General features: G+C 40.5%; 59 protein-coding genes (2 of these 59 running past the window's edge). 24 read left to right on the top strand and 35 right to left on the bottom strand.

Annotation, left to right across the window (positions count from 1 at the left end; all coding sequences use genetic code 11):
* Both ACN0T8_RS06695 and ACN0T8_RS06690 read left to right on the top strand, forming a co-directional pair.
* Positions 1-452: the 3' portion of a vWA domain-containing protein gene (locus ACN0T8_RS06695; protein ID WP_417879864.1), read on the top strand. It extends 1,537 nt beyond the left edge of the window; the window shows 452 of its 1,989 coding nt (coding positions 1,538-1,989); its start codon lies beyond the left edge, outside the window; it ends in the stop codon at positions 450-452.
* A gap of 20 nt (positions 453-472) precedes the next feature.
* A complete protein-coding gene (locus ACN0T8_RS06690; RefSeq protein WP_417879863.1) occupies positions 473-2,215 on the top strand; it encodes a BatD family protein in 1,743 nt (580 codons plus the stop codon).
* 1,179 nt (positions 2,216-3,394) lie between these two features.
* Here ACN0T8_RS06690 and add read toward each other — a convergent pair.
* Positions 3,395-4,543, bottom strand: a complete 1,149-nt coding sequence (gene add, locus ACN0T8_RS06685) for an adenosine deaminase (RefSeq protein WP_417879862.1) — start codon at positions 4,541-4,543, stop codon at positions 3,395-3,397.
* 199 nt (positions 4,544-4,742) lie between these two features.
* Here add and ACN0T8_RS06680 point away from each other — a divergent pair, with 199 nt between their 5' ends.
* The 6 genes from ACN0T8_RS06680 (at position 4,743) to ACN0T8_RS06655 (ending at position 8,082) form a co-directional block, all read left to right on the top strand.
* On the top strand, positions 4,743-4,997 hold the full coding sequence (locus ACN0T8_RS06680; protein WP_417879861.1) for a type II toxin-antitoxin system Phd/YefM family antitoxin: 255 nt from the start codon (positions 4,743-4,745) through the stop codon (positions 4,995-4,997).
* Positions 4,990-5,259, top strand: coding sequence for a Txe/YoeB family addiction module toxin (locus tag ACN0T8_RS06675; RefSeq protein WP_417879860.1), 270 nt, complete (start codon positions 4,990-4,992; stop codon positions 5,257-5,259). Before ACN0T8_RS06680 ends, ACN0T8_RS06675 begins: the two co-directional genes overlap by 8 nt.
* Before the next feature lie 143 nt (positions 5,260-5,402).
* The gene (locus ACN0T8_RS06670) at positions 5,403-5,888 is read left to right on the top strand and encodes a hypothetical protein (protein WP_417879951.1); all 486 of its coding nucleotides are present in this window, start codon (positions 5,403-5,405) and stop codon (positions 5,886-5,888) included.
* A gap of 213 nt (positions 5,889-6,101) precedes the next feature.
* On the top strand, positions 6,102-6,371 hold the full coding sequence (locus ACN0T8_RS06665; RefSeq protein WP_237293988.1) for a PTS sugar transporter subunit IIB: 270 nt from the start codon (positions 6,102-6,104) through the stop codon (positions 6,369-6,371).
* 11 nt (positions 6,372-6,382) lie between these two features.
* A complete protein-coding gene (locus tag ACN0T8_RS06660) occupies positions 6,383-7,639 on the top strand; it encodes a PTS ascorbate transporter subunit IIC (RefSeq protein WP_417879859.1) in 1,257 nt (418 codons plus the stop codon).
* Positions 7,636-8,082, top strand: coding sequence for a PTS sugar transporter subunit IIA (locus tag ACN0T8_RS06655; protein WP_417879858.1), 447 nt, complete (start codon positions 7,636-7,638; stop codon positions 8,080-8,082). The genes ACN0T8_RS06660 and ACN0T8_RS06655 overlap by 4 nt, the downstream gene beginning before the upstream one ends.
* A 144-nt stretch (positions 8,083-8,226) precedes the next feature.
* Here the strand turns inward: ACN0T8_RS06655 and ACN0T8_RS06650 are convergent, their stop codons facing one another.
* Positions 8,227-9,210 carry a rhodanese-related sulfurtransferase gene (locus ACN0T8_RS06650; RefSeq protein ID WP_417879857.1) on the bottom strand — a complete coding sequence of 328 codons (984 nt, stop codon included), beginning with the start codon at positions 9,208-9,210 and terminating at the stop codon, positions 8,227-8,229.
* Positions 9,211-9,476: 266 nt separating this feature from the next.
* On the opposite strand from ACN0T8_RS06650, the gene ACN0T8_RS06645 reads away from it, so the two are divergent.
* Complete coding sequence (locus tag ACN0T8_RS06645; protein WP_417879856.1) at positions 9,477-9,905, top strand: hypothetical protein; 429 nt, start codon at positions 9,477-9,479, stop codon at positions 9,903-9,905.
* A 248-nt stretch (positions 9,906-10,153) separates the two neighbouring features.
* Here ACN0T8_RS06645 and astE read toward each other — a convergent pair whose 3' ends face one another.
* The 7 genes from astE to slyA form a co-directional block, all read right to left on the bottom strand.
* Positions 10,154-11,155, bottom strand: a complete 1,002-nt coding sequence (gene astE / locus ACN0T8_RS06640; protein WP_417879855.1) for a succinylglutamate desuccinylase — start codon at positions 11,153-11,155, stop codon at positions 10,154-10,156.
* A 17-nt stretch (positions 11,156-11,172) separates the two neighbouring features.
* Positions 11,173-12,513 carry an N-succinylarginine dihydrolase gene (gene astB / locus ACN0T8_RS06635; RefSeq protein WP_417879854.1) on the bottom strand — a complete coding sequence of 447 codons (1,341 nt, stop codon included), beginning with the start codon at positions 12,511-12,513 and terminating at the stop codon, positions 11,173-11,175.
* A gap of 10 nt (positions 12,514-12,523) precedes the next feature.
* Positions 12,524-13,996 (bottom strand): succinylglutamate-semialdehyde dehydrogenase, encoded by a 1,473-nt coding sequence (astD, locus tag ACN0T8_RS06630; protein ID WP_417879853.1) that lies wholly within the window; start codon positions 13,994-13,996, stop codon positions 12,524-12,526.
* Positions 13,996-15,030: an arginine N-succinyltransferase gene (astA, locus tag ACN0T8_RS06625; RefSeq protein WP_417879852.1), complete on the bottom strand. Its 1,035-nt coding sequence runs from the start codon at positions 15,028-15,030 to the stop codon at positions 13,996-13,998. The genes astD and astA overlap by 1 nt, the downstream gene beginning before the upstream one ends.
* A 434-nt stretch (positions 15,031-15,464) precedes the next feature.
* A complete protein-coding gene (locus tag ACN0T8_RS06620; protein WP_417879950.1) occupies positions 15,465-16,493 on the bottom strand; it encodes a DUF2955 domain-containing protein in 1,029 nt (342 codons plus the stop codon).
* 15 nt (positions 16,494-16,508) lie between these two features.
* Entirely contained in the window at positions 16,509-17,567 is a 1,059-nt protein-coding gene (locus ACN0T8_RS06615) for an HlyD family secretion protein (protein ID WP_417879851.1), read from the bottom strand.
* Between the two features lie 25 nt (positions 17,568-17,592).
* Positions 17,593-18,057, bottom strand: a complete 465-nt coding sequence (slyA, locus tag ACN0T8_RS06610) for a transcriptional regulator SlyA (RefSeq protein WP_417879850.1) — start codon at positions 18,055-18,057, stop codon at positions 17,593-17,595.
* A 230-nt stretch (positions 18,058-18,287) separates the two neighbouring features.
* Between slyA and ACN0T8_RS06605 the strand changes: the two genes are divergently transcribed.
* A complete protein-coding gene (locus tag ACN0T8_RS06605; protein WP_417879849.1) occupies positions 18,288-20,639 on the top strand; it encodes a membrane-bound PQQ-dependent dehydrogenase, glucose/quinate/shikimate family in 2,352 nt (783 codons plus the stop codon).
* 46 nt (positions 20,640-20,685) lie between these two features.
* Positions 20,686-20,934: a GGDEF domain-containing protein gene (locus ACN0T8_RS06600; RefSeq protein ID WP_417879848.1), complete on the top strand. Its 249-nt coding sequence runs from the start codon at positions 20,686-20,688 to the stop codon at positions 20,932-20,934.
* Positions 20,935-21,008: 74 nt separating this feature from the next.
* Here the strand turns inward: ACN0T8_RS06600 and ACN0T8_RS06595 are convergent, their stop codons facing one another.
* From ACN0T8_RS06595 to ACN0T8_RS06545, 11 genes are all read right to left on the bottom strand, one after another.
* Positions 21,009-21,707 (bottom strand): hypothetical protein, encoded by a 699-nt coding sequence (locus ACN0T8_RS06595; protein WP_417879847.1) that lies wholly within the window; start codon positions 21,705-21,707, stop codon positions 21,009-21,011.
* Between the two features lie 80 nt (positions 21,708-21,787).
* Entirely contained in the window at positions 21,788-22,066 is a 279-nt protein-coding gene (locus ACN0T8_RS06590; protein ID WP_417879846.1) for a hypothetical protein, read from the bottom strand.
* A 63-nt stretch (positions 22,067-22,129) separates the two neighbouring features.
* Positions 22,130-22,516, bottom strand: a complete 387-nt coding sequence (locus ACN0T8_RS06585; RefSeq protein WP_417879845.1) for a hypothetical protein — start codon at positions 22,514-22,516, stop codon at positions 22,130-22,132.
* 49 nt (positions 22,517-22,565) lie between these two features.
* Complete coding sequence (locus tag ACN0T8_RS06580) at positions 22,566-22,748, bottom strand: hypothetical protein (RefSeq protein WP_417879844.1); 183 nt, start codon at positions 22,746-22,748, stop codon at positions 22,566-22,568.
* A 435-nt stretch (positions 22,749-23,183) separates the two neighbouring features.
* Positions 23,184-23,639 carry an SH3 domain-containing protein gene (locus ACN0T8_RS06575; protein ID WP_417879843.1) on the bottom strand — a complete coding sequence of 152 codons (456 nt, stop codon included), beginning with the start codon at positions 23,637-23,639 and terminating at the stop codon, positions 23,184-23,186.
* 165 nt (positions 23,640-23,804) lie between these two features.
* Entirely contained in the window at positions 23,805-24,083 is a 279-nt protein-coding gene (locus tag ACN0T8_RS06570; RefSeq protein ID WP_417879842.1) for a putative peptidoglycan-binding domain-containing protein, read from the bottom strand.
* A gap of 70 nt (positions 24,084-24,153) precedes the next feature.
* Entirely contained in the window at positions 24,154-25,479 is a 1,326-nt protein-coding gene (gene tssD / locus ACN0T8_RS06565) for a type VI secretion system tube protein TssD (protein WP_417879841.1), read from the bottom strand.
* A 286-nt stretch (positions 25,480-25,765) separates the two neighbouring features.
* Positions 25,766-26,818, bottom strand: a complete 1,053-nt coding sequence (locus ACN0T8_RS06560) for a Gfo/Idh/MocA family oxidoreductase (protein ID WP_417879840.1) — start codon at positions 26,816-26,818, stop codon at positions 25,766-25,768.
* A gap of 21 nt (positions 26,819-26,839) precedes the next feature.
* A complete protein-coding gene (locus ACN0T8_RS06555) occupies positions 26,840-28,249 on the bottom strand; it encodes an efflux transporter outer membrane subunit (protein WP_417879839.1) in 1,410 nt (469 codons plus the stop codon).
* On the bottom strand, positions 28,249-30,237 hold the full coding sequence (locus tag ACN0T8_RS06550; protein WP_417879838.1) for a MacB family efflux pump subunit: 1,989 nt from the start codon (positions 30,235-30,237) through the stop codon (positions 28,249-28,251). Before ACN0T8_RS06550 ends, ACN0T8_RS06555 begins: the two co-directional genes overlap by 1 nt.
* Before the next feature lie 2 nt (positions 30,238-30,239).
* Positions 30,240-31,406, bottom strand: a complete 1,167-nt coding sequence (locus tag ACN0T8_RS06545) for an efflux RND transporter periplasmic adaptor subunit (protein WP_417879837.1) — start codon at positions 31,404-31,406, stop codon at positions 30,240-30,242.
* A gap of 276 nt (positions 31,407-31,682) precedes the next feature.
* Here ACN0T8_RS06545 and ACN0T8_RS06540 point away from each other — a divergent pair, with 276 nt between their 5' ends.
* Positions 31,683-32,552 carry an aspartoacylase gene (locus ACN0T8_RS06540; protein WP_417879836.1) on the top strand — a complete coding sequence of 290 codons (870 nt, stop codon included), beginning with the start codon at positions 31,683-31,685 and terminating at the stop codon, positions 32,550-32,552.
* 73 nt (positions 32,553-32,625) lie between these two features.
* Here the strand turns inward: ACN0T8_RS06540 and ACN0T8_RS06535 are convergent, their stop codons facing one another.
* From ACN0T8_RS06535 to cpdB, 6 genes are all read right to left on the bottom strand, one after another.
* Positions 32,626-33,630 carry a CobW family GTP-binding protein gene (locus tag ACN0T8_RS06535; RefSeq protein ID WP_417879835.1) on the bottom strand — a complete coding sequence of 335 codons (1,005 nt, stop codon included), beginning with the start codon at positions 33,628-33,630 and terminating at the stop codon, positions 32,626-32,628.
* Complete coding sequence (locus ACN0T8_RS06530; RefSeq protein WP_417879834.1) at positions 33,620-34,180, bottom strand: carbonate dehydratase; 561 nt, start codon at positions 34,178-34,180, stop codon at positions 33,620-33,622. Before ACN0T8_RS06530 ends, ACN0T8_RS06535 begins: the two co-directional genes overlap by 11 nt.
* A gap of 53 nt (positions 34,181-34,233) precedes the next feature.
* Positions 34,234-35,568 (bottom strand): dihydroorotase, encoded by a 1,335-nt coding sequence (locus ACN0T8_RS06525; protein ID WP_417879833.1) that lies wholly within the window; start codon positions 35,566-35,568, stop codon positions 34,234-34,236.
* 17 nt (positions 35,569-35,585) lie between these two features.
* Positions 35,586-36,254, bottom strand: a complete 669-nt coding sequence (locus ACN0T8_RS06520) for a DUF1826 domain-containing protein (RefSeq protein ID WP_417879832.1) — start codon at positions 36,252-36,254, stop codon at positions 35,586-35,588.
* Positions 36,251-37,456, bottom strand: a complete 1,206-nt coding sequence (gene zigA / locus ACN0T8_RS06515; RefSeq protein ID WP_417879831.1) for a zinc metallochaperone GTPase ZigA — start codon at positions 37,454-37,456, stop codon at positions 36,251-36,253. The genes ACN0T8_RS06520 and zigA overlap by 4 nt, the downstream gene beginning before the upstream one ends.
* 222 nt (positions 37,457-37,678) lie before the next feature.
* The gene (gene cpdB, locus ACN0T8_RS06510; RefSeq protein WP_417879830.1) at positions 37,679-39,640 is read right to left on the bottom strand and encodes a 2',3'-cyclic-nucleotide 2'-phosphodiesterase; all 1,962 of its coding nucleotides are present in this window, start codon (positions 39,638-39,640) and stop codon (positions 37,679-37,681) included.
* A gap of 362 nt (positions 39,641-40,002) precedes the next feature.
* Between cpdB and ACN0T8_RS06505 the strand changes: the two genes are divergently transcribed.
* A complete protein-coding gene (locus ACN0T8_RS06505) occupies positions 40,003-40,938 on the top strand; it encodes a M14 family metallocarboxypeptidase (protein WP_417879829.1) in 936 nt (311 codons plus the stop codon).
* 316 nt (positions 40,939-41,254) lie between these two features.
* Here ACN0T8_RS06505 and ACN0T8_RS06500 read toward each other — a convergent pair whose 3' ends face one another.
* Positions 41,255-42,109, bottom strand: a complete 855-nt coding sequence (locus ACN0T8_RS06500; protein WP_417879828.1) for a hypothetical protein — start codon at positions 42,107-42,109, stop codon at positions 41,255-41,257.
* Positions 42,110-43,072: 963 nt separating this feature from the next.
* On the opposite strand from ACN0T8_RS06500, the gene ACN0T8_RS06495 reads away from it, so the two are divergent.
* The 3 genes from ACN0T8_RS06495 to ACN0T8_RS06485 all read left to right on the top strand — a co-directional run bounded on the left by ACN0T8_RS06495 (position 43,073) and on the right by ACN0T8_RS06485 (position 44,780).
* Positions 43,073-43,588, top strand: coding sequence for a DUF2301 domain-containing membrane protein (locus ACN0T8_RS06495; RefSeq protein ID WP_417879827.1), 516 nt, complete (start codon positions 43,073-43,075; stop codon positions 43,586-43,588).
* A 205-nt stretch (positions 43,589-43,793) separates the two neighbouring features.
* Positions 43,794-44,165, top strand: a complete 372-nt coding sequence (locus ACN0T8_RS06490; protein WP_417879826.1) for a hypothetical protein — start codon at positions 43,794-43,796, stop codon at positions 44,163-44,165.
* A gap of 78 nt (positions 44,166-44,243) precedes the next feature.
* Positions 44,244-44,780 carry a CueP family metal-binding protein gene (locus tag ACN0T8_RS06485; protein ID WP_051241100.1) on the top strand — a complete coding sequence of 179 codons (537 nt, stop codon included), beginning with the start codon at positions 44,244-44,246 and terminating at the stop codon, positions 44,778-44,780.
* A gap of 59 nt (positions 44,781-44,839) precedes the next feature.
* Here ACN0T8_RS06485 and ACN0T8_RS06480 read toward each other — a convergent pair whose 3' ends face one another.
* From ACN0T8_RS06480 to ACN0T8_RS06470, 3 genes are read right to left on the bottom strand one after another with little or no spacing between them, the layout of a single operon-like run.
* Positions 44,840-45,232 (bottom strand): carboxymuconolactone decarboxylase family protein, encoded by a 393-nt coding sequence (locus tag ACN0T8_RS06480; protein ID WP_417879825.1) that lies wholly within the window; start codon positions 45,230-45,232, stop codon positions 44,840-44,842.
* A gap of 60 nt (positions 45,233-45,292) precedes the next feature.
* Entirely contained in the window at positions 45,293-45,649 is a 357-nt protein-coding gene (locus tag ACN0T8_RS06475) for a MerR family transcriptional regulator (protein WP_417879824.1), read from the bottom strand.
* Positions 45,650-45,697: 48 nt separating this feature from the next.
* Positions 45,698-46,171: an HAD family hydrolase gene (locus ACN0T8_RS06470; protein WP_417879823.1), complete on the bottom strand. Its 474-nt coding sequence runs from the start codon at positions 46,169-46,171 to the stop codon at positions 45,698-45,700.
* 175 nt (positions 46,172-46,346) lie between these two features.
* Here ACN0T8_RS06470 and ACN0T8_RS06465 point away from each other — a divergent pair, with 175 nt between their 5' ends.
* On the top strand, positions 46,347-46,745 hold the full coding sequence (locus ACN0T8_RS06465) for an MAPEG family protein (protein WP_417879822.1): 399 nt from the start codon (positions 46,347-46,349) through the stop codon (positions 46,743-46,745).
* A 198-nt stretch (positions 46,746-46,943) separates the two neighbouring features.
* A complete protein-coding gene (locus ACN0T8_RS06460) occupies positions 46,944-47,957 on the top strand; it encodes an amidohydrolase family protein (protein ID WP_417879821.1) in 1,014 nt (337 codons plus the stop codon).
* A 148-nt stretch (positions 47,958-48,105) separates the two neighbouring features.
* On the opposite strand, the gene ACN0T8_RS06455 is transcribed toward ACN0T8_RS06460, so the two are convergent.
* Positions 48,106-48,621 (bottom strand): methylated-DNA--[protein]-cysteine S-methyltransferase, encoded by a 516-nt coding sequence (locus tag ACN0T8_RS06455; protein ID WP_417879820.1) that lies wholly within the window; start codon positions 48,619-48,621, stop codon positions 48,106-48,108.
* A gap of 199 nt (positions 48,622-48,820) precedes the next feature.
* On the opposite strand from ACN0T8_RS06455, the gene ACN0T8_RS06450 reads away from it, so the two are divergent.
* The 4 genes from ACN0T8_RS06450 to ACN0T8_RS06435 all read left to right on the top strand — a co-directional run bounded on the left by ACN0T8_RS06450 (position 48,821) and on the right by ACN0T8_RS06435 (position 50,605).
* Positions 48,821-49,354 carry a YaeQ family protein gene (locus tag ACN0T8_RS06450; RefSeq protein ID WP_417879819.1) on the top strand — a complete coding sequence of 178 codons (534 nt, stop codon included), beginning with the start codon at positions 48,821-48,823 and terminating at the stop codon, positions 49,352-49,354.
* Positions 49,355-49,457: 103 nt separating this feature from the next.
* Positions 49,458-49,814 carry a hypothetical protein gene (locus ACN0T8_RS06445; protein WP_417879818.1) on the top strand — a complete coding sequence of 119 codons (357 nt, stop codon included), beginning with the start codon at positions 49,458-49,460 and terminating at the stop codon, positions 49,812-49,814.
* Between the two features lie 17 nt (positions 49,815-49,831).
* Positions 49,832-50,089, top strand: a complete 258-nt coding sequence (locus ACN0T8_RS06440; protein WP_417879817.1) for a glutathione S-transferase N-terminal domain-containing protein — start codon at positions 49,832-49,834, stop codon at positions 50,087-50,089.
* Positions 50,090-50,242: 153 nt separating this feature from the next.
* Positions 50,243-50,605, top strand: a complete 363-nt coding sequence (locus tag ACN0T8_RS06435) for a glutathione S-transferase N-terminal domain-containing protein (protein WP_417879816.1) — start codon at positions 50,243-50,245, stop codon at positions 50,603-50,605.
* A gap of 36 nt (positions 50,606-50,641) precedes the next feature.
* Here the strand turns inward: ACN0T8_RS06435 and ACN0T8_RS06430 are convergent, their stop codons facing one another.
* The 3 genes from ACN0T8_RS06430 to ACN0T8_RS06420 form a co-directional block, all read right to left on the bottom strand.
* Positions 50,642-50,836: a hypothetical protein gene (locus ACN0T8_RS06430; RefSeq protein WP_417879815.1), complete on the bottom strand. Its 195-nt coding sequence runs from the start codon at positions 50,834-50,836 to the stop codon at positions 50,642-50,644.
* A 155-nt stretch (positions 50,837-50,991) separates the two neighbouring features.
* Positions 50,992-51,822: a hypothetical protein gene (locus ACN0T8_RS06425; RefSeq protein ID WP_417879814.1), complete on the bottom strand. Its 831-nt coding sequence runs from the start codon at positions 51,820-51,822 to the stop codon at positions 50,992-50,994.
* 70 nt (positions 51,823-51,892) lie between these two features.
* Positions 51,893-52,804 carry a DUF808 domain-containing protein gene (locus tag ACN0T8_RS06420; RefSeq protein ID WP_417879813.1) on the bottom strand — a complete coding sequence of 304 codons (912 nt, stop codon included), beginning with the start codon at positions 52,802-52,804 and terminating at the stop codon, positions 51,893-51,895.
* Positions 52,805-53,193: 389 nt separating this feature from the next.
* Between ACN0T8_RS06420 and nhaC the strand changes: the two genes are divergently transcribed.
* Positions 53,194-54,630 carry a Na+/H+ antiporter NhaC gene (nhaC, locus tag ACN0T8_RS06415; RefSeq protein ID WP_417879812.1) on the top strand — a complete coding sequence of 479 codons (1,437 nt, stop codon included), beginning with the start codon at positions 53,194-53,196 and terminating at the stop codon, positions 54,628-54,630.
* 118 nt (positions 54,631-54,748) lie between these two features.
* Here nhaC and ACN0T8_RS06410 read toward each other — a convergent pair whose 3' ends face one another.
* Positions 54,749-54,880: a hypothetical protein gene (locus tag ACN0T8_RS06410; protein ID WP_417879811.1), complete on the bottom strand. Its 132-nt coding sequence runs from the start codon at positions 54,878-54,880 to the stop codon at positions 54,749-54,751.
* A gap of 172 nt (positions 54,881-55,052) precedes the next feature.
* Here ACN0T8_RS06410 and ACN0T8_RS06405 point away from each other — a divergent pair, with 172 nt between their 5' ends.
* On the top strand, positions 55,053-57,671 hold the 5' portion of the coding sequence (locus ACN0T8_RS06405; RefSeq protein WP_417879810.1) for a DUF748 domain-containing protein. The gene runs 498 nt beyond the window's last position; only the first 2,619 of its 3,117 coding nucleotides appear in the window; its start codon is at positions 55,053-55,055; its stop codon lies beyond the right edge, outside the window.

Raw genomic sequence — 57,671 nt, 5'->3', positions numbered from 1 at the left:
ACTCGTCTCAAAGTGACCAATCTCAAAAGAATCAGTCACAAGACTCACAATCGCAAAACAACCAAAACAAATCTGCTCAAAAGCAAAAGCAAGATTCTCAACAAAATCAGAATCAATCTGAGCAAAATGAGCAAGAGCAAGAGCAAGAGCAAGATAATAAAGATCAGCAACATAACTCTCAGCAGAACAGCGAAGAAAAGTCTAAACAGCAGCAGGCTCAAGCCCAACAACAAGCAGAGCAATCAAAACAAAAAGAAGATCAACAAAAACAACAAGCGATGGCTGCGAGTCAGCAAGATAACAACAACCCAGCAGGTAACACGGTCGCGGTTGATCCAAAACTCAATAAACTAGAACAGATCCCTGATGATGCAAGACGCTTACTACAAGCTCAAATGGCGCTTGAAGCCCAGCAAAATCCGCAACCAGAATCTAACGGTCAGCAATGGTAAATCGACGAATGGAAAACACAATGTATTCAATCTTTTCTCAACTATTGTCTCAGTTAAGCGCCTCAAAACTAAAGCGTGCTTGCCATAAACAATTCGCCCTATTAAGCGCTGTTTTAATGTCACTTGCGATAAGTCATAGTGCATTTGCCAATGATATACAGGCGACCGCTTCCGTCTCACAAACCCGTTTAAGCACCAATGAAGTATTTAATCTACAAGTGGCGTATATGGGCGCAGCTCACCGAGAAGATTTCGACCCAAGCGCACTAGATAAAGACTTCACTCAAGGTTCGGTACAATTTGGTTCATCGCGTTACAGCGTCAATGGCAAAGTCACATTAAGAAGTGAATGGAACATCAGTCTGGCGACCAATAAATCTGGTAACGTTATCATTCCGAGTTTTGAAATCAATGGCGTTAAAACCGATCCCATTACCTTGCATGTCAGCAACGATCCAAGCACGCCAAAACAAAGCGACCTAATTAGCTTTGATGACAGCATTTCAAAAACCACTTTATACCCAAAAGAGATGGCGACTTTCACTTCTCGATTATTGGTGAAGACCGACCCCCGTGGTTTGCAAAACACTAAGCTCACGCCACCTTCAGGTGATGGCTTAAGCATCAAGCCGATCGGCCAGCCTAACCAATATCAAAAAATCATTAATGGCATTGAAACGACGGTTGTAGAACAAGAGTATCGTGTAACCGCCGAACAATCTGGAACGCATCAGCTTATCCCTACTCGCCTACAAGCCTCTGTGATTAGTATCAACCGCACAACCGGCATCCGTCGCATTGTGCCAGTCGATGTGCAACCAAAGCCTATCACCATAACGGTGAAGGAGAAACCTTCTTCATACCAAGGCGCATGGCTGCCTACTCAATCACTAACCTTGCAACAAGGCTGGCAAGACAGTGAAGGTAACATGCTAGATTCATCTACCGCTATAGATACCACAGTTGGTCAACCGATTACCCGAATTCTCGCCCTAGCCGTCCAAGATGTGAGCGCAGAAAGTTTGCCTGAACTTAAAATTGACTACCCAAATTCAGTACGTGTTTACAGCGAAAAACCAAAATTTGGCCAAGATGAATCCGGCAATACTGTCATGACACTAAAGCAAGTCATCATGCCGAAAAAATCCGGTGATATCGCACTACCTTCCGTAAGCGTGCCTTGGTGGAACTCAAAAGCCAACCAAGCAGAAACCGCCAAGGTAAATGGAATCACTCTAAAAGCGAAAGTAGATGAGAATGCGCCACAACCATCGCAAGCGTTAAACGTGCAGCCTGAAAGTACAACTAACACTACCGAAAGTGATAACGCCGCTGAACCTAAAGCCGCACCGGCAATTAATAGTACTAAGGCAAGTTTTTGGCCATACACGACTGCTCTATTTGCCGCTTTATGGTTAATAACACTAGTATTATTCGTGCAGCAAAAGCGCAAACAACCTCAACTACCAACTGAGGAAATCACGCCAAGTAAAGCACAACCAAATAGCTTTATTGATGCGGTTAAATCCAAAGACGGTGCAAAAATTCAAAGTGCTTTTGCTCAATGGCAAGCTCAACATTCAAATGTAGCCGCCGATCTCAAACACAGTATCCAGTCAGAAATCAACGCATTGATGGCAAGCTTATACGGCCCTCAACAGCAAGATTACGACACTCAAACCTTGCTAAAATTAATCAAGCAAGCAGAAAAACAAAGCAAGAAAAAGCTAAATAACAAACAAGATGAGATCGCTAAGCTGTAGGTAAAAAGATAGCCAAAGCCGGAAACGAAACACCCCATTGATATTTGATCAATGGGGTGTTTTTGTTGTGAAGCGATAGGTTGGGGTTGAGAGGTAATATGATTTTTGCTGGTAGATGCTAAAAGTTGGGACTGGGTTTGGACATAAATGAATTACTCCGGCCCAGTCATCCCGCACATGAGCCTAAGCGAAGAAGATGCGGGATCTGGCTTTTAAACATAAAATTGAGCTAGAGAGATGGATAACTCAACGTTGGACAATTCCGATTTACAGTGCTGCTGTAGTTTTAATATTTTGGATAGGACTTCTCATCACTGACAAAGGGAAGACTAAAATAGTTTTGCATTTGAGGAAGTGACGTCCTACTAACCCTGCATAAATCAAGCAACATCAACTGAAATTGGTAGAGATTCTGCTGCTGCCTATCAGGAAACCCATATATATACACATTTTCGAGTTCAGCAGTACTGGTATGAGAAAAATTAAGTCAATTGACACGTTGGTGAGATGTAATATTGGTCAATATTAGCTCACTTTGGGGCATAAATAAGTCATTCACATCAACCCTCCCCCGCCCTCCCTTGGCTGTAAATCTTTATACCAAATATTTTCCATTGGTAAAGAGGGAGTTATTTGTGATCGCTTGTTGTGTAATGGTATTAGCGTAAAAAAACACTGTAACTATTCAGCGCGTGATAAGTAGATTCCTGCTCTCGCTTAGGCTCGGCTGGAATGACGCTCTCATAATGTGCGGTGAATATTGAGTCGATATTGCAACTACAAGCGACAAAGACCAGCTCTTCCCTTTGATAAATTAATCCACTTGGCAACAGAAGTTGATATAAGGGGAAGCGGGGATGAGGTTTATTACGCCAAATCCTTTTGGAGCAAATATGCTTATTCCCCAGCTGTCACCCCGCACATGAGCCTAGGCGAAGAAGATGCGGGGTCTTGCTTACGTAACTTTCATTGGTGTGAGAGATCCCGGATAACTCATCCCTCGTTTCCGGAATGACGAGCTTGAGAGGAGCTAACACTTTGGATCATTAACTGATTTTGGGAAATAAATATTTATAAAAGGCAGCTGACCAATGTGAAGTGATCGCTGCCTTTATGGAAGAAGAATTTATTATTCTCCGTGGATTTTTATTACGATTTTATATTATAAGTGGCGTAGAATTACTTATGATATAAACGGCTTTGTAAGCGAGTTTTCAAAGCGCCATCCGTTAAACCTGCCGCATGGACTTCCAAATCATGCCAATCTTGCGCAGTAAACGCTTGGTAGGTCTTATCGATTAAACCTTGCTTCACATCATCCGCAACAAAAGCAGCTTCTAGAGCACATAACGTAACATCCAATAATTCGATACGATTAAATCCAAATACCGTTTCTGCAATGTGGTATTCCTTAGCGACATCGGTACCAAATAAGCCCGCATCATCAGTATTAATCGACAAACGCACGCCCTTTTCATATAAGCAACGTAAAGGGTGATTATCGAGCTTTTGTTCAAACTCCGTGACTAGAATTCGGTTACTGGTTGGAGCCACTTCTAAGGTAATGTTTTCTGCAATCAATTGCTCAATCAAAGCGTCATCTTTAATGGCTGCAATACCATGACCAATACGTTTTGCACCAAACTTTAAAGCATCACGCATACTTTCAGGGCCACGAATTTCACCCGCATGATAAGACTTAGGTAATGGGATATTATCCACCAAATCATGAACGTAGATGAAATCTTCAAATTCACCCGCCATTTCGTTACCGGCAATATTGAAACCTGTGACAATTTCACGCGAGTTGTTCGCGATAAAATCTACACTTAAATTCAGATGCTCTAGGCTTAAGTGGCGCACACCACAGCCTTGCAGACGCGTTTCTGTGCCATATTCATCTTTTACTTCATTAATCGCACGCTCAATGCCATCCATAAATTCGTGGTATTTATTCGCATTCAACGACACCGCGCCATGAGCATCTTCTTCACAACATAAGTGGAAGGCAGATGTGATCATTTCACAGTAGATCATCCCCTGTTGCGCATTACGGCTCAGGTAGTCTTTCATGATCAGGTAGTAATCATCGGCATCACGAACGAGATCGGCCACAACATCATACGCTTTTACGAATTCACCAAAGTCAGTTTCATCGTATTGATAACGACCATTCGGAAACTCCGCTTTATCATAAGCACCATCGGCATAGAGAAAATCATCAGGTAATGACACCTCATGTTTTTTAGCTAAGATCAAAGCCATTTCAGGCGTTACAGAACCTTCAATATGTTCATGCAAAATTACTTTAGGAAGCGTAGCGGTCATGATTTTATCTCTATTGATTAATCTATTTATGGCACCTTACCGTTCCATTTTATTAATGCAACAGTAGAGTATTAAAAATTACGTACTGAAACACAGCAAACGTTTTCGCTAGGTCGCACTGCTAACCTGCTCTATTAACTGTACAGGTTAATCGCTCAACGCTATACTTGTTCCATTAAATGTACATGTGGAGATTATTATGAGAATCGTATCGTTTACTGAAGCTAGAAATAGCCTCAAAACCGTTTTAGATGGTGTCGTTAATGATGCCGACACTACCGTAATTACTCGCAGAGATTCTGAAGATGCTGTGGTTATGTCTCTAGACTATTACAATAGCCTAATGGAAACCGTCCACTTACTTCGTTCCCCTAAAAACGCAGAGCATCTAAACCGCTCAATCGAGCAGTATCGTTCTGGAAAACCAACTGAACGAGAGTTAATTGATGACTAGTCAGCAGCGTTTATTATCGTGGACTGATGAAGCTTGGGGTGATTACGTATACTGGCAACACCAGGACAAAAAAACACTAAAGCGCATAAATAAACTCATTAATGATGTAAAGCGCTCTCCATTTGAGGGCATAGGTAAACCTGAACCGTTGAAAGAGAACTTATCTGGTTTTTGGTCTCGCCGCATTGATGATACAAACAGACTTGTTTATGCCGTAGACGCTCAATCTATTACGATAATTTCGTGTCGCTATCACTACTAGGTTTGGCTGTATCATAATCAAAAAGTGTGGATCGTGCTTTTCGTTTATATATCCTTAATCGTGTTTAAAATGCTTTGCAATGTAATTTGTGCGTATAATAATTATATAAATGATAGTTTTCACGTTGTATACGGTATTGAATGATGTTTGTGAAAAAAATGGAAGCACCCAAAGATATGCAGATTGGTTCTATTTTTGAAACCAAAAAGCATGGTCCTGTGGTGGTGGTTGAATATTACAATACTCATACCGTCATTATAGCCTTTGAAAATACGGGCAATATTAGATCCACAACAGCAGCAAAACTTCGCAATGGGCAAATCATCGACCGCTCTGTGCCTGCACAATCCTCTATGGTTGGTAAGCAATATGAATCACAAAAGCATGGCCTATTAACGGTAAAGCAAGTTGATTCAGGTAATATTGTGGTGCTAGAAGATAATAATGGCACTGAAATTAGACTAATACTTGCTGCGGTTCAAAAGCTGCGAGAACGAGCAGCAGAAGACAGTAACACCAATGCAGAATTAGAACTCCCTACATCACTTAGTGCCTTAACAAAAAGAAATAAAAAAACTAAAGACGTAAACTCCCTTCTTAAGAAAATGCTTACCGACTATGGTAAGTAAATCCCTCCCCGTGTTTATGATTCCCCCCAATCTATAACGTTGATCAATGTCACGTTAAGTTATTCATTTCGAAAGTCATACTAATTTAGCCTTAAATTGCGTGATCTGATTCACAAGGTCATTTTGACTTTGTGAGGGAGATCTATATTGATTCGAGACAATTTCGCTAACATCCTCCCATCAACACAATAAACCCTATAAGAGATAATAATTATGAAAAAGATTATGGTTGTATGCGGAAATGGTCTTGGTACTTCATTAATGATGGAGATGGCAGTAAAAGAAGTGGTTAATAAAATTGGCTTTTCAGCAGAAGTAGAACACGAAGATTTATCCTCAGCGACATCCACTAAAGCCGATATTTGGGTAGCAGCAACAGATATTGCAACTCAATTAAAAGAAATGGGTAAAGAGAACGTTGTAAGCCTTTCAAATATCTTTGATAAAGAATCAATTGAAGAGCAATTAAAAGCATTCATCTGAGGGGGAATATAATGGAAAACTTTTTTGAATTTATGCTGGGCTTATTAAAAGAGCCAGCAATCATGGTCGGTTTAATTGCTTTTATTGGTTTGGTTGCTCAGAAGGCTGATGTTTCAACAGTTCTTAAGGGTACAATAAAAACCGTAATGGGCTTCCTGATTTTAGGGTTTGGTGCCGGAGCATTAGTTGGCGCTTTAAATAACTTTTCAATCGTATTTACAGAAGCATTTGGTGTCAGTGGTGTCATTCCCAATAACGAAGCTATTGTTGCTATAGCACAAGAAGCTTTTGGGTATGAGATGGCATTGATCATGTTTTTCTCTTTCATCGTCAATATTCTCCTCGCTAGATTCACACCGTTAAAATATATTTTCTTAACGGGTCACCATACTATGTTTATGTCTATGCTAGTTGCGGTGATTTTATCTACCGCTGGTATCACTGGAACATTGTTGGTAGCCATAGGTTCAATTCTTGTTGGTTCACTGATGGTGATCATGCCGGCACTTGCTCAAAAATATACAGAAAAAGTAATGGGAACCGACCAACTAGCAATCGGGCACTTCTCTACTTTCTCTTACTTAATATCTGGCTTTATTGGTAGTAAATTTGGTGATACTTCTAGAACGACTGAGGACATGAATGTACCAAAGAGCTTGATGTTCTTACGTGACACTCCAGTTGCAGTAGCCGTAACAATGGCTATTTTCTTCTTGTTTGCCTCTCTTTTTGCCGGTGGGGATTTTGTTGAAACCGTATCTGGCGGTCAAAACTGGGTAGTATTTACTTTTATTCAATCACTTACTTTTGCTGGTGGTGTATACATTGTTCTGCAAGGCGTGAAGATGTTGATTGCGGAAATTGTTCCTGCATTTAAAGGGATCTCTGACAAGTTAGTTCCTGGTGCAAAACCTGCACTAGACTGCCCAATGGTATTCCCAATGGCACCTAATGCTGTATTAATTGGTTTTTTATCATCATTTGCAGCCGGCATTGTCGCTATGGGTATACAAGGCATGTTTGATTGGACAATTATTGTGGCAGGTGTGGTTCCTCACTTCTTTGTTGGTGGTGCTGCCGGAGTATATGGTAATGCAACAGGCGGTTTACGAGGTGCGATTTTAGGTTCCTTTACACAAGGATTATGTATTTCTTTCTTACCAATGCTTCTACTCCCTGTATTAGGAAACATCGGCCTAGAAGCCACTACTTTTGCAGATTTTGACTTTGGTGTTGTTGGTTTAATTCTTGGGTGGATTGTGTCATGAGCTTATTAAGTTTAATTGGCGATAATATCGTTATCTCAAATGAAGAAAATCTGAGTGTCAATGCTGCTCTTGATATCACTTGTCGCAAGCTTCTTGAGCAAGGAAGTATTGAAGCAACATACCTAGAGGCGATTAAGCAAAAGCATAAGGAAATTGGTGCTTATTATGTATTGGCCCCGAAAATTGCGATGCCACATGCTAGGCCAGAAGATGGTGTTAATAAAGCATCTCTTCAGGTAACCGTATTTAAAAATGGTGCTGATTTTGAATCCGAGGACAATGGAATGGTTTATTTTGCCGTGACACTTGCCGCAATGGATTCCGATAGCCACATACAAACGATAATGGCACTGTCAGAGCTGTTTCAAAATGATAATGACATTGACGCAATCATTTCAGCTAATACGGTAGAGGAAATTACAGAGATCTTGAAAAAATACTAATGCTAGGTTGAAAAGTCTTTCCATATATTAAGAATACTTTACTTCCCCAAAGAGCATAATTAAGCAGTAGTAGCAAAAACTCAAGCCTAGAGATGAATTTTTCACTCTAGGCTTGAGTTTATTCGGACTATTTACACTGTAAAATCAGCGCTTAGATTGACGTTGTTCTGCTTTCTTCTGAAGCTTTAATTGACGCTTTTGCTCCATCAGTTTTACCGCATCACCGCCAACATGCTCTTCACCGCGTTGCTTTGCTAATTGAACTTGTTTTTCACGCTCGCGGAAACGTTCAATTTGTTCATCAGAATGAGTACCAAAACATTTAGGGCAACTTACGCCTTGTTCAAACTTCTCACTTTGTTTATCTTCATCGGTGATCGGTAAACGACAAGCATTACAAAGCTCATATTCACTTTTTTCTAATTGATGGTTTACGGCTACTCGACCATCAAATACATAGCAATCCCCTTTCCATAAGCTGTCTTCTTCAGGGACTTCTTCCAAGTATTTCAGAATGCCGCCTTCAAGGTGATAAACCTCATCAAAGCCTTGCTCTTTTAAGTAAGCAGTCGACTTTTCACAACGAATCCCACCTGTACAAAACATCGCGACTTTCTTATGTTTTTCTGGATCGAGGTTTTCTTTTACATAATCTGGAAACTCTCGGAATGTCTCGGTATTAGGGTTAACCGCACGTTCAAAGGTGCCAAGTTCAATTTCATAGTCATTACGTGTATCCACCACAAACACTTCCGGATCTGCGATTAAATTATTCCAATCTTTCGGCTTAACGTAGGTTCCAACGACTTGTTTCGGATCGATCCCTTCAACCCCCATCGTGACGATTTCTTTCTTCAACTTCACTTTAGAGCGATTGAAAGGCATCTCTTGATGATAAGACTCTTTATAGTTAATGTCGGCTAAGCGATCATCTTGACCAAACCACGCCAGCAAAGCATCAATACCCTCACGTGAGGCCGCCACCGTGCCATTAATCCCTTCATGAGCCAATAATAACGTACCGCGAATAGCATACTTTTCCATCAACTCTAATAATGGTGATTGCAGCGATTGATGGTCCTTAAGCTCGACAAACTTATACAGAGCACAGACAACAAATTGACTCATGGAATTCCTTACATAACTAAACAGATACAATTTGGCATCATTGTACTTGAGAAAGATGGTGAAAAATACTGACAGTTTATAAGTCTATTAGGTAATTTTAACCACTTAAGTAAATTCGATGTCATGTGCTGTTATAGATTGGTTAATTTCATCAACTTAACATCGTAATAATTTATAAATAGGCTAGAGTGAATTGGTACACCACATTTAAGTAACAAATTTTTGAGATTTTTCCCTTACCATATCTCACACACTAAGGAGTGAATATGACTAAAACAAATTGGTTGAAACCATTCGCAGTAGCCGCTTTCTTTACACTTGCACTTGCACTTGCCGCTTGTGACAACAATACGGCAGAGAAAGCTGAAGAAAAAGTGGATACTGCCGTCGAGCAAACTCAGCAAATGACTGACGATGCAGGACAACAAATGGATGAAATGGCAACTGATGTACAAGAGTCAGCATCTGAAACTTCTGATCAAATGGGTGAGCAACTAGACCAAGCCAACGATGCAATGTCTGACCAAGCCGATGTAGCAGCTGATAAAGTTGATGAAATGACCAATGACATATCAGATCATGCCAATGATGTTCAAGACTCAATGGATGATATGGCAACAGATGCTGGTAACGCGATTGAAGATAAATGTGAAGACATCAAAGAAGGCATTAACGCTGAAGATACGGATTGTTAATCAGTCTCAAGTGAACGTATTCTCCCTATAAATACTAGAAAGCCACTGTATGCTGTATTTAGCATCAGTGGCTTTCTAGTATTTATACCCGTCGTACTTGAAGCTGCAGCTTTGTTGCCAGCGTTCATTCGCCCCCCTATCTTTTTTATAAAGAAAGGCATAGACAAGCGATGCTCATGGGGCCTCATTCACTTGTCACCTCACTGCAACTCCAATTACTTTGGGTATATAAATCAGAAATACGACAGCTATTGGAAAATTACCTCTTGCTCAGTTTCTACCAACATCAACCCCGCTCTTAAACCTGGTCTCACTTTAGGATTAGGAAACAGTACCCACTCTGTCGATTGTTGCACTCGGTAAATTGTATCACCATCAACGGCTAATACTTCTCCCTGTTCGAAAGCGGTAAAGTTTTTTACATCATCACTGAAGTTCATTACAAAGCTTTCAGATAACTTGGTTAGTTGCTGGGAAACTTGGTAAACCTTAATGTCGGATTGACTCGATTCTGTGCCTGTTAAGCCTTTAGAAATTAATTGCCTTAACCCTGAATCAATAGCGGTAAATTGCGATAAATCATTCTGACCAAATGGCTTCGCTTTTCCTAGCTCTAAAGTACAGCTATCTGCCCCACAATGTTCGCTTGAATAATAAGAGAATGTGGCGCTCGGCGCTTGGTTTAATACAATGGCTTCAACGCCCGAACACGACAACCAATCACACATTTTTTGACTATATTGGCTACTCTCTTTATATGGCAATAATGCAAAGCGAACATGGTGCGACTCTCGAATCGCAGTATGTAAATCAAAGTGAAGCTTGCGGCCTTTAGCCGGCTCAAAAAACTGTACGGTTAACGCTTCAAGCCGCTCCGCTCTCAAGGTTTCAGCGCACGATGGGTAGTTTTGATGATGCTCGCTAAATAATCGATTCAAATCAATATCGTTGTAACGCTCCCCATTGCGCATTGCCTCTGGATTACCCAACATCAACATCAGTTTTACATTGAGTTTTAGCCTACCATTGAGTAAATCATTCACTAACTGATCGAGCAATTCTATCGGTGCAGTTTCATTACCATGCACGCCAGCAGACAACAAAACATGCTCTCGGTCGCTCACTTCACCCTCGTTTGGCTCAATCACCATGACGCCATGATCAAGCCAGTGCCAATTAATTTCCCCTATCGTTCCATTAGTAATAAGAGGCGCTTGTTGATTTAAAGTACTTGCCAGAAAGTTATCCATAACACTTACACCTTTTATTATTGTTGAAATGGATAAATGCTGCCAAGTGCGAGAATTTGCGTCAGCTCATCTAATGCCTGACGGTTTTCATTCAACAATTGTGGATCAACCAAATCGGTTTCGAGTAGTCGGTCTCGATAAAAACGGTCTACCCAAGTATTTAGGAGACTAAACAGATCATCATTCATTAGCACTTGTGGCGTCACCGCTTGCAGTTCAGCTTCGGTTAACACTACCCTTTGTCGTAAACATGCCGGCCCACCACCGTTACGCATGCTTTCTCGTAAATCGAACACTTTCACTTCATCAATTGGCCCGTTCGAGTTAAGTAATTCCGTAAGGTAATTCCACACATTGGTGTTTTGGCGAGACTCTTCCGGCACTACCAGCATCATCTTGCCGTTGGGTTTCGTTAATAACTGACTATTAAAAAGATAGGTGCTGACAGCATCTTGTACCGACACTTGCTCTGTTGATACTTCAATGGAAATAAAATCGGTTTGTTGCAATGAGAGTTTTTGTTTAATTTCATCAAAAATCGCAATCTGATTTAAAAAAGCTTGATCATGATGAAACAACACATTGCCGTTGCTGACCGCGATAACATCATTATGAAAAACGCCTTGGTCGATAACCTCTGGGTTTTGCTGCACAAATACGGTTTGTTGTTCAGATAACCCATGTAATCTTGCGACGGCTTGACTGGCTTCTAAGGTTTGCCTTGCTGGGTAACGAGTCGGTTCAACTTGGCCACCGTAGGCTTGTCTGCCATAGACAAAGACTTCAACGCCTTTCGCACCGTATTCACTGCATAAGCGGTTATGGTTAGCAGCGCCTTCATCACCCATTACCGATTGCTGCGGCAAAGCATCGTGGTGAGCAAAGTATTGTTCGTTGTTAAACATAGCTCGAAGCGTGGCACTAGTCGTATCCGCTTCAATCGCACGGTGGAATTTATTATTGAGATTAGCGACGGTAAAATGTGCTCGACCATCCAATGTATCTGCCGATGGCGACATGGTAGCGGCATTGGCTGTCCACATCGAAGAGGCTGAACTGACCGCCGACAACAATTTCGGCGCTTGTTTAGCAACACTGGCAAGCACTTGTTCGTCGGTTCCGCTAAAGCCAAGCTGTCTTAACGTCGGAATATGTGGACGCTCTTGCGGTGGTAACACGCCTTGCTTAAAGCCCATATCACTCAAGGCTTTCATTTTCAGCAAGCCTTGTTTGGCTGCCAGCTTAGGGTTAGATACGGCATTTTGATTGCTGGTTGACGCCACATTACCAAATGACAAACCTGCATAGTGGTGAGTCAGCCCCACTAAACCATCAAAATTGACTTCATACGCTTTCATATCGACTTCCTTACTTAAACGTTAAGCCGGGAGATAATTGCTCAGGTAACGCAATGCTGTCACTTTCAAGTGATGCCATTGGCCATGCACAATAATCCGCTGCGTAATAAGCACTAGGACGATGATTTCCCGATGCTCCCGTACCACCAAATGGCGCAGCACTTGAAGCGCCAGTTAACGGCTTGTTCCAGTTGACAATACCAGCACGCGATTCAATTAATAGTTGCTCATAATGATCTCGATTTGGCGAAATCAATCCCATCGATAAACCGTAGCGTGTGTTATTGGCAATGTGCAGCGCTTGGTCGAAATCTTGATAGCGAATGATGGTCAGCAACGGGCCGAAGTGTTCTTCATCGGCAATGCCCTCGACACCGGTAATTTCCATGATCCCCGGAGTCAAAAAGGCCGCTTGATCATCGACTTGCGTCATTTCTAATAACGAAGTAGCACCTTTCTTTAGTAGATCTTGTTGAGCCGCGAGTAATTGTTTTGTTGCATGTAGAGAAATCACACTACCCATAAATGGCGCAGGTTCAGCATTCCACTCACCAACGCCAATATCTTTACTCACTTCAACTAAGCGCTTAATAAAAGCATCCCCTTGCGCGCCTTCTTTCACTAGCAAGCGACGTGCACAGGTACAACGTTGACCTGCTGAAATAAAGGCCGATTGAATCGTTAAATGTACGGCTGCATCTATATCTTCAATGTCTTCAACAATCAGCGCATTATTACCGCCCATTTCGAGTGCCAAGACTTTCTCTGGCTGACCGGCCAATTGACGGTGTAAGTGATAACCGGTATTCGCACTACCTGTAAACAATAATCCATCAGTGCCACTATGTGAGGCTAAGGCTTCACCAGTGGTTCTACCGCCTTGTACTAAGTTAATAACGCCATCAGGCAAGCCCGCTTTTACCCACAGTTTTAGGGTTTCTTCGGCTGTCCAAGGCGTCAATTCACTAGGCTTAAATACAATCGTGTTACCAGCTAACAACGCAGGAACAATGTGTCCATTCGGCAAATGCCCTGGGAAGTTATAAGGACCAAATACCGCTAGCACACCATGTGGACGATGACGTAGTACCGCTTGTCCATCTGGTATATCCGTCGATTTTTCACCGGTTCTTTCATGGTAAGCTTTCAGTGAAATAGCCACTTTGCCGACCATCGCACCAACTTCTGTTAAGGTTTCCCAATACGGCTTACCGGTTTCTTGTGAGATCACTTCAGCCAAATGCTGTTTGTTTTCAGCTAGTAATTGAGAAAAGGTTTCTAATAACTCAATACGTTTCTCAAGTGGCGTTCTCGCCCAACGAGGAAAAGCAGTTCGCGCGGCATTAATCGCCTTATCTACATCCTCGGCTGTCGCTTCTTGACCTTGCCAAATCACCGCATTATTTGCAGGATTGGTTTTATCAAATGATTGACCCGTTGCATTGCACCACTGGCCATTAATGAATAGATTTGGATGAGACATTACGAATTCTCCTTTGGAAATAAAGTGACAGCGCGGATCACATCGCCCGCTTTTACGCCTAATGCTTCGGCAGTATGGAAAGAAATACAAATAGATCGGTTTTCAAATGACACTTGGCCTATTACGGCTCGGTAATTTAAGAAATCTTGATTGGCAAGTAAGTAAACAGGGCTATCTAGCGATACCGTTGGAGATTGAATAGAAACAGACCACAGCTCACTGTCTCTGACCGCACGAATATCTTCAATTCTCGCCTCTAAGGTTGGGCCTGCATCGAAGATATCGACACAATCTTCATATTTCATCCCTTCACTATTTAATATAGCGGCTGCCGGTTCAGTTTGAGGGTGGACTTTGCCAATGACCTCTTTCGCTTCTTGAGTTAAGAACTCAACGTACATTGGGTGTTTCGGCATAAGTTCGGCAATAAAAGCTTTCTTACCCATGCCAGATAGATGATCAGCCTCAGCAAAATCCATACTGAAAAAATGTCGACCTAAGCTTTCCCAAAATGGTGAGCGGCCTTGCTCATCAGAATAACCACGCATTTCAGCGATTAATTTGTCAGAAAATCGGTCTTGGAAGTTCGCCATAAATAGAAAGCGAGCTTTAGATAATAGGTAGCCATTTTGACTGTGACGGTAGTCAGGATCTAAGAAAAGTGTACACAGTTCACTATAACCGGTGTGATCATTACTGAGGAAAAGCGTTGGCATGCTGCGATAAACACCCAACTTTTTGGAGGCATGTACTGTCGTGCCTACACGATAGTTATACCAAGGTTCATCTAGGCCAATGGCCACTTCAATGCCACTCACCCCCACGACCTTGTTCAATTCGGTATCTTCTAAAACAAACAGGTAGCCTTGTTCTTCAAGCTGAGCATGTTGATGCCAAGTATTAAGCATCCGTTCAATTCGTTGCGCAACTCGTTCTTCATTTTGTGGAAGTGACGTAAAACCGACTCCCGTTTTACTGGCAAGCTCTACAATTGCGGCTCGGTCTTCCAATCTGACCGGTCGAATTATCATCATATTAATATCCTTTTACTGCCCAAATTCCATTTTAAAATACAATGGTTCTATTTGTTGTAATTCCTACTTTTAATATCTCTATGCCAAAGCGATTAATTAGTCACAAATGTCGCATAAAGAATCAAATTGCAAAATATACTATCTACAAAATCCTTATTTGCAGAATTTTAAACATATTTATAACATCTTTTATAAACAGAAAAACCAGAAAAACATGATCGCAAACACAGATCAAAACTTTATATTTTTAAGTATTAAAGAAAGAAGGAATGACTACCAAAAGGAAAAGTAGATATTAATTTACAATAAATGAATAAGATTTCGTTTTATGAGATTTAAAGGCAAGATCAATAGAATAGCTTGCCTTTTATTGGGCATCAATCAGCAAAAAAACGAACAGAGAAAGCCTAACAAGCAAAGCAAGTAATACGATGTTATGCACCAAAGCGTGTCGCTTCGAAACGATTTAAAAACTTATGCAAGAAAAAGCACACCATTAACGTGATCACAATCGCCACACCAATACTACTCATTCTATATAAAGCGCTGAATATCAAATCACCATTAGGGCGTAAATACTGACCAAATAAGATCCCTAATGTGGTCATGGCGCCAAAACCAGCACCAGAACCACTCGCTTCTTTGACATGAGCCTGGCTGAAAATCATTAGGCCAATCCAAAGAAGTGGTACCACGAAGATCAACATGTTTGACCAATCATATAAAATCACTTGTACAACAATGCCAAAAGTCACACCAAGAATGGTACCTATAGCACGCTTGCGCGCATAACCTAACATTCCATCCCAATTCATAGGGAACAGTAGTAATAAGCTGGTCGCTTGAGCCGACATTGAATCTTGTAAATCAAGTACTTGAAAAACAATAAAAGACAAGGTAGCCATGATAGATCCTAATAAAGCTTCATGACGCATTCGATTGGCACTTTTTTCAACTACAGGCCTTGCGGATCGAGGTTCGATATCAGGCCATAAGTACATCATTAAATAAGCAATCATTAATGAGGTACAAGATGAAACAATATTATCTGAAATCAGCACCTCGATATTGGTACTCGGAAAACTAGCAAAGTGCAACATGATACTTAGGTTAATGACCCCAGTAGCACCAAATAAAAATAAGCTACCTTTGCTCATCGCCATAAAGCGGTAGAGAAACATCAAAAAAGCCATAAGTGCCATCATGACAGGATGATCTCCAAGCATGCCCGCGATCAATCCAACTTCAACCGCTGAAACACAAGCAGAAGCCAAAACCTGACGCACAACATGCATATTGACCTGTGGTATCAAACCTAATAATAAGATCGGTGTAACGGTATAAAATACACCGTTTTGCCAACCGAATATTTTACAGATCAAAAAACCTAATGTTGCTCCTGTGGCGATACGTAAACATTGCCTAACATCATTGGCGTTCAATGGGTGATGGCGAAGTAACAACATACTCAACCGCCCTTAATAAACGTAGTGCAATAAACTAATGAATTTAATTTGCGCCTTAGCTAATAAAGCAAAGACAGTATTATCAGGGATCAATTGAGCCGTGGAACGAGCCCCTGCAGCAGCAGGAAAGTCCAATGTATTTACTAATTTCAAATGTAGACGTAAGCGCTGCGCATCTCGTACCCAGCGATCTGAAGACGTTGGAGTGGCTAACTGCCCATTCGCATCAAACTGACCAGAACTTACTCCTGCATCAATACTTTCTACTATGGCATCAAATAACTGCCCTGGACGACCATCAAAAGCCACAATCGCATGATCGCCTTGATGTGTATAGGCAATATTCTTTTCACGGAAATCGGCAATGACATCCACTTTCTGTGATACCAAAGCTAATGCTGGGCTACCAGCACTTTTAAAACTGCCTTCCTGTAGATGTAAATTAGTGACTAAACCATCTTTCTCCGCGGTTACTCGAGTATAAGAAAGATTTAATTCCGCTTGCTTTAAGTGATTTTGAGCCTGACGAATACTTAAATTATCTTCACCACCAAGTCCGCGACTGACTTTGATTTTTTCAAGCTCAGCTCTTGCAGCAAGTAAATTAGCTCGTGCCGAACGAGCATTACTCACTGCCTGATCTCGTTCTTGTTGTGACACACTATGATTCTTCAATAAATTGACCATACGGTTCGCTTCTCGGTTTCTCTGCTCACTGATACTTTCTGCGGCATGAATATTCGCTTTCGCAGCCTCAAGTGCCGCATCTAATTCTTGGTTGTTTTGTCTCGCTTGCTCGAGTGATAAACGCGCTTCATCAACTGCCAGTTGAAAAGGCGAAGCATCGATTTCAAATAACACATCACCTTTTTTTACTGTCTGATTATTATGAACATTGACATGCTCAATACGTCCACTGACTTGCGGGGCAACTTTGACAATCGCTCTCGTCGCCATAGACTCAGTAGTCACTGGCATTTTCAAATCAGCAACTAAGAAATAAATGAAGATAAAGGCAAAGCCAAACATGGCGATACGTACAAGGCGTGCAAATTGTTGATCTGGGGACATAACTCTCTCTAATTTGTTAAATATTTTACTCTCGAGCTTTTAGTTGCTCTAACGCATTATGGCTAATATGTTCAATCACAAATTCAAATTCTTGCAATTGCTTCTCTGACACCCCTGATAATATTTTTTTACGAACATCGTAAATTCTGGTCTCCATCTGCTTCAAGATCGTCTCTCCTTCCTTGGTCAAGCAGACTAAACGGGCTCGCTTATCATTTGGGCATGTCTTACGAACAACCAGTTGCTGCTGCTCTAATTGATTAAGCGTTCGCATCAATGAGGCCAATTCTATTTCTAACCCTTCAGCTAAGCACTTTTGACTAATGCAATCACCGAGTTGACGCAACTTCCATAAAGCGCTCCACCTAGGATAAGTCAGTCCTAAAGGGCTTAATTCAGTATCAGCAACCATGCGCCATAACCGAGTTAAACGACCTAATCGCTCTGCAAGAGGTAAATTGTGAATATGTTGCGTATCAGAAGAATTCATAGCACCCATACCAAGTAAGATAAAATCAATTTAGTTAGCATGCTAACTATTAGAAAATTGATATTATAAATAGTTAGCAAGCAAAGTAAATAGGCAGCACAAAAAAACACACAAATCACTAACAATTATTTAAATTATAATGGCTTGATTTATTGACATATCTCACACCTTGTTACACTTTGTATTAAGTTGTTTTGATATTGTGAACTTTATTTGTACAGGGAGTTTCTATGAAATATTTCTCATTGCTACTTATATTGATTGGTCTATGCCTTGCGATTGGTGGTGTATGGCTAGTGTCATTAGGTGGTAGTTTCTATTATTTATTCGCAGGGTTCGCGTTACTTGTCTCTGGCGTATGTGTTTGGCAGCAAAAGCGCACAGCCTCACATTACACTTATGCAATTTTTCTAATATTAACGACCTTATGGGCACTATTAGAATCGGGAATAGATTGGTGGCCACTAGCAACCCGTATGGGTTTACCATTGTTACTGGCAATTCCATTATTAGTCACATTTAAAAAAGCAAACCGCCCTTCCACTCTTTCTCTTTTAGTTATTTGGTCTGTCAGTTGTGTGATTACCCTAGGCTCAATTTTTAATACCACGCACGATATTGAAGGCAATTTATCTACTGAGATTATAAATGCCAATCCAGACATGGGTGGGATCAACAATGATGCATGGACAAGCTATGGCCGAAGTAATTATGGCCAGCGTTACTCTCCCTTAAAGCAAATCACTCCCGAAAATGTTGATCAACTTGAACCTGCATGGCAGATCCAAACTGGAGATGTAAAGGGGCCAAATGACATCGGTGAAACAACTTATCAAGCCACACCCCTTAAAGTCGGCAATACTCTTTACCTCTGCACACCACATAACTGGCTTGTTGCATTAGATGCAGATACAGGTAAGAAACAATGGATTTTTGATGCTAAAGTACCAGCTGAAAGTCAACGTCAGCATCAAACGTGTCGCGGTGTGTCTTATCTACCAGCGGAAAAAGCATCGGAAAGCATAACAGTGACCGCAAAAGAACCGAATATGAGTACTCAGGATCGACCAAGTACTCAATGTGATGCCCAGCTATTCTTACCCACGTCAGATGCACGATTGATTGCCATTGACCCTAAAACTGGCGCTCGTTGTAGTAACTTTGCGAAAGATGGCGTACTGGATCTCATGGCAAACATGCCATATAAACAAGATGGCTATTACTACTCGACCTCCCCTCCTATAGTGACTAACGGTGTGGTTGTGGTTGCAGGCGCAGTTAATGATAACTATGACATCAACTCACCATCTGGTGTGATCCGTGCATATGATGATAAAACCGGTAAGCTAATTTGGAATTGGGATTCCGCCAACCCGGATGACACAGCACCAATTGGTGAAGGTGAAACGTATTCAGTCAGCTCTCCAAATAGTTGGTCTGTTGCCAGTGCCGATGAAAAGCTTGGCTTAATTTATTTCCCAATGGGGAACCGTACTCCGGATCAACTCGGCATGTATCGTAATGAGAGTGAAGAAAAATACTCAAGCTCTGTGGTTGCGCTGGATGCCAAAACTGGACAAGCCAAATGGGTACAACAATTTGTTCACCATGACTTATGGGATATGGATACCCCTGCCCAACCAAGCCTAATCGACCTCAACACTAAAGATGGTGTACAACCTGGTTTAGTGGTTCCAACCAAGCAAGGTGATGTGTATGTATTAAACCGAGCCACTGGTGAACCGATTCAACCAATCACTGAGAAACCTGCGCCACAAGGTGCAATGGAAGGTGATTTCACATCAAAGACTCAACCAGTTTCAGCGCTTAGTTTTAATCCATCCGAATTGACCGAATCAAACATGTGGGGTGCTACCTTAATCGACCAGATGATTTGTCGAATCCAATTCAAATCATTGCGTTATGAGGGTCGTTACACGCCACCATCAGAACAAGGTACCATTGTTTACCCGGGTAACTTTGGGGTATTCAACTGGGGCGGTATAGCCGTCGATCCTCAGCGTCAAGTAATGTTTGGTATGCCACTTAACCTCGCTTTCATTTCTACCGTGGTAAATAAAAAAGCGTCTGAGTTCTCAGAAGACGGCAGTAATACAGGTGAACATGGCGTTAATGCTAACCATGGCGCGCCGTATGCCGTAGAATTAAAACCATTCTTATCACCACTAGGTGTGCCTTGTCAGCAGCCACCTTGGGGCTATGTTGCCGGTGCAAATTTGGTAACAGGCAAAACGGCATGGCAGCACAAAAATGGAACCATCTATGATATGACCCCGCTACCGCTTCCAATCAAAATGGGCGTACCGGGAATTGGCGGACCAATCATTACTGGTGGTGGCGTCGCGTTCTTAGGCGCATCGGTTGATAATTACCTTCGTGCCTATGATCTCACATCTGGAGAAGAACTATGGAAAGGTCGACTGCCGGCAGGTGGACAAGCAACACCAATGACTTATCTAAATAGTAAAGGTGAGCAAATGGTAGTGATTGTTGCGGGTGGACACGGCTCAATAGGAACAAAATCAGGGGATTATGTGGTTGCTTATAAATTAGCAAATTAAGTTTAAGTGTAACTTCTAGTTAACTAACGATTAAGCAGCCTTCGGGTTGCTTAATGTTTTACCTCTACTTGCACCAACTACCATAAAAGTCGATAAAGCGGAGAAATTACGTCAAGTTATTGAAGACCTCACTATTAAAATTAACAATGAAACGAGTGTTTCCATCACCGTTTCGGTTGGCTGTTGTCATCAACGAGCAGATAAAAGTGATATTGACCAGCTCATGCATCAAGCTGATACCGCACTTTATCAAGCAAAAATTGCAGGTAGAAATCGAGTTGCTTTGCACCAATAAAACAAAAAATCGTTGTACCCATTCAGGTGTCAACAACCTTAATGGGTACAACGGCATTAAGGTATATCAATCGCTCAAAATTTATTTAAAAAATAACGATCCACATAAACAAACTTCACACTATCTAACTGAGAAAGAGTCAGAGTTTCATGCTGTTTACGTTCCGCTTCCGTTAACGTTTCAAATGCTCTGTCATAGTTATCTTTTGCTTTATCATACGTCGAACCCATACGGTCTTGCCCTGCAAAGGTTATATATAAGCTGAGATACTCTAAGCCTAACCTTTCATCAACAAACTCATCATAACCTTCAGCAGAATGTCCTAATAGGATATTTCCCATCGATGCTAGAGACAATAAATCACCTTGCTGTAATAATGTCACTCGCCATTGATATGCCGTTTTATAATCATCATCTAGCTCATAATTTTTGATCAACTGTCTATAGGCAGGAATGTAGCCTTTATTCGCCGCTTTGATTAACCACTCGTTCATCTCTTCAAAACGATTCGATTGAAAGAAATAAAAGCCTTCACCTTTTTGCAAATTCACCGCTTGTTCATACATAGCTAATGGTTGCTCAGCCTTTAAAGCTTGTTCAAAATATTCTTCGGCTTTTTCTTCATCACCATGGTCTTGGTTATAAAATTGATAAAAATTAGCATCACTCGGTTCAGTTTTTGCCAACTCTAATAACGATTCTAGATAACGTTGTTTCCATTCAGCCTGTTCAGCACGGCTCAATAACTCGGGTTGGTTATAAAGCTCAAACATTGCTGATCGTTAACCACTTTTAGCCGCTTCTAGTAAATATTGAACCGCCACAGGTTGATAGCGTGATGATGGGTGATAGGTTAATAAACTAATGGCATACAAATACTTAGATTCATTACACATAAATTTAATTTGTCATTAAAAGTCTCTTTATCAATATTCTTTTTTTGCCCGTTATGAAATGAAGTAGCTAATCCAGACTTATGCTCAAGCTTATATATTGATGTATCCTTTTCTCTATATAAGTAAGTCACTGTAGACTCACTATCATTACTAGTTGCAGAGCAAATATATTTCTCATTCTCTTTCACTCTCAGGCCTGATGATTCAAAAAAAGAAGCCATTAACTTTTTATTCATAACCCTAAGACACCTTTAGTGTAATTTAATTAACTAGTTAAATATTCCTAGCAACTAGTATGCCTACTTTTCATACGAATCACACACATCAGTCTTTGATGAAATAGCAACATATTCTTGACCATACTTTCTTATAATCATTGGCCCTTGAGTATCATAGGTTCCATCTTTTGATACATCTAAAAAACAAACATGAATATCTAATTTATTTTCTCTCATTACCTTTATAGAATAAATCCAATACTCATCTTCAATTCTTATCTCATTATTTTTTATAATTGGACTAGGTAGCTGAGAAACTTCAGGTAAAAATCTTTCATTATCAGTTTGCATTGGACGTAATGAGCTATTAAAACTAGTAATATCAAGGTGCTTATAGATATCATTTAGGTCTGCCGCACTTGCAGAAACTGACATAAACAGTAAATATACAAAAACCCAAGATTTCATAATCCCCCTTAATTAATAACACTTCTTTCTGCTCGATGAATAGTTACCTTTAAAACCCATCAAGTTCTAAGCCTAAAAAACCAGAATCATCTCGCTTAATCAACTTTATTGTTTGTTCAAAGTTTTCATTAAACACTTCATCGCAATGTTCCGACTCGTCAGATGGACGAATTACTCCATACTGATAGCTTTCACTCAGTAATGAATCAAAACTGACATCATCTTCAAACATGAACATTAACTTAATACTCAACCTCTTGTTTTTCAATAGTTAAACTTTGGACTGAATCTCCCAAGCCAAACTTTGAACCTGGCATTATCACTATTTCAGGAAATTCTTCTAAAGAATGATATGAATAAGAAAAGTCACCATTAATTGTACCATTATCAATTTTAACAGACGCATTATCTATAAAGGAAAGGTCATTTGTGCAAATGTTATCGCAAGGATTGTTTATCTTTTAAATTACCCATTGTTCATTTTCTGGGACAATATAAGTTTTATGTTCTTTTATAATTAACACTTCACTTTGTGAAAATGATGAAAACATAAATAAAAACAAAAGTAAAAACTTTTCACCTAGCATATTAACAAACCTATCCACATCTATATTTTATTTGAATAAAAAAATCACTCACAACAATTGACTAAAAATGGAAGTCCGATTCAATTTGAAATAACAGTACTCTTCTTAATCCATCCTATATGACCATTATATTCAACCTTATACCACGTTTTACTTTCATTTAAAGTGTCAATGTAAACAACATCACCATCAGACAAGCGAATTGAATGCGCTTTAGATTCTGATGGTCCAGAGTATAAAAACACTTCATCTTTAACAATAACCCCTATAGTCCTCACCTTCTTTTTAATTAAAAGCGATTTAATAGGTGCGTAATATTTATCATCAATAACATTAGGTCGAGTTAACAATTTCCAATTAATATTCCCATCAATCAAAGTCAAAAAAGCCCTACCAGACATATTTAAACTTGAACTATCAAATGATGATGAAAATTCAATCTCATATTTATGATCACTTAAATAGAAACCATTAAAACTATTATCACAATCAATCCAACGCCCTCCACGAGAAACGATACATAAATCACCTTCCATTGAACCATCTGAAACTTTTTTTATAAATAGAGTCAATGTTGTGTGATTTAAATTGCTTTCAGTTCCTATCGATTTTGATTCCCACTCCCCATGTACCTAACCAATTAGCTTGGGAAGCACTCACTGAAAAAGGCAACAACAAAAACATTAATATAACTATATTTTTCATATAACAGCCTCCAAGCAGTCATTAACACGATTTAACCACCCTTTTAAAAAAACAGAGTTAGATGGTTTATTTAACACTAATTTCCGATAATAATCCTTTCTTATCTCAGCTAAATTTTTAAGCAACGTAATTTGATCTGATATTGAATTTATAGTATTTATTGTATCCACACCAATAACGCCATCTATAGATATATTTTTATTGTATTTATCTTTTAAAAGTTTTTGCACTTGTTTTCCTGCTCCCCCAGATGTAATTGTCCAATCATAAATCATCAATCCAACCATATCATCAAGAACAGAGCAAAAACCTTTAGGTTGCCAATAACGTTTTCTGTAAATAATTTCAGCTTCTTCTTCTGTTAATTTTTTTTAAATTATCTAATGTTGGCTCAATCCCTAAATCACTTTTCGCATACTTTAGCCATGTGTTCCATGCAATACCTTTATTTGTTGCACCACCTTCATCGTTAGGGTTATTAACATATCCACCTTCATGTCTAAATATAATCTTTGATATTCTATTAAACTTTTCAGTGCAAATATCAACTTTATAACTCCACTCACCAACAACAGCCTCATCTAGCCCCAAAATTGTTCCTTTACCTACGATACCGTCGACTTGGCCTACTTGATAAGAAATATGTGTTTCGTGAGTTGCTTGATAATTTTGTTGAAAAGCTTTCACTTGGCGTTCTGTTGTACTACCAAAATCTCCATCGGCTCCGTATTTCCCTAAATCAAAGCCTAGCTTCATTAACGCTTGTTGAATCAATTTAATTTCTGCGCCTTTATCGCCTTTTCGATAAGCGGTAAAAGAACCTTCAGCTAATTGATTTAACGTCGCTGAAGGTTTCAGCAAGTCTGATTGTAAAATATTTTCTGCCTGTTCTTGGTTGTCAGCTTTCGCACTATCCGTCTCATTACTCAACACAGCAGAAGTACTAGAATTTGTCGCCAACGGACACGGCTTCACCGTACTCACACCTGCGGTTTCAGCAGCTATAAAAGATCTTGCTGCAATTGGTCGTGGTGGCTGCGGAGGAGCAACCGGTTCAATACCTTTAGGAAGCATGGTTGATTGAGCGCTGTATTTCGAAGCGGAGCCTGCACTACCTCCAGAATTGATATTCACGCTTGCGCCAACTAAATGAACCCCTGCGGCATCCACTTTTACAAAGCTACCACCGACTTTTAAAGTCACCTCTGATCCAGCCTCAACAACTAGCTTACCACCGCTGGTTAAGCTCACTTCTTTTCCCGCTTCCATAACATGAATTGAGCCGACTTTTTGTTGTATTGAACCTACAACCTCTCGAGACAAATCACCTTTTACATAAGTTGTGCTTTCACCCTCTACCGTTAGGTTGTGATTGTTTTTGAACTGAGTAAATTGGTCGCTTTCTACGGTTAAATGCTGATCATGATTTACATCGGTAATGTAGTCATTAAGAGTCTCAGATTTAAAATCTTTTTGCGCGTGAACATACACTTGCTCCGAGCCAGATTGTGGATCGGTTGGAATCGTGACAGTGTGGTCAACATCTTGAACCAGCATCTCATCTTCATGGCCTTCTACGTAAGAATCACCAATAGAATCAGCAGTACATGCGCCAGCAGTGATGTTGCCTTGAGTCGCGCCTTTGATTGATAAATAACATGGAGTTGGCATTACTAATATCCTTTTACGTTGTAGTTAATTAATGAGGTCAAATATTTCCCTCGAGTAACATCAACGGTATCAGCAATTAGCATGCCACTTTATATAGCAAGAAAAATCAATGAGTTAAATTTTAACAAAAAAGAAAGCCAGGCAACTTTTTGCGTACTACTACGTAAAAAGTTGCCTAGTCATATACCTAAGCAACCACTACCAAAGCAACAAAAAACCGCCAATCAATAATCTATTGGCGGTTTTGTGTTAGTGAGGTATATCTAAAACAATAAGGATATATAACTTAATCTTGCAGGTTTAAAGGCACATATTCTGCTTTATTGGCAATTGTTTCTAAAACATGCATAACCACCAGCGCTTCATTTTTTTCAACCGGTGGATTTGGTCGTTTTCCTTCAACCCAATCTTTAAAGTCATTATAGAACTGGGTGTAGTGTTGGTAGTCTGCAGGTACTTCTTCGACTCGGTCTTTAAAATAGATTTTGCATAAGCCTTCCGGCGTATCATGACCAAAAGTTGGTGAATCTAAAAAGATCCCTTGTTTTAAATCACGCTCTTGCTGGTCAATGTCATACTTCTCAACAGTCGCTTCTGTACCATTAATAATCCAGCGCGGTGGATGCTTAACGATTAACTGAGAATGACGTACACGAATGTGTAAATTGCCGTAAATCAGCTTAATATCATAGTAGTCTTCTGGCACCGTATCCGAATAACTCAAGCCTTCACCAATGTAGAAATTCTTCTGGTTGCACACATCATAGATAATGCTGTCTGGCTCACCATAAAGGCTGACAATTTGATCGATAAAATGCACTGCGTGGCTATATACACTACCCGCGTACTTATCACCTCGGTTATCAGCGCCATCTGGTCGATAATGAGTATGATTCGATTCTATCTCCATCACCTTACCAAGATCTTGACGTTGTAAGATCTGCTTAATCGTCAAGAAATCACTGTCGTAACGGCGATTTTGATACGGTGTGATTTTAACTTTATGTTGTTCTGCTAATTGATAAAGCTCTTTGGCTTCTGCTAGGGTATTGCAAAATGGCTTTTCAACAATCACATGCTTACCAGCCAAAATACATTGTTTCGCAAATTGATAATGAGTACTTGGCGGTGTTGTCACACTGATCGCTTCTACATCACTTTTTAATAATTGTTCAATATCATCAAACCGTTGCGGCTCAGCTTTGGTTTGGTATGGCATCTCAAATGATTTAGAGCCTCGTGTATAAAAACCCACAATATCAAATTGACCAGAAGCCTCAACAAATGGCATATGGTAACGATTAGTACTTTTTCCATAGCCAATAAAACCTAATTTCATGCTTCCCTCTCTAAACTGCTTTTAAATATTTGAATCATCATCTTGATAGGCATCTATATTGGGTGCGACATCTTGCCCACCAAGTGCTTGGTACAAGGCGACTTGAGCGACAAATTGATTATAACGATTCTCTAATAACGACGCTTTAGCATCTCGGGTATTTTCCTGAGAATCGAGTAAATCCATGATGGTGATTGAGCCATATTTATAACGCGAAATATAGATCTTTTCAGCTTGCTCTGCGGCATCGTATTGTTCTTGCAAGCGATCTTGTTGATAACTTAACTGCTCACGAGCGGATAGCGCATTTTCTACATCCTGAAATGCCAAATATAACACTTGGCGGTAACTGACTATTGATGATTGATAATCCACATCGGCAATATCTTGGTTATTTTTCATATCATTCCATTGCAAAAATGGCAGGGTTAAATCGGCACCTAAACTACCAATCGGGTTAGATAGCAATTCTTTTAATTCTCGCGAGGAACCACCTAAAGCCCCGGTTAACGTTAAGGTTGGTAGATATTCCAAATCAGCAGAGTCTTTATTGGCGAGACTAGATTTAACCTCATAAATTGCGGCTTTAACATCCGGCCTTCTGATCAATAAATCCGCCGGAACGCCTGATGACACTTCTGGCAAAGTAATATCGGGTAATTGCTTGACGGTTTTTGTCATATCAAGCGGCGGCTGGTTAAACAAAATCGCAAAGGCGTTGTTGGCCTCTACTAGTTGTTGATTAAACTGACTTTGCTGCGCTTGCAAACTGGCGAGACTACGCTTGGCTTCCAATACATCAAGCTTAGTCACTGCGCCTAATTGATATTGACGAGTGATCAAATCTAAGGTTTTTTGCGCATCGGCCACATCGGTTTCGCTTAATGCAATACGCTGCTTTAAATAGCCAATTTGCCAATAGAGTGATGCGGTTGTTGCCACCAAACTTTGCGCGGTACTTTCGCGATCTTCAAGGCTTGCCATTGCCGCCCATTTAGCTTGGTCGGTATCGGCAGAAATCTTGCCCCACAAATCTAATTCATAACTGACCGATAAATTGGTGCTGTAATTGTCGGTTGAATCGCCACCATCTAACGGTTTTGAAACTCCAGCAGAAGTGGTTGAGCTTAACTGTGGATACAAATCATCATCAGCTAAGCCCATTTGTAAGCGAGCTTTTTTCACCGTGAAGGTTGCAAGCGTTAAATCGTTATTGGTGATCAGCACTTTATCAATAAACTGATTGAGGATGGGATCATTAAACGCGTACCACCACGGATCAACTTTCACATCTTGTGCCAGGTGCTTTTGCTGCCACGCTTCCGGCACCTGTACTGGCGGCGCTTGGTAGTCGGTTCGAGTTAGTGTTCCGCAACCACTCAAGACGATCGCGCTTAACACTAGGCTAATTATTTTTCTATTCATCATCATTAATCTCGAGATAACGCATCGACAGGGTCAAGCTTGGCAGCATTTCTGGCCGGTAAAAAGCCAAACACAATACCAATTAAAGTAGAACACACAAAGGCTGAAACAATGGAAGTGACAGAATAAATCATTTGGAAGCCACCGCCGAAAGAGCTTAACAAGCTACCAAAGCCAAACGCTAATCCGATCCCGGCAATACCACCGCATAAACACACTAAAACCGCTTCAATTAAGAACTGGCGCAAGATATCAATTTGCCTTGCACCTACCGCCATACGTACGCCAATTTCTTTGGTTCGTTCGGTTACCGACACTAACATAATGTTCATTACGCCAATGCCACCAACCACTAACGAAATGACCGCAATGGCAGAAATCAGTAGCGTCATTGTCGCGGTGGTTTTCTCAATATTCTGGCGAATAGTATCAGTATTAATTGTGAAGAAATCTTCCGTACCATGGCGCATTTTTAGCAGATCAATAATACCTTGTTCCGCCGCAGTGCTTGGGGCATCTTCATCAATTCGCACCGTAATGCTATTCAGGTAACGCTGCCCCATCATACGACCCGACATCGTGGTATAAGGCACCCATACGTTTAAACTATCACTATTACCGAAGGCACTTTCTTTCGCTTCAGTAACACCAACAATTCTAACCGGTAAACGGCCTAAAAAAATCACTTTACCAACGGCATTGGTATTGGGGAACAACTCTTTACGGGTATTCTCATCAATCACGGCTTCTTGTGCTAACGCATCAATACTGTCATTGCCCCAAAACTGACCTTGAGCAAGATCATAGCCTTTAACACGGAAGAAATCCGGGCCAACCCCTTCAACAGTGGCGGTGACCGCTTCATTGTCATAACGAATAGTGAGGTTTTTACTGAGTGAAGGCGTCACGCTATCGACATAAGATAAATGCGCCAAAGTTTCAGCATCACTACCGGTTAGTGTTCTGACCCGGCCAGAGCGACGGTCACCAAAACCCGTTCCCGGTCGGATATCTATGGTATTAGTACCCATTGAAGCAATATTCGATAGGATTTGTTTTTGCGTACCATTACCAAGGGCAACAACCGAGACAACCGATGCAATACCAATAATAATGCCCAACATAGTTAAAAAGGTACGCATTTTATGGCTAGTCATCGCCAATAATGCCATTTTGAGAGCATCAATTAAGCTATCCCAATGCCACCAATGTGACGCCAAATTCCCTCGTGAATTTAAACTCGGACGGCTGGCATCTTGAGTGGTTTTCGTTTGAGATTCCGACTCTTGAACATTAAGATCTTGGCTAACATTTACCGTGTCAGCGATGATCTCTCCGTCTTTAATTTCGATAATGCGATCAGCAAAATGGGCCACATCCATATCGTGGGTCACTAAAATAATGGTATGCCCCATTTGATGAAGCTCTTTTAACAACGCCATCATGTCTTTACCGCTTTGGCTATCCAATGCCCCCGTAGGTTCATCAGCCAAAATCACATCACCACCATTCATCAAAGCACGCGCCACACTCACGCGCTGCTGTTGCCCACCACTTAACTGGCTTGGCTTGTGAGTTAAACGGTCACCGAGTCCTAAGCGCGTTAGTAACTGTTCTGCTCGCTCACTACGTTGTACATGAGGTACCCCAGCATAAACGGCTGGCACTTCAACATTACCGATTGCCGTTAAATCACTTAGCAAATGATAACGCTGAAAAATAAAGCCAAAATATTCACGGCGAAGCTCGGCAAGTTCATCCGAATCCATAGCCGAAGTGTCTTGACCATTGATCCAGTATTGACCTTCTGTTGGCTGATCTAAGCAACCTAAAATATTCATTAACGTCGATTTACCAGAGCCCGACGCACCGACAATGGCCACCATCTCACCCTGTTGGATCTCAAGGTTAACTTGTTTGAGTACCGTTAATGACTCCTCACCACTTACAAAACTGCGCGACAAGTTTTCAATTTTTAATAATGGTTGAGTCATGGTTAAAATCTCATCGGTGGTTTACGACCTTTGGTGCCAGTCGTAGCAGATGGCATACCGACAATCACTTCATCACCTTCTTCAAGGCCAGATAATATTTCTGCGTTCACTTTATTGTTAATACCGACCGTGACAGGCTTACGAACCACTTGATTATTCTCTAAAACGGGCACCATAAACTTATCTTTGCCTTGCGCTTTTTTCAGCACTTGAGCGGGGACTAATAACGCATCTTTAGATTCATTAAGAATGATCGACACTTGAGCTGTCATCCCAATACGTAACACCCCTTTCGGATTTTTCACATCAAATAGCGCGTTGTAATAAATCGCATCGGAATCCGTCACCGCTAATTGGCTATCATCACCAGTCATAATGGTCGGTCCCGGTTCAATCGCGCGTAATGTGCTTTGGTATTTTTTATTCGGCTGCCCCAAAATGCTGAAATACGCGGTTTGACCCGGTTGAACATGAATTACATCCGCTTCGGAAATTTGCGCTTTAATCGTCATGGTATCAAGCTGAGCAAGCTCAATAATGGTAGGCGTGGTTTGATTGGCGTTAACTGTCTGACCAGTTTCAACCGAGGTATACACAACTGTGCCATTCATCGGCGCACTAATAGTGGTGTAACCTAGATCCACTTCTGCGCTATCGACATTAATTTTGGCTTTCTCGATTTCAGCGGTTAATTGGGCTAAATCGGCTTGGTAGATTGCCAGTGTCGCTTCTGCACTTTCGTAATCAGCACGAGAACTGGCCTCTGCGGCTAACATACCCTTCTGACGTTTATACTCATATTGCGCTTGTTTGATTTGCGCTTGTTTCGCTCGATATTGCGCATTCAGACTATCTAAAGAGGCTTGTGCTTCTTTAAGGCTATTTTGTTGAGTCAGGCTATCAATCTGAGCAATCAAATCTCCCTCTTTAATTTCATCACCTAGTGACACCGCCAAATTTTGAATTTGCCCCGAAACCTGCGCACCGACATTGACCAACTTAGCCGCTTGCAACATGCCATTGGCTAACACGGTATTTTCAATATCACCGCGTTGTACTTTTTCAGTGGCATACATTGGCGCAGGGTCAGACTTACCGAAATAGAACCAACCTGCCACTCCAATCAAAGGAATAGCAACAATAAGAATCCAGCGTGTTTTAATTTTCATCAGCAAAAGGAATATAAAGAATACATAACTAAGTTATACCGATTCTTTCGCAATCAGCATAGAGCAAGGGGTGTAAAGAAAAGTAAAAGTCGGTAAAGGGGTGGGTTGTTTCTTCTGTGAGTAGATAAAAGCAGATTCTTACCAGTGAGTACTATTGTCAACATTTTAATATGAACCATCGGTTTATCACAAATCACGAAAGTTATGTTATAACATATCAATGACAACCATTTACTATTTACGAGCGAATTCACTCTCTCTTTGGAGAACGTAATAATGAACAAAATCAATTCTGTATTGATCGTAGCAGGGACTCATGGAAACGAACTTTCCGGTATTTATCTGCATAAACTGATTAAAGATGGGCTTTACCCTGCTGATAGAACGACTTTTTCGGCACCTTGTATTATCGCGAATCAAGAAGCGGTAACACAAAATGTCCGCTATATTGACACCGATTTAAATCGTCAATTTTCTGCTTCCAATACCGCTGCTAGTACAGACTTGCATGAACGCACGGTCGCGACTCAATTTCGTGATAAACATGCTGGTAAGCCTAATCAACTTATTGTTGATCTTCACAATACCACCAGCAATATGGGGGCGACTCTAATCTTGCTTTCGAATGACCCTTTTTATCAAAAAATGGGCGCTTATGTTAAACAACGAATGCCACAAGCAAATATTCTTTTCGAAGATAGAAAACCTTGGGATGAGCAAGCATATCTTTGCTCTGCAGGAGAGTCCGGGATCATGATTGAAGTCGGAGCACAGGCTCATGGCGTACTCAAATATGACACTTTAGAGTTAATGAAACACATGTTAACGGCAGTATTAGATTATGTTGAAAAACAAAATCTTAACCAAGTTGAATCATTAAAGGATTACCATGCATATTTCTATACAGAAGAGGTAGACATCCCTCTAGATAATAATGGTATGCGACAAGCTTTGGTTCACCCGACATTATGCGGTAGAGACTTTGCCACCGTTAAACCAGGAGAGCCACTGTTGGCGACCTTTGCTGGCTATGATATTCATTGGCAAGGAAAAGAAGATGTGTACCCGCACTTTATTAATGAAAGTGCTTATAATAAGGCCAATATTGCCATGGCATTAGCCCAAAAGCGTTTGGTCTCTCTCTAATCAAAGTTACAAATAGCTTACTGGGATAAATAGGTTCCCCTCTACTAAAAAGTAATCTTGAGGGGAAAAGTTATTATTCAAGGCAAGTGAATAACTGGTCTTCAAAGGCTTCGTCTATGTCATTGGAAATCAATTCAAGCCGACTTTCTGAACGTTCATCAAGTTCAAATTCACTCAATCCATCTGGCGTTAAGTTGTAGCCAAAGATACCACTTGCCGTAATAAAAACCCCTTTCATACGTTCAACTTTGAGTGTATTCAGAAGTGCTAACAGCTTTTGACGATTAAAGATCCTCTCAGGCGATATACGCCATCCCACACTATAAAAGCCTTCACCTTTATTGGTTGCTTTCAGAATACCACTTGCCGGTATTGCGGGTTCAGGCTGCAGTGTTTTTTGTTCACGCTTTTGTTGAAAAATATGAGCCCGTTTGTGCTCCTGATAATCGGTCTTACCATCAAACTCAGCAAAAGGTATCTTGCCATGCTTAGCAAATATCACTTTGATTGCAGGGAGACCCAATGTTTCAATATAGGTGGTGAGTTTTTTCTCATCACCATCTTGATACAGGTCTCTTTTATTTCCCACCACAGTATCTGCGATAGCAATTTGCTGATTAAAGGTTTCATTGTCCGTGTACCTAAGATCAGACAATTTACGCGCATCAACCAAAGTAATCTTCTTTTGCAAAGAGAGTATTTGACGGTAGTAATCGGTTGAGAGCACTTGAAGCACTTCTTTGGGATGCCCAAGCCCGGTCGGCTCGATTAACAAACGATCCGGCTTAGATTCTGATAGCAATTGGTTCAGGGCAATTTGCATAGGTAAACCTGCAACGCAACACATACAGCCACCCGGCACTTCACGAATATACACTTGTCGTTCTGAACGGCTTGTACCTTGTAACAAACTCCCATCAATACCGATCTCACCAAATTCGTTAACTAATACCGCCCAACGTTCATGGCTTGGCTTATTCGCTAATAAATGCTTAATAACCGAGGTTTTACCCACACCCAAAAAACCCGTAATGATATTTGTTGGCACTCCTGAAATGAGAGATTTATTAAAGTTCATTGGCGATTCTCCGATACCCTTGCACAAGTTCATGGTTAGCCGAGACCACCGATTCTGAAAATGCTGAATATTCTGGCGGCACTTTTGAAATGCTTTCTAAATCAAACTCCGCACCGATATTGGTCATGGGTGGGACATGGAAATTGTCTGGTAAATCAAGTCCATCCACGACGCAGTTATGACGAATAACACACCCTGTACCAATCACACTGTTAAAAACCACTGAGTTAAAACCAATAAATACATCATCACAAACCTCACATGGTCCATGAATAATAGAGCGATGGGCAATTGATGAACGTTCTCCAATAGTCACCGCAGCTCCGGCTTTAGAATGAATGACGACACCGTCTTGAATATTTGTATCTCGTTTGATGACAATGGCTTCCATATCCCCTTCTTCATTCACTTCATCGGCTCGGATTACTGCATAAGGGCCGATAAATACGTTATCTTCAACAATCACTTTTCCACAAATAATCGCCGTAGGGTCAATGAATGCCGTTGCCGATACTTGTGGCATGTGACCTGTCGGGTTTCTTCTTAGCATAATTACTTCCTTAATTATTATCTGAAATAGGTGTGATGAGTGGAGAATATACATTAACGATTAAACGACAAACGCATTGCGCTCTTAGAGATATTGCAGATCTCTTGGTTGGCATAAACCAGTTCACCATTTACCCACGTTTTCTTTATTTGTGAAGAGAAAGTGTGACCAGAAAACGGCGACCAACCACAATGATATAAGCTGTTTTCATGGGTCACTTGGGTTTTGCTTTTAGGATCGACCAAAACAAGATCGGCATAGTAACCTTCACGAATAAAACCACGTTCTTGAATACCATAACGAATCGCGGGATTATGCGCCGTTTTTTCAACCACCTGAGGCAATGTCATATAGCCTTGTTTGACCAGATCAAAAAGTGTCAGTAATGCATGTTGAACTAAAGGAAGCCCTGCTGGAGCTTGTTCATACGGCACTTGTTTTTCTTGCCAAGTATGGGGAGCATGATCGGTCGCGATAATATCAATTTGACCGGTATTTAATGCCTTTAACAACGCATCACGATCACTTGGATATTTAATCGCTGGATTGCATTTAATCTGGTTACCTAGTGAGCTGTAATCTTGATTACTGAACCAAAGATGATGAACACAAGCCTCTGCGGTAATCGATTTATTCTGAATATCTCCAGCCTCAAATAAGTCTAACTCTTTGGCTGTCGTGATATGTAATACATGCAATTGACTTTGGTATTTTTTCGCCAGTGATACCGCATAGGAAGAAGAGGCAAAACAAGCATTTTCATCTCGTAATATAGGATGATCTTCTATCGTAAAATCAGCTTTATTTTGTCTGCGTAATTGTTGGTTTTGTTGAATCACGTCACCACTTTCACAGTGTGTGACAATCAGTACAGGTGAGTCTCGAAAAATACATTCTAATGCGTGGGGGTCTTCAACCAGTAGATCGCCCGTCGACGCCCCCATAAACACTTTTACCCCGCAATGGCGTTTCGGATTAAGCATCTTGATTTGCTCTAGATTATCTTCCGTTGCGCCAAGATAGAAAGAGTAATTAGCCATTGAGTGCTCTTTGGCAATATCAAACTTACGCTCTAACGCAGCAATGGTGGTCGTCGCAGGGCTAACATTAGGCATTTCCATATAACTGGTGATCCCACCAGCCACCGCTGCGCGAGATTCACTGGCAATCGTACCTTTATGCGTGAGTCCTGGTTCACGAAAATGCACTTGATCATCAATCATCCCAGGTAGTAAATAACCACCTTCGGCATCTATGATTGAATCCTCTGGTTGAGCGAGAATATTGCTCGCTATCTTTGTGATCCGTTGATCTACAATACGCACATCCGCTTCAGTAATAGTGCCTTCATTCACCACTCGCGCATTTTTTATCAATGTTACCGACATAATTTATCAAGCTCTTTTTAGATAAAATCCAGTGTAAGCAGTAAGCGTCGCTCATTTGGCTCTACAGCAGGAGAACGATGAATGAGTCCGTTATCTTCATTGCCTTCCCAGCCACTCCCTTTTAGTAAGGCAACATCACCAGCTTGCACTTTTTTAATTGAGTTTTCATTCGAGTACAAACCAGAAAGATGATCCGGCTGACCAAGGCTTCCTGCACCAAGCTTGCTACGGTCAATCCCTTTATTATCAAGCCACTCTGTCGCAGGACCGGCATAAGTTGTCACTAGTCGGCAAGGCACTCGGTCAAAATGAAATTTGGGACACATTGGGCTATCTAGGCGAGTCAGTCTCAAACCCACTTCTTTTAAATCAAACAAGCAGCAAAACATATCGACGATCAAGGCAATATCTTCACTCAAGGCTTGGGTGCACGCATAGTCTTCTAATCGAGTGCGAATCCAATCTGCCGTATTATCTGGCGTCAAACTTTGAACCAATGCCAAAGGTTTATCGTCATAGAGCATTTGCTCTATATCTTGCCTCATCTGCTTTGGAAGCGTGCGTTGCCATATCGCAATATTCGAATCAGGCTGATAGATATCGGTCAGTATAGTCGGTGTATTGTCGATTAATGACGAGGATATTGAATCAACAGGCGCGGGGCTTTCAACTATGTCTAAACTCATTCTTCCGTCCCCCAAGCAGCAAATGGATCGACTAAGGTTTGCCAAAACTCTTTCCCTGCTAGTACTTCTTCTTGCGTTAACAAACAATCCTCTAATGCTTGTAATAATGCCGCTTTGTCGAGCCCTTGCCCAATGAACACCAACTCTTGGCGCCTATCACCAAACGGTTCAATCCAATTTTCTTCAATGGCGGCTAAAGATTCAGGGTCAGTCGGCCATTGTTCCTTAGGGATCGCACTCCAAAACAGTCCGGCAAAACCATAATCAGCAATACCACCGGCTTGGTTCCACTGCCCAGCAAAATCAGGACGAGAGGCTAGCCAAAAGTAACCTTTAGAACGAATCAATTTTCCAAAACGAGAAAGATGATGCAAAAGCTGATGAAATTTTTCAGGATGAAATGGACGGCGGGCATGATAACTAAAGCTGCTAATACCATATTCTTCCGTCTCGGGAATGTGCTCACCTCTCAACTCTTTAAGCCAGCCAGGTGCTTGTTCGGCACGTTCAAAGTTAAATAGTTCGGTATCCAGTACATCAGAAATATTCACTTGCCCATTCTGGATAGCAATAATACGTGCGTGAGTATTTAAGGTTTTAAGAATCGCCTCCAAACGCTTAATCTCATCGGCCTTTGCAAGATCGGCTTTGCTGATCAAAATAACATCCGCAAACTCAACTTGATCTATCAGCAAGTCTGAAACGCTGCGATGGTCTTCCTCTCCTAAATGTTGTCCGGTTTCTTGAAGAGATTGTGCTGCGTCATAGTCACGCAGGAAGTTCACGCCATCGACCACTGTCACCATCGTATCTAAGGTGGCAATATCCGAAAGCGATACGCCATTTTCGTCAGCAAAAGTAAAGGTTTCCGCAACGGGAAGTGGCTCAGAAATACCCGTTGATTCAATGACTAAATTATCAAATCGACCTTCTTTAGCCAGTTGTGAAACCTCCACAAGTAGATCTTCTCGTAAAGTGCAGCAAATACAGCCATTGCTCATTTCCACCAGCTTTTCTTCTTTATGGTTGAGTGACACTTCATTTTTTACTGTTGCGGAATCAATATTAATTTCGCTCATATCATTCACAATCACCGCGACTCGCTTACCTTCGCGATTATTAAGGATATGGCTAAGTACTGTTGTTTTTCCCGCACCAAGAAACCCCGACAAAACCGTCACGGAAATTTTTTTCGGACTCATTTACCCACTCCAAAGCTCATCTATTTATGCTTTCGATTAACCATCTATAATTCATCGGCTCTTAAATCTAAGAGACACAGATGGCCGATTGAATTTATAGATATGTTATAACATAACAATAAGACTTCAAGATATATTCTCTAAAAAGATTGATGAGCAAGCAAAAGCCCACCGATATTGGGTGGGCTTCGTTGTTATATTTCTACAATTTAAGTTTGGTTATTACTTTTTCAGATCAATCTGATACACAGCAAAACCAACATCATCTTTGCCAACTTTTTTCATTGGATATTGCGCTTTATCTGTAATGAACTTTTCTGCAAGATCGCTTGGTGAGGTTTCAAACTGCACTTTTAAATCAGCCTGAGTGCTAATCGGTGCAAATGACCAGTTGTTATCCGCACTTGGCGTCACTTCACCTTTCTCCTTACTAATGCGAGAGATATAGTCTGCCAAAATAGTACGGTTTTCATCTGGTGAATCAAACGCGACGTGATCAGAACCAGTACCAGCGAACGTACCGCTGTAAGCGCGGTAGTTATTGGTTGCAATAATGAAAGCTTGCTTCGGATTAATTGGTTCGCCTTGGTAGGTTAAGCCCACAATACGGTGTGAATCCTTATTGATAAGCTTACAGCTTGCATCGTATCTAGCGGGTTTGGTGATGTCGATTTGGTAGTTCACACCGTCGATCACATCAAAGTTATAAGTGCGGAATTCATCCCAGTTGATTAAAGACTGAACCTTATCGCTGTTTGGATCGATTTGATTAAACTGCCCTGCTGAACATTCCAACCACTCTTGCACTTCTGCGCCCGACACTTTCAAGGCCACTAGCGTATTTGGATAGAGGTATAAATCGGCCGCATTACGGAAGGTTAATTGACCAGATTCCACTTCGGTAAAGTTTGAAGGATCGTTTTTACGACCGCCCGCTTTAAACGGTGCAGCCGCTGCAAGCACTGGTATGCCATCTAAGTTTGGATCGCCTTGAATAAAGCGTTCTACATAATCTTTCTGTGCTAAATTAACGATTTGAACGGTAGGATCGTCTTGCACTAATGATAAGAAACTGTACATCACATCGTTGGCTTTACCAATAGGTTGATTAACAAACTCGCGAGTCGCTTGGTGATCTTTGTCTATCGCATGCTTCACTTCTGGATCTTCTGCTGCCAGCGATTTTTGCTTGTTAGCATCATAAATAGGACGTGCAACAGCAGTTCCATCAGAAACGGCCCATTTACCGTCTTTTTGTTCTAACTCTAAATCAATCACACCAACGTGACTCCCCCAACGTCCGGGCATGACAGATGGAATACCATTAATGGTGCCTTTAGCAATATCCGCCCCCTCTACGTTAGAGAAATCTTTGCTTGGGAAAACCGCGTGCGAGTGACCAAAAGTAATCGCATCAATACCTTCAACTTGCGTTAGGTAGTAAACCGAGTTTTCTGCGCCTTGTTGGTATTTTTCAGTGGAGATGCCGGAGTGCGGGATCGCGACAATGACGTCAGCACCTTCGGCTCTCATCTTAGGAATAAAGGCTTCCGCGGTTTGTTTAATATCGTTAACTTGTACTTTACCGGTTAGGTTTTTCTTATCCCACACCATAATTTGTGGCGGTACAAAACCGATATATCCCACTTTGATGTCATGCAATTTTCCATCTGTATCTTTAAATTGGTAGTCCTTAATTACGTAAGGATTGAAATAGTTTTTACCGGATGTAGCATCAACAATATTAGCATTCACATAAGGGAACTTTGCGTCATTGATTGCTTCAGCAAGAAAATCTAAACCGTAATTAAATTCATGATTACCGAAGTTTGCCACATCATAATTGAGTAAGTTCATCGCTTTATAAGCTGGGTGAACATCACCAGATTCTAACCCTTTGGCCGCGACATAATCGCCCATTGGGCTGCCTTGAATTAAGTCACCGTTATCTATCAATATGCTATTGGTTACTTCCCCACGGGCTTGCTTCACTACAGTAGCAGCGCGCACTAAACCAATTTGGTTGGATGGCTTATCTTTGTAGTAATCGTAGTCCATGATATTAGCGTGAATATCGGTGGTTTCCACGACGCGCAGTTTGATGGTATCGGCAAAAACAGGGTTGGCCATACTGATCATCCCGACCAGAACAGAAATCGAAATAGGGTGACGAACAAAATTCATGAAACACTCCGGTGTGAATTTTTTAATAATAAGAGTTGTTAGTTAAAAGTGTTGATCGACTTATCAATCAAGCGCAATAATATGATCACTTCAATAAAAAATATGTGACAGGAAACGTGTTTATACCTGCAATTTATCACGTTGTTATTGATAACTTACGATTGGTTATCTGAAACCAAATCACTAAACGTCTCACGCCAATCTCGTAATTTTTCATGGTAATGTTCAAGTTGTTCATCCGACATGGTTTGAACATATTTTGCCTATAAATAATGAAGGTAACTTGATTAGTGTATATCCTCAGTTCAGTAAGGTGCAGTTTTACCTAGATATTTAAAGCAAATTTAACCTAAGGACATATCATGATCGCAACCAATGCATTTCCAATTGGCACTCCAGGCCAACCGTGGGGCGACGTAGAAAAACGTCAATGGCTTGAACAAACCACCATCAAGCGTTCTTACTCGGAAGAAGTCGTGCCTAAAATACAGTCTTTAAGCAACGATTTTGAAGTGGCTCAATATGGTCAATTGCAATACGACAATAACCCTGTCGGTGAATCCCGCTATCCTCTGTTTGTTTTGAAATCGAAAACTTGGAATGACGCCAATCCAACCATTTTAATTACCGGTGGCGTACACGGTTATGAAACCAGCGGCGTACATGGCGCGTTGTTGTTTGCTCAAACCGAAGCAGCGCGTTATCAAGATAAGTTTAATATTGTGATTGCGCCATGCGTCAGCCCTTGGGGTTATGAAACGATTAACCGCTGGAACCCAGATGCACTTGATCCAAACCGTAACTTTGTGGCCAATAGCCCGGCGCAAGAATCTGCCGCGGTGATGAAAATGGTCGCCGATCTTGGGGTTTCAATTTTGGCGCATATCGATCTACATGAAACTACTGATACTGATGAATTAGAATTCCGCCCTGCATTGGCGGCGCGTGATGGTATTGAATACCTAAAAGGCTCGATTCCAGATGGTTTCTACACCGTAGGTGATACTGAAAAGCAAGATGATGAATTGCAAAAAGCCATCATTGATTCAGTACGTAAAGTGACGCACATTGCGCCAGCAGATGAGAACAATCAGATCATCGGTTCAGATGTAGCCCAAGAGGGTGTAATTAACTACCCTCTTGTCGCTTTAGGGTTATGTGCTGGTTTCACTGATTGCCAATATTGTACGACCACAGAAGTGTATCCAGACAGCCCAAAAGTCACCGATAATGAATGTAACCTCGCTCAAGTAGCCGCGATCACGGGTGCTTTAGACCACATACTGACTGCTGATTGACATTCAAAATCTATAATTAACTAAGTAATATTTAATAAGAAATCAGTTATGGCTGACATTCACTTTAAAGAAAAACCCGATCGCATCGACTACGAAACCGTAGCGATGTGTCGCTCTTGCTTTTTTGTTGTCAGCCATTGTGATTGCTTTGTTAGGGTTCGGGTTTAAACAATATGGCGTACCACTACTGATTGTGAGCACATTAATTGCCAGTGCTTGTGTGCATCTGATGAGCTCAAAAGGTCAGGCCTTGCTGTTTTCAGTCAGTTAACTGACACAAAGTTCTAAATACCCCCCCTACTTTATTCTTCACTGATTAAGGTATTGCCAATAACTTAGGTTCATTCGTTGCAAAAGTACTTTTTAGCTTATTATAATAATATTTAAAGTTATTTACATCGAAATTATTTGAAACATCAAAATCACTAGTTAAGTATAAGTCTTGCTGAGCATCATTAGATAAATCACCTTCATCTAAAATACTATCCAGTAAAAAATCCATTACTAACCACGTACTCATATTGATATTAACTGAAGCTTGAATAGAATCATTAAAACTATCAGAGTCAACTTTATAAATTAGGTTATCAGATCCCCTTACATAAAGTTTATAATATTGGGTCTCATCACTATTCAAGAGTTGAGAATACATAGTACTGTATAATTCGTTACTTTCTCGGTGTAATTTCACTCCATCGGTTAAGGGAGACGTACTAACACTATAAAAATAAGTATCATCTTCTATTGGTAAAATCAAATTACTAAAATCAGATTCAGATTCTACGTTATAAATATACATATGCTCGTTATGTATGCTGAAGACTGAGCGAGTATAATCCACATCCGTACGACATGAATTATCAAGGCAAGTTTCCTTAGAATTTAATTGGGAAAAATTCCCTTTAGAATCTAAAGCTACCTTATTATTTTTACAATAATAAGAAACCGTTTCACTACTTATAACGTCATCAACTTGAATAGACACTTCTTCACTATTATTTGTCCAACCATCTTGTGTTGTACCACAATGATTAACTTGATTAATTGCTGATAAAAATTGATTGACTTTAAAATTAGAAACCACTGCCGACTTTTCATCAATATCCGAACCAGAGCTACCACAACCAACCAAGAAAACTGCTAAACAATACATAAACTTATAATTATGCATAAAGTTTTTCATCCTTTTATTTAAACTAAAAAATATAATCTTATAACTAAAAAATCATTTAACAAGTATAAAATTCAAATAAAATATAATACCCATATTATAACTAAATATCATTAATTACTCGTAACATTATCTTGAATTAACACATACAAACTATGACTTAAAAAGTGATTAATCCTTATAAAATAATCATACCCCACTAGATTAACGCTTTTAATAATGCATATCTCAATACTGGAAAAATGCAATTACCGCCAATTTTTACCCGCACAACGATAAACTTAAGTTAATAATTTTAACTTATATTTAATAACCAACAAATTATCGTGATTTTTAAATTTTTCATATACCTTTCATATGTACAAACATTTTATCAAGACTCGTAAGAATCTATTTACTTTCACACTTAGCTTGAAAAACATGTGTGATAGTAATTTCAATGCCATTTTCCACAATGTCAGGAAAGATAATATTTAACTGCATGACCATTTGATCTATTTATCCCTTCACTGGAATAGGTTGTAAAAAATACAACAAGGAAAATACTATTACTTTATTCATCATCTAACCGCTCCATTTTCTATGGTGAGCGGATATCAGATCGTTTCGCGTAAAGCATATTATCTAGCCCATATAGTATTTTACTTGTCAGTGTGGCATTTTTTACATGACAAACAACTAATGCACCAAGAGGATAAACGTGAATTTACCATTCACCTATTAAATACAGGTGAATTATTTGTCTCTGTTAATGTATTATTGTGATCAATCTAACAAAATACTGTTTGTGTTGCTCAGTTTTTCTATGCATAACGAGAGAATTTTATCTCCATTAAACCACCAATGATGAATGTAACCTCGCTCAAGTGGCGGCGATTACCGGCGCTTTAGACTACATACTGGTGCGCTGATCGACATTCCAAGCCTATAATTAACTAAGTAATATTTAATAGGAAACCGGCTATGGCTGACATTCATTTTGAAGAAAAACTCGACCGCATCGACTACGCTACCGTGGCGGTGTATCGCTCGTGCTTTTTATTGTCAGCCATTGCGATTGCGTTATTAGGATTCGGGCTTGAACAATATGGCGTACCTCTACTAATTGTTAGCGCATTGATTGCCAGTGCTTGCGTGCATCTTTATGACAAAACCATCCGCTGGTTTATCCAAAGTAGCGCCTTATTTGCGGTTTGTTTATTAATTGCGAATTTGTTTACGCCAATTGCGATTGGAGCAAGCCTCGCCGTGTGGTGCGGCCTTTCTATCAAAGAGTACTACTGCTTCCGCATTCGGCTGATTCGAATTACGCCACTGGTGTTAATTCTGTTCTGGGCTTGCTTCGCTCTGCCAATTTGGTTGCCGTTTTTTTATCTCGCCGCTGGCCTATCTGCTGTGTTGCTATTTACCATTGGCATTGCCAAGTTTAGACAACCGTTTCACTATGATATTGGCGATAAAAGTAAGTTTCAGATCTAACCTTTCCATGTTTAGTCCGTCTAAATTGGGGCGGATGAATAGCTGTAATTTCAAATACAAAGGGTATTGACCTTCCCCTAGTGGGAAGCTTTATACTCACCACTTATTCATTGAAACTATAGCGAGTCGCCTGTTCACGATGTTTTTCACTAGGTTTTGTTTAGCTCGGCTTCACTCTAAACTTCAACATTCGGTTATATTGTTGATGACTTTGATCGCCATTGTGCTTTCAAGTGTGAGTGTTGCCACGCCAATTTCTGCGACTCAAATGACTCAAGTAACCGCTCAGAGCATGAATCACACCACAGCGGTTGAATCGGATTCTCAGCATCACGCTTCACCCTGTGCCAGCTTATCTAAAACTGGCCTAGTTGCTGATTTCCCATGTTCAGATTTTGCCAAACATAGCGATGATCACTGCGCCTCTTGCGCGCCAATTTATGCCACTTTGCCTACGGCGTTGGATATGGAAAGCACCCCATCAGCAGCGTCAGGATACAATGATCATACCGAATCTATCCCCTCTTTAACGCTACCTAATTTGTCACGTCCTCCTATTCAATCTGTTTGGTTTTAATTCAATACATCAACACGATTAAAAAACTTAACTTTTGAATACATACACGACCAATATTGGAAGTGTTAGGAGAATACAATGAATCTACGTTTAACGGTAACAACACTACTCACTGGCGCATTCGCCGCAGCTTTATCTTTTTCAACGTTGGCCAATGAAGCCGATAAATTTGAAGGATTAACCGCCCCACAAGCGCTAGAAAAAGCGCACGACTATCACGGCAAAGGCACTGCATCGATCCAAGTCATGCCGGATGTGATCGTGGCGAAATTTGACGACAACAGCCAAATTCAGATCCCAACGAAAGATCAGCATCTATTGTCTATCGCCCCTTATGAAAACCAAACCCACCCATGCGGCTACCACGTACCAACTGGCTGCCAAGGTGAAATGGTCGAAAAAACCATGATGGTTAAAGTGGTCGATTTGGATAATAAGAAGGTGTTGAAATACGGCCAAGTCACCACACAAAAAGACGGCTTCATTGATTTATGGATGCCAAAAGATCGCAAGAACCTAGAAGTGACCTTTACTTATAACGGTAAAACCAGCACCGAAGTACTAAGCACTGCCGATAAAGCGAGAACCTGCATTACCACAATGCAGCTGATCTAAACTTGCCACTACTCTAGGCTTAGAGTGACTTAAAAGCTGAATACATAAAACCCACAGATTTAGGTCTGTGGGTTTTGTTTGTTTCTAGCGGCTAACACTTCTTTAAATGCAAACATGCCATTTAATGCCGCTGGAAATCCTGCATAGCCCGACATTTGAATAATCACTTCTTTTATTTCGTCTTCACTGCATCCAACATTCAATGCTGCATGTAGGTGAACTTTGAGTTGAGGGGCGCAATTTCCCAAAGCAGTGAGAGCCGCAACAGTAGCAATTTCTCGGGATTTTAAATCAAGACCTGGGCGTGCATAAATGTCACCAAAAGGATATTCAATGGTGTACTTAGCAAGATCTGGGCAAATATCTTGCAAGCTTTCGATAACGTTATGTCCGGCTTCGCCATCAATTTCAGACAGGAGTTGTAACCCAATTTCAAAGCGTGATTTTTGCATGGTTTATGTACCTACTTAGTTAAGAATAAGCACACCATACAAGTTAGAGTTCACTCTAAGTCAACTCACTTTTCCATTTTTATATAGGTCAATTTTTTCTTCTAAAGCCGCCATGTGTTTTTGTTGCTCATCAATATGTTTTTTTAAGTTTTGTTGATGCTGCTCTAATAAGTGTTGTCGTTCCAATAGCGACTCCGCCCCCAGCTCTCTTAACTTTGCATACTGTAAGATTTCATCTAATGGCATCGCGGTGTCTTTTAATCGCTTCACAAAACTAATCCAGATTAAATCTTTATTGGTATATTCACGATGACCACTACTATTTCGATGAATATTCTTAAGCAAACCTATTTTTTCATAATATCGAAGAGTATGAGAAGACAAGCCGACTAGGCTAGAAAACGCTTTCATATTCATATGTCAGTCCTAATTTGGGGTCAAAAATAACCATTCAGAATCTATGTATTATCCGCATAGTTCTCGCAAGTTGTTAATTTGGTTTACGTCGTCATGAGCTTGATTCGAATTATTACTTGGCGTTACCCAAATCGCTTTTAAGCCCGCCGAAATTGCAGGAGCAATGTCATTATTGTAAGAGTCACCAACCATAGTAATAAGGTCTGAATTGACACCTAAGTGTTGAACAATTTCTTCAAAAAACGCTGGCGAACCTTTTTCAATACCTAAATTAGACTTACAAAAATAGCCATTTATATACTGATCTAATCCCACGCGCTCAAAAGCTCGCTTGATTTCCTCTTCAGAAGAATCAGCGGCATTAGTTGCAACATAGACGCGGTGACTTTTCGATAAAATGGCTAACGTTTCAACGGATCCATCTACCGCTGTCACTTCCGACCAATCACACATTGGCCCAGTCTGCTCTCGGTGATCGACCATTAAGGTATCACCCCAATCAAATAAATAAACTGGTGTCATATCGCTTCCTTGCTTCTAATTCACAACCATTATTGACTCAAAATACTATCACGATAAAAGAAAATAATAACAAGCAAAGCGATCCAAAACTCCATACACTACATACTGGTTAAGTTGTTCTAAATCTCTTTTATCCAAAACCTAAAGTTAAATAAACACTCACAAGGAAATATTTATGCTTTATCCAATGGCAGCGATGGTGTTGCTGATTTTTATTGTTGGCTGTGTGACGTTAAAAGTTCGTGTCAATAGTGTGAAAAACAAACAAGTCAGTGTGAAGTATTTTCAATTAATGCAGGGTGAAAACTTGCCAGAGATGGTGATTAAAACCAATCGACACCTTGCCAATTTGTTTGAAATACCAGTACTGTTTTATGTGGTGTGTACTTTGTATATCAGCCTACAGATTGATAGTAGTTTTGGGGTTATTGTGGCGTGGTTGTTTGTGATTTTCCGTTATCTACACAGCTATATTCACCTTGGCACCAACAATGTAAGACATCGCATGCTGGCGTTTTGGGCTTCATTTATGTGTGTTCTAGCGTTATGGGTTAATTTATTGATTCAGGTTTAATCAATACTATACGATTTAAAGCAATCAAGCCTTGAATGAAACCATTTAATTTTATTAATGTCCTATTTTTTCACTATTCTAAAAACATGACAACAAATCACCTATTTGAATAATGACACAAAACATTATCAGCCGATGTAATTTATACCCGAGTAACGACTCTTGATAATGCCAATTCATCAAAAACCAGGAGGTAGTATGAAGCCTTGGTTAGCCACTTTAGCTGCCGCAGCCACTCTGATTAGCAATCCTTTATGGGCGGCTGACCAAAGAGATTACCATTACACTGATGGTCATTTGCATTATGTTAACTTCTTCCAAGAAAGCGAAGGCATGAAAAAATTACTCGCCAAAATGGATGAAGGTAATATCGATCATGCGATGATTTCTGGCATTAGCTTAGTAAAGAAGTGGCATAAAGATGAACCTCAACGCCCACCTTACTATATGGGGGATGACGCTAAAGTTTATTGGTACAGCGCAACAGATGAAATTGTCGCCAGAGCCGTTGAATCCTTACCTAAAGAACAACAATCTCGTTTTCACCCTTTTCTGACTGGCTTCAATCCAACCGATATGAATGCAGTTGATCACATCGAATTAATGTTGAAGTGGCGACCTGACTTTTGGCAAGGTATTGGTGAAGTGTTTACTCGCCATGATGATCTAACTGCCTTAACTTATGGCGAAACGGCACGCGCAGATAGCCCAGCATTAATGAGAGTCTATCGCTTAGCGGCTAAACATGACTTACCAATCATGCTGCATTCCAATATCACCTCTACCCGAGTAAACAGCCCTATTTTTATGCCCGAAATGGAAAGCGCGGTAAAAATGAACCCTAAAACACGTTTTATATGGGCTCACGCTGGTACTAGCTTATCCATTAACCGCCGAATTCATATGAAGTTCTTATATAAAGAAATCAGTCGAATGGTCAAAACCTACCCTAACCTTTACATTGATATGTCGTGGAGCTTATTAGATGACTATATGCTTGATGAAAATGGTCACCCTGATGCGCATTGGGTTAAATTAGTAGAGTCTTACCCAGATAGATTCATTATCGGATCGGATGTGGTTGGGAAGTTTGATTCACTACCAAAACTGGCCAGTGATTTTGATGTATTTCTCGATGCACTCCCTGCCGATGTCGCCAACAAAGTCGCACGAGATAATTTCTTAGCACTGTTACCCAAAAAGCATCAATAAACAAAACAATAATCCATCAGCAAAAAACAACTAGCGAAAGGTCTATAACTGACAATAACGCTAAACGAAAAAGCCACTAACGATTTATTATTTGATCGTTAATGGCTTTAATTTTTTATGCGTTAGTTTTTATACGTAATACTCGTTACTAGGCTACTTTACAGCCCTCAAGATTAAGCAACATTCGCTTCATCTCTAGCCCATGAGCAAAGCCCGTTAAGCTACCATCGGCGCCGACAACTCGGTGACAAGGTATAATTATCGGGATGGGATTGCGCCCTATCGCCGCACCAACGGCACGTACGGCTTTGGGATTATTAATTTGTTGTGCGATATCCATATAACGACATGTACTGCCGGTTTGGATTTGGTTCAACGCATGCCAAACACTTTGCTGAAAATCGGTTCCTATAGGCTTCAATGGCGTTGTGAAATCAAACTCTATGCGTTTGCCTGTAAAGTATTCAATCAGTTGCTCTTTCACATCAGCAAAGCGTGTTGAGTCTTCTAGCCAATTCGGCTCAACTTTAAAGCCATCTTTTTTTCCGGCTCCGGTTTCTAGATGCAAAATATGCAAACCATCATCGCTGCCAACTAAGGTGACATCACAAGATTGAGTAGCAAAGGTTTGGTAGTACCAAGTGTTATCGGTTTTGGTTGTCATTGGCTTAATGTCCTAATCCATTCCATAAACATAATGTAGCGTAGGCTCGATATGGTTGCCACGCTTTTGCTTACTATAAAAAGGCTTGGGTATTTTTTATTGGTACATTTATACCCAAGTGACTTCAAGGTGCAGAATTCATCGCTATCATCTTGAAGTGACTTGGGTATACTACCCTTTTTCTCAATGTTGATTTCTCATGGCTTTAAAACCCACTATATACAAGTTCCGCATCGCTCTTACTGATATGAATCGTGATTATTATGATTCTTTTAATCTGACTATCGCACAGCACCCTTCAGAAAATGAAGAACGTATGATGGCTCGCTTAATCGCATTTTGCCTTAATGCTAGCCAAGATCTTCAATTCACCAAAGGCTTATCAAGCATTGAAGAACCAGATATTTGGCTAAAGACATTAGATGATCAAATCGAGCTTTGGATTGAAGCCGGTGAGCCAGATCCTGAGCGCATTAAGAAAGCCACGCGCCTTGCTAAACAAGTTAAAGTATACAGCTTTAATACCAAATCAGATGTGTGGTGGAAGCAAAATGAATCTAAACTTGCTCAACTCAATGCCACTATCGTTCGTTTAGAAAATCAAGGCATTCAAGCATTCAGCCAAATGACCACCAGAACTTTAGATTTAGGAGTGATGTTGTCGGGCAATACGGCTTATGTATCAAGTGATGATAAGCAATGTGAAATTAGTTGGGAAACCTTGCAAGAATAACGACGTAATGTAAGTCGGTAATGGTTTTTTCATTCACTTGTTTGATATGATACTTGGATATAAACCGAAACCCGGTGAATCCATTTCATATTAAGGAACACGGATGCTTCACTCATTAATGGTTCGACTTTTCGCTATTAGCTTTTCTTTTATGCTGGCTTTTTCTAGCCACGCCGCTACCGATGAAAGGCTCTCTGATTCAGATGTCACTCGCTATTTTGTTTGTAGCTACCTTCATACCGAAGACAGCTATAAAATCGGTGCTTATTTAATTAAAAACTATGAAGTTCAATGGTATAGCCACAGTGAAACTTATAAAGCATTAGTGAATAACAAGTTAGCTGAAATTTCTCGCGACCAAAGCGTGTCTAAGTTTAAAGCGGAAGATGAGCTATCAACCAAATATAAATGTAATAGTGCCTATATCGATTTGATTGGGCTAAGCGATATTAAAATTTAAACTCTTAGGAGAGAATGATGACTGAGAAAAACACTCAAGGACTGGCGTTATACCACTTCGAAACTTGCCCATTTTGTCAAAAAGTACGTCGTGCAATGGCTGAATTAGGTGTAGAGCTTGAATTGCGTGATACTCGCAAAAACCCAGACTTCCGTGAAGAACAAATCAACGGTGGCGGTAAAGGGCAAGTGCCATGCTTACGCATCGAGAAAGCTGGTGAAGTAACTTGGATGTACGAATCAGACGCGATTATTGATTACATCAAAGCGCTGTAATTAAACTATTTATATATGAAAAGCTGACTTTGTATTACTCACTAAGTCAGCTTTTTGTACCTTGTAACACAAGTTTTTGGTATTCACTTTTGAATATCCAACACTTGCTTTATTATGCCGCCCACTCTCCAACCTCATCAAAAGGACACTAACATGGCCGTTATTCGCTGGATCCTTGGTCGCATCATTTTATTACTCAACTTTATCTTTTCACCACGCAGCGTAAAGCGTACTCCAGAAGCTCAGCAAGTTATCAATGAGCGCACTCAACAACTCGCACTTTACCAATTTGATGCCTGCCCATTTTGCGTCAAAGTTCGCCGAACAATGAAACGTAATAGCTTAAATATCGAATTAAGAAATGCTAAAACTGAACCGCACCGTCAAACCCTACTCGATGGTGGTGGCCGCGTGAAAGTACCTTGCCTACGCATTGAAAAAGAAGGTGAAGTGACTTGGATGTATGAGTCGAATGACATCATCCAATATTTAGAGCAAGAAATCGCACAAGCGTAAGTGAGTTTGTTGTTAGCCGAGTGATTTATTGCTCGGCTAATTATTGCCTACAAAGACTTTAATCTTGTTATATAAAAAGGTCAGTACGAAATAAACTGAAACATACAAAACCAAATCTAATATCGCGTGCTTAAGATTAAATGGATCTGAAATAATGTTGTAAGCTAAACCAACTTGAGAGCCTAAATATTTCGCTATTACGACTGTCGTGATAAAGATTAATATTTTCATTGAACTACCAATATGAACACTAAAAAAATACCTCTTATTAAAAGCATAATATTTTAGTTCAAATAACAAGCAACCACACTCATATCAAACAAGCTAACTTTGCGACAAAGGAGTCAATTTTCTGTAAATGATTCAAGCTATCTTCCTTGCCTTCCCTAAATCACATTATTCGCCGAAGTTGGCCCTGTTTCAGAGTCAATCGCAAACCATTCTGTTTCGGTCTCTGAGCCGCAATGCTTCATTTTTGCTAAATTAAAACTCGGCACTTCAAGTAGATACAAAGCATCTCCAAACTCTTTTAAACCGGATTGGCAAAACGATTGAATGAAGGTATTGGGCTGTCCGGTGCTTAATTCACTGACTGACTGCATATCATCAAAGGTAAACACGAGTATTGGCACGTATTCATACCAATCAACATTACAATGGAAAGCGTCTGGGTGTTCTTCATCCCATGTACGGCATTGATTTAGAAACACCACAAATGGTGAATGAGTAGGCTTTGAAATTGGCTGCCAGTCTTGCCAATGCTTGTTTCGACAATCGTATTGGCGCTGAATTTGAGTCGCAAAGATCGTTATCATCACACTACCTTCAACTTCATGTAAATTCACAGCCTGACAGTAAGGAGAGATTAGCCCATGAGATAACAAGATCAAGTATCGTTGAGAACTCTCATAATAATTAAAAGATAGATCAAGTTGATAAGAATCTGATTGGGTATTCAAGTGACAGTAAATTGGAAGATCCACTGTCGAATCAAGTAATTGACAATGACGCTGTACAATTTGCATCGCTTCGACTTCTGGCGAAATTAAAGATGCAGACTTCATAACATTTGATTGCGGTGGGAGGCTTTGAGGAGCAGGGGTAGTTTGAGTATCTGAAGGTTGTGAAGGTGAAGTACTGCAACCTAGTGTCGTTAGAATCAACATTAAGGCTACCGATTTCCAATAGCTAGCATCAGGCGTAATTATTCCTTTCATCACGCCCTCCTAAACCTAGAACTTATCTAGTAAGGATAGTTGGTATTTATAGATTTGTAGGCTCTGATTATTAACTTGTTATGATCTCTTTTACCTTACCAAGTAAAATAAACACACCCACTAATACCGCGCCAGCCACTAATCCAAGCACGCCAGTGATAATGAATGGTAATACAGAGCCGACAACTGGCACACTCACGACCGATTGGATCATGCCATTCGTCAAATGATGTACCACGGGGATAGTATGTTCGATGATACCGCCACCGACTAAAAACATCGCGATAGTTCCGACTACGGTTAACACTTTCATTAACTTAGGCGCAGTTACTACAAGGCCACTACCGATTGAATTCATAATGCCTTGACCTTCACTTTTTCGTTGTAAGTAAAAACCTAAATCATCTAGCTTTACAATCCCCGCAACTAAACCGTACACGCCGCAAGTCATAATAAAAGCAATTAAACTTACCACGATAATTTGCGCCAGTTGTGAATGCCCTTGAACGATACCTAACGCAATCACGATAATTTCTAATGAAAGAATAAAATCGGTACGGATTGCACCTTTAATTTTCTTTTTCTCGTAGGCCACAAGGTCTTGTGGAATGGCCTCTGCATTCTCTTGTACACTATGATGGTGATGCGGCAAATACTTTTCGAGAACTTTCTCAGCACCTTCATAACAAAGATATAAACCACCGAGTAGCAAAACCGGCATGATCAACCAAGGCGCTAACGTACTCACAATTAATGCCGATGGCACTAAAATCAACTTATTACGAAAAGAACCTTTCGCCACTCCCCATACCACGGGGATTTCTCGTTCTGCTCGTACTCCCGTCACTTGCTGAGCATTTAATGCTAAATCATCACCAAGTACACCGGCTGTTTTTTTAGCCGCCACTTTAGACATGACGGCGACATCATCTAACACTGATGCAATATCATCTAATAAGGTTAATAAACTTAAACCAGCCATGTTGTACCTTCTCTTTAATCTTTGAACTCGAACTTTACCACTGAATCCATGCCCAAGTAACTTCAAGGTACGGGTTTCAGCAAGAATAAAATATCTTAAAGCCACTTGGATATAAGCCTAGCCTAGCACAGTGAATTCAATAACAATTCCCCCTCTTGTTTAAAAACAAAAACACACCATAGACTTAACAAAAACTTCAAAGACGAGCAAATAAACAACAGTAAATATCAATGAAACTAAATTCGGCAAATTAAAATCACATTATTATTGGTTATTTTCGATATATTCATAAACTTCATGTAAAGTGCAGGCCTTTAAAATTACCGGCATCTTTTTGAAACCGGTAGGAATCTACTATTCCGAATGTATAACATTAATTAGAGGCGACAATGACGTATCAGCCAACGCGCTTACCCAGTTTGACACAGGTCTTTATTTCTCTAGGACTGTTCTTATTACTGGCATTCTCTTTTACTGCTAAGTTAAACCTTCCTATCCAACTCGCGCTTTATATCGGTTGGTTTATCATTATCGGTTTAGGTATCTATCTTGGCCATAAATACAAAGATTTAGAAAAAGCCGCTTTAAACGGAATCTCAAATGGTTTAGGTGCCGTGTTGATCTTACTGGCGGTTGGCGCGCTTGTCGGAACCTGGATATCTGGTGGTATCGTTCCAACCATTATTTATTATGGTCTGAAAGCAATACACCCTTCTATTTTCCTTTTAGCTACTATGATCATTTGTTCATTAACCGCTCTTGCTACGGGTACCTCTTGGGGCTCAGCAGGTACCGCCGGTATTGCGATGATGGGTATTGGGCAAGGTCTAGGTGTTCCCGCTCCAATTACTGCTGGTGCAGTGCTTTCTGGTTGTTACTTTGGTGACAAAATGTCTCCGCTGTCTGACTCTGTGATCCTGGCGTCTTCTATGTCGAATGTAGAAGTCATGGAGCACATCAAAGGCATGCTTCCGATTGCTTTAATCAGCTATATCATTACTGGTGTGCTATTTACCGCATTTGGTTTCCACTATGCGGGCAAAGTCGACATGTCACAAGTTCAAGACGTGATCATGGCTATGGAGCAACAATTTACCATTACCCCACTCTCCTTTGTGCCTGTGATTATTGTTCTTGGTTTACTGGCGATGCGTATGCCTTCATTCCCTGTGATTAGCTTTGGCTCTCTGCTGGGTATTGTGTGGGCCGTGTATGTGCAAGATATTGATTTCCTAACCGCCTTCAATACGGCATGGGCACCTTACAGCATTAGCTCTGGTGTTGATTTCATTGATGCGATCTTAAACCGCGGCGGCATGTCTTCGATGCTAGGTTCGGTGGCTGTAATTATATTTGGCCTAGGTTTTGGTGGACTGCTTGATAAAGTAGGTTTATTAGAAACCGTAGCCAAACTGTTCGAAAAACATATTCAAAGCGCCGGCTCTCTTGCTTCGAGTACTATTGCGACCGCCTTTATGGGTAACGTATTTGGCTCGGCGATGTATGTGTCTTTGATTCTGACGCCGAAGATTTGTGCTAAAAACTACGACCGCTTAGGTTACCAACGTAAGAACCTTTCTCGAAATGCTGAGTTTGGTGGTACGTTAACTTCCGGTATGGTGCCGTGGAGTGATAATGGTATCTACATGGCGAGCATTTTAGGTGTGGCGACACTCTCTTATGCACCTTTCATGTGGCTAAGCTTTATTTGTATCTTCGTGACCATTCTATGTTCTTACATGGGTTGGTTTGTCGATAAATGCAAACCAATTGCACAAGAAGAGCAAGAAGAGACCGTTGAACTAAAACCACAAACGGTATCTTAAAGATATAAAAACAAACCATGCCGCTAATTTCAAAAGATCACTCCATAAGAAAGTTAGCGGCATTTTTGCACAGTGACTTTTCATGAACTTACCAAGTCATTGATTTATCAAGACCGTATTAACGACGTTTATTCGCTAAAAACGCATCTTCTGAAATTTTATTCCCTTGCTGATCTTGAACAGTGAAAACATAATTCATACCGGATCCGGCTACATTGCTTACCACAAGCACACCATTCTTATCGATCATTGCTTGTTTCGTGCCAAAACCTAACATTCAATTAAGAAAAACCTTCAAATGTACCTTTGTTATTATCAATTGAGCGATATAATAGCTATCCTTCAAACAAGCATTTGAAAATACATTTTGTAGCTTGATGCCTGACCTTTGAAATTGAATCGTAATAGGATACACACCCCGTATGCTCAGCAAAGTTAAAACCGCTTGTTCTCGCTTTAAACAAGCCCCTCGTTTTATTCGAATTGTGTCTTATTTAAGTGCAGCTTATGCGACTTACGCTCTGATCTTAGGGTTAATTGTTCCTGCTGTGTTTCAATCACAAGTTCCAACCACACTTTCTGAACGACTTGGCAGACAAGTGAATATTGAGAAAGTGCGCATCAATCCATTTTTACTACGCTTTAGAGTTGATGGTTTTGAAATTAAAGAAGCGGATGACAGCCAATCTTTTGTTAGCTTTGAGCGCTTAGATCTACAAATTGGTTTCTGGCGTAGTGTGCTGCATTTCACTCCAAGCTTAGATCACCTTTATTTACAACAACCGGATGTGAAGATGGTGCGTGTCGATAACCTTGGTAACTTCAACTTTACCGATATTATTGAGTCTGTTGCGAACGCCTCAAAACCAACAGAAGAAACCAAAGAAACTGATGAGCCTTCTTCTGGCCTTCCTCCATTTCACGCGCGTGATATTCAACTCACCAATGGCCAATTCGATTATATCGATACCCCAACTGGCGCGCATTTAAAATACCAAGGCTTAAATATTCGTTTGCCACAATTGGATTCTCAAGCTGAAACGATTGTGAAAAGTAGCGAAAGCCAATCAACCGATTCAAGCCAAGAAAACCATTTCGCCATCAATGTAACAGGCTCGGATAATGGCTCATTAGATCTAGAAGGTAAATTCCAATTTGAACCTTTTGCTATCGAAGGCAAATTGGGCATGAACAATATTACCCTATCGAATTTCTGGCCATTTGCCAAAAAGCAACTAGATGCCAAACTGACTAACGGTAAATTCAACTTCTCAACTGAATTCCAAGCTCAAAATGAACCTACGCGTTTTGACTACTCCACCAGCAAAGGCCGCTTTGAACTACTAGACCTCAATTTTACTGATGGTGAAAACGATAAAATTAAACTTCCAAGCTTAACATTAGATGCTATCGCCCTGACCAATAAAGATCATACGGTTAATATTGGTTCACTGACCCTTGATGGATTATGGGTTGATGCATTATTCGACAAAAAAGGGCTCGACCTACAACGCTTATTTACACCTAAACAAGCAGCACCACAGCCTACCGTCAGTGTGAAAGCCGCCGATACAGATAAAAGCGAAGCAGTAGAATCCGAAGACGCAGTGCAACCAAACGTAACCGTCAGTAAGAAATCTGCTCAAAATGACACGGTTTGGATTGTACGCTTACACAAATTCGCCATGATCAATAACGATATTAATATCAACGAGAAAATGGTCAGCAACGGTGTACATTGGCGTATCAACCCTTTCAACATTGAAGCCAACAACATCATCAGCGATCTCTCTCAGCCGATTGATTACGATGTTGATTTAGAAGTGAACTCATGGGTGAAAAGCCCACTTGATCACACCCGTGGCAGTTTCTCTAGCCAAGGTAAAATTAATGCCAAAGATCTTACCTTTAATGGTGATATCAACCTAGATCAACTAGAGCTAAGCCAATTCCAAGCTTATATCGACCCATACCTTAATGTGCGCTTACAAGATGGTAAGTTATCAACTAAAGGTCAATTCAGCGCCGATACTCAAGGCCATGCAACCTACGCCGGACAAGCGAATATAACAAGCTTGTTAGTGCGTGATAAATTGGAATATCAACCGCTGATCAAATGGTCGAACATGACGGTGAATAACCTACGTTTCGATCTCGGTCAAAAGAGCATCAAAATCAATTCGATTAACTTTAACTCTCTTTACAGCAAAGTCTTGATCGATAAACAACAGCGCACCAATATTGGCAACTTAGTTAAACCTCAACCAACTTCTACATCAAAAAGTGCTTCAAGCAACCCAAACAGCAGGCCCTACTCTGTGGATGTTGATAGTATCAATATTAGCAATGGCTCAGCCTACTTTGCCGATTATTCATTAACACCAAGCTTTGCCTCTGGGATTGAATCACTTAATGGTTCAATTAAACACCTATCCTCCACCCCGGGTACCAGCGCAAGCGTAGACTTAAAAGGTAAAATCAATAAATACGCCCCCGTTACCTTAAAAGGTGATATCAATCCATTGATTAAAAACCCATATTTGGACTTAGATTTAATCTTTAAGAGCGTGGAGTTGACCTCGGTAAATCCATACTCAGGTACCTATGCCGGTTATTACATTGATAAAGGTCAGCTATCTCTTGATTTAAAGTATAAATTAAAAGACAACAACTTAATTGGTGAAAATCACATGGTCATTGACCAACTAAAACTAGGTGAACCAAGTAATTCTGATCTTGCCACTAGTCTACCGTTATCACTAGCGATAGCACTACTACAAGATCGCAACGGTGTGATTGACTTAGGCGTTCAAGTGAGCGGTGATGTCAACGCTCCAGACTTTAGCTTTGGTAGTGTGCTATGGGGTGCATTCGCTAACGTTATCACCAAAGCGGTAACTTCTCCTTTCGCAATGATCGCAAGTATTGCGGGCAGTGATGCAGAGCTAAACCACATTATCTTTGAACCTGGTAAAGCGATAATTACCGAAGAAGAACAAAGCAAGCTGGATATCGTTGCTAAGGCACTGCAAGAAAGACCA

This window comes from Vibrio sp. (genome assembly GCF_048266485.1).
GTDB lineage: Bacteria > Pseudomonadota > Gammaproteobacteria > Enterobacterales > Vibrionaceae > Vibrio.
This window is presented reverse-complemented; position numbering and strand designations above follow the sequence as displayed.

Coding starts and splice junctions, on each gene's coding strand:
- ACN0T8_RS06540 (WP_417879836.1), top strand. CDS start 31,683: ATGAACAAAATCAATTCTGTATTGATCGTAGCAGGGACTCATGGAAAC.
- ACN0T8_RS06435 (WP_417879816.1), top strand. CDS start 50,243: ATGGCCGTTATTCGCTGGATCCTTGGTCGCATCATTTTATTACTCAAC.
- ACN0T8_RS06665 (WP_237293988.1), top strand. CDS start 6,102: ATGAAAAAGATTATGGTTGTATGCGGAAATGGTCTTGGTACTTCATTA.
- astE (WP_417879855.1), bottom strand. CDS start 11,155: ATGGATAACTTTCTGGCAAGTACTTTAAATCAACAAGCGCCTCTTATT.
- slyA (WP_417879850.1), bottom strand. CDS start 18,057: ATGAATTCTTCTGATACGCAACATATTCACAATTTACCTCTTGCAGAG.
- ACN0T8_RS06450 (WP_417879819.1), top strand. CDS start 48,821: ATGGCTTTAAAACCCACTATATACAAGTTCCGCATCGCTCTTACTGAT.
- ACN0T8_RS06460 (WP_417879821.1), top strand. CDS start 46,944: ATGAAGCCTTGGTTAGCCACTTTAGCTGCCGCAGCCACTCTGATTAGC.
- ACN0T8_RS06570 (WP_417879842.1), bottom strand. CDS start 24,083: ATGATTTATGATTGGACAATTACATCTGGGGGAGCAGGAAAACAAGTG.
- astA (WP_417879852.1), bottom strand. CDS start 15,030: ATGATGATAATTCGACCGGTCAGATTGGAAGACCGAGCCGCAATTGTA.
- ACN0T8_RS06545 (WP_417879837.1), bottom strand. CDS start 31,406: ATGAAAATTAAAACACGCTGGATTCTTATTGTTGCTATTCCTTTGATT.
- ACN0T8_RS06645 (WP_417879856.1), top strand. CDS start 9,477: ATGACTAAAACAAATTGGTTGAAACCATTCGCAGTAGCCGCTTTCTTT.
- ACN0T8_RS06445 (WP_417879818.1), top strand. CDS start 49,458: ATGCTTCACTCATTAATGGTTCGACTTTTCGCTATTAGCTTTTCTTTT.
- add (WP_417879862.1), bottom strand. CDS start 4,543: ATGACCGCTACGCTTCCTAAAGTAATTTTGCATGAACATATTGAAGGT.
- ACN0T8_RS06550 (WP_417879838.1), bottom strand. CDS start 30,237: ATGACTCAACCATTATTAAAAATTGAAAACTTGTCGCGCAGTTTTGTA.
- ACN0T8_RS06480 (WP_417879825.1), bottom strand. CDS start 45,232: ATGCAAAAATCACGCTTTGAAATTGGGTTACAACTCCTGTCTGAAATT.
- ACN0T8_RS06680 (WP_417879861.1), top strand. CDS start 4,743: ATGAGAATCGTATCGTTTACTGAAGCTAGAAATAGCCTCAAAACCGTT.
- ACN0T8_RS06690 (WP_417879863.1), top strand. CDS start 473: ATGTATTCAATCTTTTCTCAACTATTGTCTCAGTTAAGCGCCTCAAAA.
- ACN0T8_RS06470 (WP_417879823.1), bottom strand. CDS start 46,171: ATGACACCAGTTTATTTATTTGATTGGGGTGATACCTTAATGGTCGAT.
- ACN0T8_RS06505 (WP_417879829.1), top strand. CDS start 40,003: ATGATCGCAACCAATGCATTTCCAATTGGCACTCCAGGCCAACCGTGG.
- ACN0T8_RS06535 (WP_417879835.1), bottom strand. CDS start 33,630: ATGAACTTTAATAAATCTCTCATTTCAGGAGTGCCAACAAATATCATT.
- ACN0T8_RS06670 (WP_417879951.1), top strand. CDS start 5,403: ATGTTTGTGAAAAAAATGGAAGCACCCAAAGATATGCAGATTGGTTCT.
- ACN0T8_RS06520 (WP_417879832.1), bottom strand. CDS start 36,254: ATGAGTTTAGACATAGTTGAAAGCCCCGCGCCTGTTGATTCAATATCC.
- ACN0T8_RS06500 (WP_417879828.1), bottom strand. CDS start 42,109: ATGCATAATTATAAGTTTATGTATTGTTTAGCAGTTTTCTTGGTTGGT.
- ACN0T8_RS06530 (WP_417879834.1), bottom strand. CDS start 34,180: ATGCTAAGAAGAAACCCGACAGGTCACATGCCACAAGTATCGGCAACG.
- tssD (WP_417879841.1), bottom strand. CDS start 25,479: ATGCCAACTCCATGTTATTTATCAATCAAAGGCGCGACTCAAGGCAAC.
- astB (WP_417879854.1), bottom strand. CDS start 12,513: ATGAAAGCGTATGAAGTCAATTTTGATGGTTTAGTGGGGCTGACTCAC.
- ACN0T8_RS06430 (WP_417879815.1), bottom strand. CDS start 50,836: ATGAAAATATTAATCTTTATCACGACAGTCGTAATAGCGAAATATTTA.
- ACN0T8_RS06595 (WP_417879847.1), bottom strand. CDS start 21,707: ATGTTTGAGCTTTATAACCAACCCGAGTTATTGAGCCGTGCTGAACAG.
- astD (WP_417879853.1), bottom strand. CDS start 13,996: ATGTCTCATCCAAATCTATTCATTAATGGCCAGTGGTGCAATGCAACG.
- ACN0T8_RS06525 (WP_417879833.1), bottom strand. CDS start 35,568: ATGTCGGTAACATTGATAAAAAATGCGCGAGTGGTGAATGAAGGCACT.
- ACN0T8_RS06655 (WP_417879858.1), top strand. CDS start 7,636: ATGAGCTTATTAAGTTTAATTGGCGATAATATCGTTATCTCAAATGAA.
- ACN0T8_RS06440 (WP_417879817.1), top strand. CDS start 49,832: ATGACTGAGAAAAACACTCAAGGACTGGCGTTATACCACTTCGAAACT.
- ACN0T8_RS06675 (WP_417879860.1), top strand. CDS start 4,990: ATGACTAGTCAGCAGCGTTTATTATCGTGGACTGATGAAGCTTGGGGT.
- ACN0T8_RS06660 (WP_417879859.1), top strand. CDS start 6,383: ATGGAAAACTTTTTTGAATTTATGCTGGGCTTATTAAAAGAGCCAGCA.
- ACN0T8_RS06555 (WP_417879839.1), bottom strand. CDS start 28,249: ATGATGATGAATAGAAAAATAATTAGCCTAGTGTTAAGCGCGATCGTC.
- ACN0T8_RS06650 (WP_417879857.1), bottom strand. CDS start 9,210: ATGAGTCAATTTGTTGTCTGTGCTCTGTATAAGTTTGTCGAGCTTAAG.
- ACN0T8_RS06420 (WP_417879813.1), bottom strand. CDS start 52,804: ATGGCTGGTTTAAGTTTATTAACCTTATTAGATGATATTGCATCAGTG.
- ACN0T8_RS06585 (WP_417879845.1), bottom strand. CDS start 22,516: ATGAAATCTTGGGTTTTTGTATATTTACTGTTTATGTCAGTTTCTGCA.
- ACN0T8_RS06455 (WP_417879820.1), bottom strand. CDS start 48,621: ATGACAACCAAAACCGATAACACTTGGTACTACCAAACCTTTGCTACT.
- zigA (WP_417879831.1), bottom strand. CDS start 37,456: ATGAGTCCGAAAAAAATTTCCGTGACGGTTTTGTCGGGGTTTCTTGGT.
- ACN0T8_RS06425 (WP_417879814.1), bottom strand. CDS start 51,822: ATGAAAGGAATAATTACGCCTGATGCTAGCTATTGGAAATCGGTAGCC.
- ACN0T8_RS06615 (WP_417879851.1), bottom strand. CDS start 17,567: ATGTCCCCAGATCAACAATTTGCACGCCTTGTACGTATCGCCATGTTT.
- ACN0T8_RS06575 (WP_417879843.1), bottom strand. CDS start 23,639: ATGGAAGGTGATTTATGTATCGTTTCTCGTGGAGGGCGTTGGATTGAT.
- ACN0T8_RS06495 (WP_417879827.1), top strand. CDS start 43,073: ATGGCTGACATTCATTTTGAAGAAAAACTCGACCGCATCGACTACGCT.
- ACN0T8_RS06560 (WP_417879840.1), bottom strand. CDS start 26,818: ATGAAATTAGGTTTTATTGGCTATGGAAAAAGTACTAATCGTTACCAT.
- ACN0T8_RS06490 (WP_417879826.1), top strand. CDS start 43,794: ATGACTTTGATCGCCATTGTGCTTTCAAGTGTGAGTGTTGCCACGCCA.
- ACN0T8_RS06580 (WP_417879844.1), bottom strand. CDS start 22,748: ATGTTTGAAGATGATGTCAGTTTTGATTCATTACTGAGTGAAAGCTAT.
- ACN0T8_RS06590 (WP_417879846.1), bottom strand. CDS start 22,066: ATGAATAAAAAGTTAATGGCTTCTTTTTTTGAATCATCAGGCCTGAGA.
- ACN0T8_RS06465 (WP_417879822.1), top strand. CDS start 46,347: ATGCTTTATCCAATGGCAGCGATGGTGTTGCTGATTTTTATTGTTGGC.
- ACN0T8_RS06410 (WP_417879811.1), bottom strand. CDS start 54,880: ATGATCGATAAGAATGGTGTGCTTGTGGTAAGCAATGTAGCCGGATCC.
- ACN0T8_RS06485 (WP_051241100.1), top strand. CDS start 44,244: ATGAATCTACGTTTAACGGTAACAACACTACTCACTGGCGCATTCGCC.
- cpdB (WP_417879830.1), bottom strand. CDS start 39,640: ATGAATTTTGTTCGTCACCCTATTTCGATTTCTGTTCTGGTCGGGATG.
- nhaC (WP_417879812.1), top strand. CDS start 53,194: ATGACGTATCAGCCAACGCGCTTACCCAGTTTGACACAGGTCTTTATT.
- ACN0T8_RS06605 (WP_417879849.1), top strand. CDS start 18,288: ATGAAATATTTCTCATTGCTACTTATATTGATTGGTCTATGCCTTGCG.
- ACN0T8_RS06475 (WP_417879824.1), bottom strand. CDS start 45,649: ATGAATATGAAAGCGTTTTCTAGCCTAGTCGGCTTGTCTTCTCATACT.